Genomic DNA, 57,671 nt, shown 5'->3' with positions numbered 1-57,671 from the left:
ACATTATTTGCCAATTACACCGAACTCTTTAGAGGTCCATTGGGTAAGGAGCTGATGGGGTTATCCAATCATGATAATAACCTGACAGCGACAACCGGTTACAATTTGGAAACGGGATTGGCAGGTTCTTATCCTGAAGTTTTTGCTGACAATGACTCGCTGAGTATCTCAGGTAAAGTATTCCAGACGAATTTTAAAAACCTGTCTACAACGTTAGCCAAGAGTGAACTCCATAATATCCCGAAAGCCAGACTGGAAGGATTTGAATTAGCGACCGGCTATAAACTTGACAATGTGTCTTTAAAAGCTACTTATGCCAAAGCCAATAACAAGATTATTCAAGGTAGTAATGCGTTATTTGATAAAGGATTGGAGTTTACACCCTCAGTAGGTGACTCTATCACTGTAGGTGGCAGTTATTTATTCGACAAAACTGACATTGAGCTGGGCTGGAGCTCTCGCTTTGTTATGTCAAAAAACTCAAAAGGAAAATCTGACGGGAAGATTGTCGACGTACATAAATCAGGATATGGCGTAAGCAATATGTATATCTCTTGGGCGCCAAAAACCGGTACATTTAAAAATGCAGAACTTCTGTTTGGCATCGACAATGTCTTCGACAAACGTCATAACGAACACTCTTATTATTTGAAAAATTATCAAGGACAGGAAGAGAAAGGCCGGACTTATAAAGCGACAATTTCTTATAAGTTCTGATGAAAATGTCTTAAGTTTTTCGACCATACTTCTTGTATAAATAAGTCCTTGTATAAATAAGTCCTTGTATAAATAAGTCTGCGGTTGATCCGCAGACTTATTCTCAGGATGGGTCCAATTATCGTAATGACAGTTACAGTGTAAAAATTCCAATCACAGCGACAACACTCAGAATAGCCGCTGAACCATAAAATACCCACTTACCGGCAGGAACATGAATTTGCAGATCGTGCATTCCATGGTGGATGCGGTGCATTCCGCACCAAAGCGGCAGGCAGATCATCAGCAGCAAAAAGAGACGGCCAATAAAGCTCTGGCAGAATGTCAGAATACGTTCATAGGACAGTGCTTCGGGGGCCAGCCCCAGTGGTAGCAGAATGCCCAGCAGCAGGATAATCGCAGGGCCAACAATGGCACTCCACATCCCACCGGCACCAAACAGACCCCAGAAAATCGGCTCATCGGAACGCTTAGGGACTTGATTCATCAGATTCTCCTTGGGATTAGAAAAGTAGTGCCACACCGAGGATCACGGCGGTAGCAATAATGGTGGTTGCCCAAAGTAGTTTGATCATCGGGGCCGGTGACATTTTTTCATTTCTGACAATGATATTGAGTGCCTTGGGAGCCAGTTCAAACCACGTTTTCGTATGCAGCAAGGCGGCCAGCAGGGTGATCATATTCATCAGCAATACGATGGGATGTTGCAGGAAAGAGACAAAATCCGCCCAGCTTTCCGGGCCGTTTTTCAAGGCAAATACACCGTAAAGCATCAGCAAGCTGAACCAAATAGCAGGAACGGATGTTCCTTCACGCAGCATATAAAAACGATAAAATCCCAGCTTGCGCCACCAATTCGCTTCCATGTTGCGCACATAAGGTTTACGTTTCGTTGTCATTACTCTCTCCCCCTTATTGTGGTTTCAGCATAGAAATAAGGAAATCTTTGGCGCTTTCCGCCTTGCTCTGCTGAATAGCGCCCGCCGGATCAACATGTTTCGGACACACTTCAGAACAGTAACCCACGAAAGTACAAGACCAGACCCCGTTGTCACTGTTGATTGGCGGCATGCGCTCTTTCTTGCCATTATCGCGGTTATCAAGGTTATAGCGATGTGCCAGTGTGATCGCTGCCGGCCCAATGAACTCAGGATTCAGACCAAATTGCGGGCAGGCGGCGTAGCACAGCCCACAGTTGATACAACCTGAAAATTGGTGGTATTTTGCCATCTGGGCAGGGGTCTGCACGTTCGGGCCATCAGCCGGTTTGCGATCATTGCCGATGATATAGGGTTTGATGGCTTCCAGACTTTCAATAAAGTGCGTCATATCCACCACCAAATCCCGCTCAATCGGGAAATTCCCCAGCGCTTCAACTTTCATTCCTTGTGTGTAATCACGCAGGAAAATTTTGCAGGCCAGTTTGGGTACCCGGTTCACCATCATGCCGCAGGAACCACAGATTGCCATGCGGCAAGACCAACGGTAAGAAAGGTCAGGGGCCAGATTGTCTTTAATGTAGCCCAACGCATCCAGCAATGAGGTTTGCTCATCGTAAGGCACTTCATAAGTGACAAAATAAGGCTCACTGTCAATTTCCGGGTTATAGCGCATGACCTCCATTTTCAGATTTTTCATCTCAGTCATTCGCTTACTCCTTCTGTTTTTTTCTCTTGTGCCGCCGCTTCGCCGCCATAGACACGTTTAGCCGGCGGGGATTGGGTGATCTTGACTTCACTGTATTCCAGACGGGGGGCACCTTCAGGATTATAGAAAGCCAATGTATGCTTCAAGAAATTTTGGTCGTCCCGTTCAGTACAACCGGCATCAAGGCGCTGGTGGGCACCACGTGACTCTTTGCGGTTCATGGCGGAATGTGCCATACATTCAGCGACATCTAAACCAAATCCCAGCTCAATGGTATAGAGCAGATCTGTATTGAACACGCTGGAACGGTCGCTGATTTCGATGTGTTTGAAACGTTCTTTCAATTGTGCAATTTTGTCGATGGTTTTCTGCATTAGCTCTGGGGTACGGTAAATACCGCACCCTTCTTCCATGGATGTTCCCAGTTCATCGCGGATTTTCGCCCAGTTTTCACCGCCCTTCTGGTTGAGCAGTTGGTTGAGTTTCTCTTCAACATCACGGGCTTGGGCATTTAATAGGTTATCGTTGGCGGGGTTGTTGATTTCCTGAATATGTCTGACCGCCTCAACACCCGCCAGACGGCCAAAAACAACCAATTCGGCCAGCGAGTTAGAGCCGAGTCGGTTTGCACCATGCAGGCCAACAGACGAACATTCACCGATGGCAAATAACCCTTTGATTCGGGTTTCGCACCGCTGATTCGTTTCGATCCCGCCCATGGTGTAATGCGCCGTTGGACGGACAGGAATAGGCTCTTTAACCGGGTCAACGCCGACATAGGCTTTTGCCAGCTCACAAATAAACGGCAGACGTTCGAGCAGTTTTTTCTCGCCCAAATGGCGCAAATCCAAATACACCACATCGCCGCGTGGCGTGGCGATGGTGCGACCTGCCCGCCATTCATGCCAGAATGCCTGAGACACCTTGTCGCGCGGGCCTAATTCCATATATTTGTTTTCCGGTTGCCCAAGAGGTGTCTCTGGCCCTAAGCCATAATCCTGTAGATAACGATAACCTTCCTTGTTCACCAGAATCCCGCCTTCACCACGACAGCCTTCGGTCATCAGAATACCGGAACCCGGCAGACCGGTTGGGTGATATTGCACAAATTCCATATCGCGCAAGGGGACGCCGTGCCGGAATGCGATCCCCATGCCATCACCCGTGACAATGCCGCCATTGGTGTTATAGCGGTATACCCGCCCGGCTCCGCCCGTCGCCATAATGATCGCATTGGCGCGGATCTGAACCCGCGTTCCTTCCATCATATTCAGCGCAACTAACCCGCGCGCTTGCCCTTCATCCACCAGAATGTCGAGGACAAAATGCTCATCAAAGCGCTGGATTTGCGGATATTTGAGGGAAGTCTGGAACAGCGTATGGAGCATATGGAAGCCCGTTTTATCGGCGGCAAACCATGTACGCTCAATTTTCATGCCACCGAAACGACGCACGTTCACCGAGCCATCGTCCTTGCGGCTCCACGGGCAGCCCCATTGTTCCAGTTGGATCATTTCTGTCGGGCAATGTTGGACGAAATACTCAACCACATCTTGTTCACACAGCCAGTCACCACCGGATACCGTGTCATTGAAGTGAAAGTCATAAGAATCATGCGATTGAGTGACAGCGGCTGATCCCCCTTCGGCTGCCACTGTGTGGCTACGCATGGGATAAACTTTTGAGATCAGGGCAATTTTGAGCCGGGGATTGGCTTCAGCCGCAGCGATGGCTGCTCGTAGCCCTGCACCACCGGCTCCGATAATCGCGAGGTCGACATTGACGGTTTGCACTGCGCTTCTCCATTGTTCAGGTGAATGATTAAACGAAATGAGTAAATTTTTCTCAGAAGACCCAATGTATTCTCACTCGTCATTTTTTTATCCCTGCCATTTTGTAGAGACATTTTTTCTTGTTTGACCGAGTGTTATAGATAAATTTTTCGGGTTTAACGCGTTAGTTTCATAACCCTTTACTCTTTATATGGCTTAATTATAACGGGTTAAAAAGAGGATAAACTTGATATGGATGTGGGTTTTGTCGAATTTCACTGATAAAATGTGATCTATCGCATGTTTTTTCTTATTTGAATGAGCCGGTGTTAATAGGGAAATTTATTCATCAGTTTGATTTATATAACTGTAAAATCTGAAACTCATTGATTGGGATAATAATGGTCTTTTTACTATAAACTAATATAAAAATAAAAATCCATTGACTAATAAATCGGATTAATGGACTTAATGGTTTCACTGTGTGTATAGTTTGATTTTAATAGATAAAAATTCAAAATAAAGAATAAAAGATAAAATATAGTAATCATTTTTTTATTGATAAACAGAATTGAAATTAAGTCTGACAATGAAAGTATTTTTTGACAAAATAGAACTTGTTGACTAAATTAAATATATATCCGATGGATTTTGTTTGTCATGGATATTAATTTAATCACTAATGGATAGGTGTGAATGTTATATTCTATTTTTATGTAAGTGATTGTCTTAAGGAGTATTGTTATGAGTGACAAAACTGAAGTCTTAAACGAGCCTGAATATTATGGAAATGTATACATAGTGGAATTGGAAACTTATCCTAAGCTTTCATCTAAATCAATGAACAATGTCAAAGTGACATTTAAAGATTATCAAGGATATATGTATAGCGACTTTTATTTAAATTATCCCGATGGGCAAATAGAAGGAGGAGGAGTATACCTAACGTTATTCTTATCTTTAATTAATGAGAGGAAAGTGACACTGAAAACCAATGGATTTATTGGTGCTCACGGTGAAAAGTATATTACAGGTGTTATCGTAGTGTAATTGATGCTGATGTTTTTTATTAACTTTTTATTAATTTTTATCAAAATAAAACTAAAAGGAGTCGTAGAAAGCTCTTGCAGAGTGTGGAGATGGGCATCCATATTTTCGGTATAAATAAATGGACAATGAACATAAACAAGAAAGCCACACATTGAAAAATGCATGGTATAAAGGATCCGTTTATGAATAAATTGTAGACAATGAATTGTCTGGCTGGCTTGATGCGGGTAAACTGCGCGTTTTGTTTTATTTTGGAGTCATTGGAACATGAACAAAGTCGCGAATTGGCAGCCAAGTGCCCCTATCGCCAATTTATTGAAAAAGGCGGAGATTTTAGCAGAAATACGGCGCTTTTTCGCAGATCGTGGGGTGTTGGAGGTTGAAACACCGGCCATGAGTCAGGCGACTGTCACCGACGTTCATCTGGTACCGTTCCAGACACGGTTTGTCGGGCCGGGAGCGGCAGATGGCTTGACTCTGTACCTGATGACCAGCCCTGAATACCACATGAAACGTTTGCTGGCCGCTGGCAGTGGCTCCATTTATCAGATGGGAAAAAGTTTCCGTAATGAGGAAGCGGGTCGCCATCATAACCCGGAATTCACCATGCTGGAGTGGTATCGCCCGCATTACGACATGTACCACTTGATGAATGAAGTGGATGATTTATTGCAGCAGATCCTGGATTGTGAAAGTGCCGAATCACTGTCTTACCAACAGGCATTCATTCGATATCTGGATATCGACCCCCTTACGGCCAGTAAAGAAAAGTTGCGTGAGGTGGCGGCAAAACTCGATCTCAGTAATATCGCGGATCAAGAAGAAGATCGGGATACCTTGCTGCAATTGCTTTTTGTCATGGGCGTGGAAACCCAGATTGGGATTGAAAAACCGACATTTATCTATCATTTTCCTGCATCCCAGGCGGCATTGGCAGAAATCAGCAAGGAAGATCATCGGGTTGCCCAACGTTTTGAAGTCTATTTCAAGGGCATGGAACTGGCGAATGGCTTCCGTGAATTAACGGACAGCCATGAACAGCGTTTACGTTTTGAGCAGGACAACCGTAAGCGTGAAGCCATGGGATTGCCTGTTCAGCCGATTGATGAATACCTGCTTGCAGCGCTTGCACATGGTATGCCGGATTGTTCTGGCGTTGCATTGGGCGTTGATCGCCTGATTATGCTGGCACTGGGTGCGGAGCGGATCAGTGAGGTGATTGCTTTTCCGGTGGGGATCTCTTGATCATAATGGGGCAGCCTTGGCTGCCCCATTATATTTTTGTCGCTTATTGATGTTCGTGATGTTTTTTCAAAAATTTCACAGCTAAATCAGGAAAATCGGTGAATGCGCCATCAACATTGGCTTTATTGAAAACGATATCAAACAATTGATCTCCGTTGGTGGCATATTTTGGCAGTTGATCGATACGAATCGTGTACGGATGGACGGCCAAATGGCTGGCGTGAGCCTCTTTCACCATACCCGTCAGCTTAATATTATTTGGCGTGGAATCACTGGCGATCATCATGTGATAATCAGGGCCAATGCCGTCAGCATATTTTGCCACTTCTTTCATCGCACCCGGCTGAAACATCCATTCATAGCTATAATTTTGCCATTGACCGTCGGGTTTTTGCTCGTAGGTTTCGTTCCAGTCGGTGTAAGCGATGAGCTGAATCAGTTTCAGATCCATGCCCAGTTTCGGTTCCAGCTCATTTTTGATGCGTTTCAGTTCATTGGCATCAAAGCATTGCAGATAAACTTTATCGCTCTTTTTGGTATAGCCATATTGTTTTAGCACTTCCAACACCTTGGTCGTAATATCTTTGCCTTCCTGACGATGGAACCACGGTGCCTTGATTTCAGGATAGATACCAATATCTTTGCCGGTGGATTTATTCAGACCTTGAATAAACTCCAGTTCTTCCTGAAAAGTATGAATACGGAAATCTGATTTCCCCATCGGGAAACGCCCCGAATAACCCTGGACTTTTTTGCCGTCTTTGATATCAAAGCCTTCGGTGAATTTAAGAGACTTAATTTCCGGTAAGGTAAAATCTATCGCATAATAGCGGCCATCGGCACGGGCACGGTTTGGAAAGCGTTCCGCCACATCCGTTACGCGATCCAGATAATGGTCGTGCAGTACAATGAGCTGATCATCTTTGGTCATCACCAAATCTTGTTCAAGATAATCAGCACCTTGTGCATAGGCCATCGCTTTGGCGGGCAGCGTATGCTCAGGCAGGTAGCCACTGGCCCCACGATGGGCGATAACAATTTTATCTGCTGCGTGTGCGATGCCTGACATTGACGATGCTAACAAAATACCTGCCATGATTGCTTTAATCGGGGTCTGCATTGGGGGTCTCCACTTATTATCTTAAATAAAACTTATGTTAATTTGGGGTATCTGAAAATTTGGGTATCTGAAAAATAGTGTCATTAGTCATTTTCATATAAAATATTGGAATAATACAATCTCCGGTCTTTATTTTATCAGTGTATATCACAGTTTTATGACATAAATATTTCCTTTCGATGACGTTTATCGCTGACATTGTGTGCTTTTCATTAATAATCATAAAATTAGGTGGGTATTTATACTAAAGTAGAATTTCTTCAATAAGAAGCAATCATAAAATGCCATTGCATGATGAAGTGACTGGGGAATTATTTAAGATGATTAAAAATTTATTCCAATAGAATTGCATTTCAATGGGATTATATTCCGGATAAGGACACTCGAGGTTAAATGAAATAGGGTTTCATAATCATATTTTAGTGTGGATGAAGCGTTATTTAATGAGGTTTTTTATTCTCCAATTAATGGTGGGTAATAAATGACATTTCAAAATTGTAGAACACTTCCTTACTCCCCGCTGCGCGGGGAGTAAGGAATCTTCGGAATTTCAGTGTATCACTATTATGAAAACTTATTTATTTAACTTTATTCTTTTGCTGTTGCAGAAAAATTTTATTCCCATTCTGCTTATTATCTGGTAAAGAGTAAATTACGTTACCTACGTTTTGAAGTTGGTAGCGTATATAATTCATTAATGAAATAAAAATAAAAGATGACTATTTCCAATAATTAAGTCAAGTGAGTTTATTTGTAAGATAACATTGACTTTTAATTCACATATAGACAACAAACTCCATGATTAAATCTCATGGAAAGTTTTTTTCATTAAAAAAATTTTATGGCAGTAAAATGATAAATGAATAAAACCTTTTATTTTTCATATATCTGAGTGCTGTATTTCAATTTAGTAATATGATGTATCATAAATATCCACTTCCTGTTTAATCAACTATCTGATAAATACTGAATTGATTTAAGCCCTATATCAGAAATTACTTCGTATTCTGACAATATATTTAAACAAAAAATTAACATTCGGAAGTAATAAAAAAATGAAAAACTCAAACGAATTGATCCCATTAAAGATCATTGCCTCTGGTACGGCTTTGCCTGAGCATAAAGTGTATTCATCCGACCTGGATTTGAAATTAAATAAACCCAACGGCTATGTACAAAAGCATTCAGGAATTGAATATCGTTATCACTCTGATTATGCAGCCTCTCAGGCTAAATTGGCGGTGGAAGCGCTGCATAATACGTTACAAACACACCAAATTTCGCCGGATTCGATTGACCTACTGATTTCGGCTTCTGCAATACCCATTCAGGCTTTACCTTATTCAGCCGCGCATATTTTAAAAGAGAGTCAATTAAAGGCCGGGATCGCCTGTTTTGATATTAATGCAAGCTGCGTCAGTTTTATCTCTGCCTTGAATGTTGCCGCCGGATTTCTCGCGACCCAACAGCATCGACGTATTGCCATTGTTTCTGCGGAGATGGCTTCCCGTGGCATTGATTGGTCACACCAAGAGTCTTCATTGATTTTTGGTGACGGTGCGGCTTGTGTGATCGTTGAAAGGGGGGATGGCAAGAGCGGGATTGTGACCCACAAACATGAAACTTATCCGGAAGGTCTTGAGTTGTGCGAGATCCGCGCCGGGGGAACCCGCAAGAATCTCCGCTCAGGAATGGAAGACAGTGATTTTCTGTTCCAGATGCAGGGCAGGCCGCTGTTTAAACTGACAGCTTCACTCATTGAAGGTTTTACCGAACGGGTTCTGGCGAGTGCTGATCTTAAGATGTCCGATATTGATACCGTCATCCCCCATCAAGCCAGCCACTTGGGGTTGGAACATATTCGCAAGCGGCTGAATATCAGGGATGAGAGATTTGTGAATATCTATCGCTATCGTGGCAATCAGGTTGCAGCCTCAATTCCAACAGCACTGCATGAAGCGATTATAACAGATCGTTACTATGGCCGTGATTATGTGATGTTGCTGGGTACGGCGGCGGGGCTTTCATTAAGTGAGATGATTTTGAAACCATGAAAATTCTTGTCACCGGCGCAACAAGTGGCTTAGGACGTAACGCGGTAGACTACCTGCTATCAGATGGGCAATCGGTTGTGGCAACGGGGCGCAATCCGCAGGCGGGAGAGGTATTGACGCAATTGGGTGCTGAATTTCGCTGTGCCGAACTGGAAACCTTAAGCGTGGATGAAGCCATTGAACTGATGTCAGATTGTGATGCGGTTTGGCATTGTGCCGCCAAATCCTCTCCCTGGGGCGATCCCGATGAATTTGAGCGCATCAATTTGACCGCGACCTACATGTTGGCGCAAGCCGCAGGAATATGTGGTATCCGGCGCTTTGTTCATATCTCCACCCCGGCCGTCTATTTTAATTTTTCACATCAACAACACGTTACTGAAAATCAACGCAGTCAGTGTTTCGCGAATGATTATGCCCGAACGAAATTCTTGGCAGAGGAGAGCGTACTCCAGTTGATTGGCAGTTATCCCGGAACCACTTACATTATTCTGCGCCCCCGTGGATTATTTGGCCCGCATGACAGAGTGTTATTGCCGCGTCTGATGGCACAGGTTAAGGCCAGCAAGGGAGTCATGGCCTTGCCTGCGGGCGGGAAAAATGCCTTGGATCTCACCTTTGTCATGAATGTCGTCCATGCAATGTCGCTGGCGACCCATCGGGAAGGGTTACAAAGTGGCGCGATATACAACATTACCAATCAGCAGCCACAGCCCCTGGCGCAAACATTGGGGCAGCTATTTGACGAGATGAAATTGGGTTATCGGATCAAATCATTGCCTTACCCGCTTCTGTATAGTGTTGCGGCAATTATGGAAGGGATTGCCATGCTTACCCGAAAAGAGCCGTTGCTGACACGTTACGGTATTGGCGCGGCCTATTACTCCATGACGCTGGACACGGCAAAAGCGCGGGAAGAGCTGGGCTATGCCCCGGTTTATACCATGGAGGAAGGCATTCACTTAACGGCCAACTGGTTGAAACAGATAGACGGGCAGGCGGGTTAGTATGGTCAAGATGCGTGTTTTTGAAGTGGGATATTGTACCCATTCCGGCTGTATGGCACTAAAAGGGGCAAGCCTTCGCGTATGTAAATTCCCTGCCCGTGCGTGGCTGTTGGAGTGCAATGATAAACGCTGGTTGCTCGATACCGGATATGCCAGCCATTTTTACGATCATACCCGCAGTGGGATCATTCGTTTTTATCGCATTGTTACGCCCGTTTACTTTGACACCAAAGACTCACTGGTGATGCAACTGAAAGAGGACGGCATTCAACCCAGTGATATTGATGGCATCATTATTTCTCACTTTCATGGTGATCATATTGCTGGATTGCGGGATTTTCCACAGGCCAAATTCATCTGTTCAGGAGAAGGCTGGCAAAAGACACGCCATTTACGGGGTATCGCTGCGCTGAAACGGGCCTTTGTACGGGGGCTGATCCCGGAAGATTTTGAATCCAGAGTCCGTTTTTATGAAGGATTTGAACCGTGTCCACTGCCCGACGAATTGGCGGCATTGGGAGAGGGTTATGCTGTGCCGGATAGCCAGCAACAGATATTTATTGTGCCCTTGCCCGGTCATGCCGTAGGGCATATCGGACTCTGTGTAATGACCGAACAGGGCTGGGTATTGCTGGCAGGAGATGCGGCGTGGTCACCCAGTAACTACCGTGAATTGCGTGGGCCTGCAAAGCTGGCAAATATCATCATGGATGATAGCCGAGCCTATTATGAAACCTTGAATAAGCTGCACCAGATTGACCAAAAACAGGTTCTTATCCAGTTATGTCATGAGGGAGATTTGGAATGATACTCAAAACGTTTTGGTACTATTCTCTTTGGTACTATTCTCTTTGGTACTACTGGAGAGCCAGAAAACAGGGGAAATTTTCCAGCCGTCAGCAGCTTGAACAGCATCAATCGAGAGCGTTGGCCGCATTCCGGCGCAATGTGCTGATGAAAAGTCCCTATTTTGCCGCGTATAGTGATTTACCGTTGGCGGAATATCCGCTGATGAATAAAGCCATCATGATGGAAAACTTCGACCAGATGAATACGGCAGGTCTCAAACGCGATGAACTCTTGGAATGTGCGCGGTTGAGCGAACAGTCACGAGATTTCAGGCCGACAGTCGGCAAATTCAGTGTTGGTATGTCATCGGGCACATCGGGGCAGCGTGGTATTTTCGTTATCAGTCCGAAAGAGCGGAGCATTTGGGCAGGGATCATGCTCGCCAAAATGCTGCCAAACGGCTTATTTCACGGTGAGCGGGTCGCGCTGTTTTTACGGGCGGGAAACAACCTCTACGAGAGCGTCCAGAACCGTTGGATATCTTTCCGTTTTTTTGATTTGTTTGCTGATTTTAATCAGCAGGTGCAAGCATTGGTGGAGTATAAACCCACGATTGTCGTGGCCCCGGCGCAAGTGTTGCGGGCGTTGGCATTGAAGATCCAGCAAGGTGAAGTGTCACTCTCGCCAGCGAAAGTCATTTCGGTAGCAGAAGTGCTGGAACCGCAAGATCGTCAATTATTGGAGAGTGTATTTAAGGAAGTCGGAGAGATTTATCAGGCAACAGAGGGTTTCTTGGCCTGTACTTGCGCCCATGGCACATTGCATCTTAATGAAGAATTTCTCCATATTGAACCAAAATGGATCGACGGATCACGCTTTAACCCAATCATCACGGATTTCACACGGGAATCCCAGCCTATCGTGCGTTATCAGCTTGATGATATTTTAGTGGTGAAGAAAACCCCGTGTGCTTGTGGCAATCCGGCATTGGCGATAGAGCGTATTGAAGGGCGCAGTGATGATCAACTGATTTTGCCCGCGCATGATGGTGGAAAGGTGACTCTTTTTGCCGATCCCTGTTCGCGGATCATTGCCAATACTTTGCCGCTGACCAGTGATTATCGTCTGACGCAGACTGACTTGCTGCTGCGTCTGGAAGGGGACTGTGATATTGCGTACCTGCAACAATGCCAGTCCGCGCTGACTGACCATTTCGTCAAACAGGGCGTCGATGTCGAGCACATTGAGTGGCAGTGTATATCACAGACGATATTACCGGATCTGGTTAATAAACGTCGCCGGATTATCAGGAAAAAGGGGTAGCCATCGGGGAAAAGGACAGTTTGGGTGGTTATATGACGAAAATCATCTTCTTGATCATTTCATCGATATCAAAATATATTGATATCGATGACTTATCATTAAATTAACAAACAATATTGAAAACTATTTTGCGGCATCCAGTGCTTGTGCAAGATCGGCAATAATGTCATCGCTGTGCTCGATGCCAACAGATAAGCGAACCAGATCGCGTGATACTCCCGCTTTTATCAGCTCTTCATCATTGAGTTGACGATGGGTTGTCGAGGCCGGATGGCAGGCCAGTGATTTGGCATCACCAATATTGACCAGCCGCACGATCAGTTGCAGGGCGTCAATAAAGCGTATACCTGCTTTTTCCCCTCCCTTGATGCCGAAGGACAGAATAGAAGCCGGTTTTCCCCCCATATAACGGACTGCCAAATCATACTCAGGCTGTGTCGGTAATCCTGCATATTTCACCCAAGAAACTTGAGGGTGCTTTTCTAAGTACTGCGCAATTTTCAGGGCATTTTCAGTATGGCGCTCCATCCGAAGAGCCAATGTCTCAAGACCCTGTAGGATTAAAAAAGCATTAAAGGGAGAGAGTGCCGCGCCTGTACTGCGCAGTGGCCCAACACGGCAGCGAGCGATAAAAGCCGCAGCGCCAAAATGTTCGCTATAGTTTATTCCGTGATACGACGGGTCTGGCGTATTTAAAATCGAAAAGCGATCTTGATGTTCCGCCCAAGGGAATTTACCGGCATCGACAACCATTCCACCAATGCTGGTGCCATGTCCCCCGATATATTTGGTCAGGGAATGGACAACAATATCTGCGCCATATTCAAACGGACGGCATAAATAAGGCGTTGCGACAGTATTATCGACAATAAGGGGAACACCATGCCGATGGGCAATATCAGCCAGGGCCTGGATATCAACGATATTCCCACTTGGATTGGTGATGGATTCGCAATAAACCGCTTTGGTTTTTCCGTCAATCATCGCTTCAATGGCAACGAGATCGTTATGATCAACGAAACGAGTTTCAATCCCAAGATTGGGGAAACTGTGCGCCATTAAGTTATACGTTCCGCCATACAATTTTGCGACGGAGACAATGTTATCCCCGATGGCTGCGATGGTCTGGATAGCATAGGTGATTGCCGCCATGCCAGAAGCGACAGCCAGCGCACCTATTCCCCCTTCCAAAGCGGCGACCCGTTTTTCCAGTACGTCATTGGTGGGATTCATGATACGGGAGTAAATGTTACCTTCAACTTTCAAATCAAAGAGATCAGCACCATGTTGGGAATCATCAAAAGCGTAGGACGTTGTTTGATAAATAGGGACAGCCACGGCTTTCGTTGCAGGATCAGGTGAGTAACCGGCATGGATGGATAGCGTTTCTAATTTCATTGTCATTTCCTTTCGTGGATCGCAGGGTGAAATTGGTTTGATATTGCGGATATCAATAAAATGGTTCTGCTTAAGAATATAAATACGATGTTCATACCCCATCTTATTGTTAACTAGTAAAATTAGGAAAAAATTTTAGATAATTTACAAAATGACAGTGTAATGAAGCAATATAAAAAATAAATGTTTATAGATATCAGTTTGATATCTATTTAAGATGGAAAATTAATTTGATTTTCTTTATATAATATTCCTATAAGTAATAATGATGTTCTATATCATTTATTCAAAGATATTTATATTTACTGCGTTTTACCTCGATATATCGCAGAAACTATCTATACTTTAAACAGTTAGTAAACATGAAAGGTAATTATTAATGGTGATGAAAAAAGCGCTTCTTGCAACTTTAGTTGTATCTGGTTTTATGTATGGCTCATTCGCTTATGCAGATACGAATACGGTTGCTGTAGGTTATGCACAAAGCAAGGTTCAGGATTTTAAGAATATTCGCGGAGTGAATCTTCACTACCGTTATGAATGGGATTCTCCTGTCAGTATTATTGGTTCATTGACGTATATGAAAGGCAGTGAAAGCGATAGCCACAAAGATAATAACTCGGTTGAGAAAGGCAATGCTGATGTGAAATATTATTCACTGATGGCCGGGCCTGCTTACCGTATTAATGATTATGTGAGTGTATATGGTTTATTGGGTTTTGCACATTCAAAAATTGATGTCTCTATTAACGGAACCTATTTGAAAAAAAATGGGGAAACCGTCTCTCATTCTGCCAATGTGAATAAAAAATCGACTCATATAGCCTATGGTGCGGGTGTGGAAGTAAATCCAATTCAAAACCTCAGCCTTTATGCAGGTTATGAAGGGACATCAGCAAAATTCAATGATAACAGTCATAGCATCAATGGGTTTAATATCGGCATAGGCTATCGGTTTTAAATAATGATTTTTTCTAAAAATTAACGCCAATATTTCCAGGGGTAAGGCACATTCAATATTGAATGTGCCTTGTTTTTTTTGGATGTTAAAATCACTATTTGGATAATTTATTATTGACGTTTAAAATAGATTTATTCACATAAGTTACTTAGCCAGGTAAATAATAACATTAAGATACATAAAAATGTACGGTTATATCTTCATGTATTACGATGATGGCTTGATCTCATTCCTATTTGAATATATAAATGTTGACTGAAGTCATCATCATTCTGAAATTAATGAAGGTTTTTACGATGGGGACACAAAGATGTCAACGCTGATTCATTGTAACAAGATTAACTTTAGCATTAATTCCAAGCCATTATTTAATAACCTCTCCATAGCTATTAAAGAAAACGACAGAATTGCTTTGGTCGGTTATAACGGTACAGGGAAAACTCATTTGCTTAAGCTACTGGCCGGCATTGACAAGCCGGATGAGGGATTCATTGAATACGCCAATGGTTTGAGATTGGAAATGGTTTCTCAGTTTATTGATGATGAATTGCTTGAAATGACCTTGTTTGAGTCTATTTCCCAAAAAGTAAAACAAGTTGACGAGTATGGTGATTATAAAGCGGTCTCCATGCTTTATGATTTTGGTTTTCAGGAGATTGATTTTTCTACTAAAGTGGCTGATCTCAGCGGTGGACAAAAGACCAAGTTGATGTTTGCCATGAGCGCGGTTGTGGAACCCGATATTATTTTATTTGATGAACCCAGTAACCACTTGGACGCCAATACCCTGAAATTTTTCGCGGATTTCTTTAATAACAGCCTGAAGAGTGCCTTTATTATTGTCTCCCATGACCGAAATTTTCTGGATAACGTCACCAACCAGACGATCTTTTTGCGTGATCAACAGCTAATCGCTTTTTCCCTGCCATTCAGTCAGGCGCTTATTGCGTTGCAAGAAAAGGATGAAGCGGATGCCTTGCGTTTGAAAGCAGAAGAAAAGAACATTCGGCGCATACAGGAAAGTGCCAAGCGTCTGGCATTGTGGGGTAAAATTTACGATAACGAAAAATTTGCCCGAAAAGCCAAGTCGATGGAAAAACGGGTAGAAAAACTTGAAAAAGGCAAAACCAAGCTAACGGAAGGGGAAACCTATCGATTATCGTTGGATGCTGACACGATAAAATCGAAAAATATGCTGCGGATCGGGGAAAAATGGATTGGCTATCAGCAGGATGAACAGTTTAATCCTTTATTTTCCATTAACGATGGGTATATCCGACCGGGAGATAGAATTGCCCTGCTGGGTGATAATGGCGTGGGGAAATCCACCCTGATTCACACTATTGTTGACGCCTATAAAAAGGCCAGGTCTTTAAATGATGGCGGATTGGATAATTCGGCCTATGATACCGAAAATATCACGTTCTCCCCGCAGTGTAATATGGGTTATCTCGATCAGGAACTGGAGAGAATTCCGCTGAATGAATCGATCTTTGCTGCGGTAAGAAAGAATGCGCCGAATATTGATGATATCACCTGTAAACAACAATTGATTGCAACCGGTTTTGAATATGCGGATTTTAATAAACAGGTGGGGCGATTAAGCGGTGGTGAACGTTCCCGGCTGATGTTTTTGATATTGAAATTAAATAAACACAATTTCTTGATCCTTGACGAACCCACCAACCATTTGGATATTTTCGGCAAGATGGAATTGGAAAGTGAGTTGATTAATAACGAAATGACGATATTAATCACCTCGCATGATCGGGCATTTATTGATAACGTCGCCAACCGATTTTTGCTGATCAAAAATGGCAGACTGGAAGAAGTGACATCCAGTGATGGGTATTATCAGTTTCTTAATGAAAAAGTCATTTCCGGTCAGAAAGACGTGATGAAAGATAAGGAAATCCCCCATGATGAACCGGAGCGATTAGCGGATGAAGAGGATATTCTCCGGCGCATTGTGGTCTTGGAGCAAAATCTGACGGAGGATTTGGCGCGGAAACCAAAACATCAAAAGCTGAAAAATCAGGAGATGTGGAGAAAGGAAATTAAGCGGCTTTATGAAATATTGGGATAAACCCACATTATTGGTATTTCCAGCAAACTAAGCGCCCTAATTTGGGGCGCTTATGGTTATTCATCACGGTAGATTCATAACGACATCTTCATAACGACAGGATCTGTTCGGCAGCCGCAGCATCGTGCCAGTCTTTGAATTCTGTCAACAACAGATCGTAGAGTACGTCTTCTTTTACCGTGGCAAAATTGTCGATTGCGAAAAAATGGGTGTTATCCAAACGACGATCGGTAAAGGTATCGAGATTTTCTAGTACCCCGTAATTCGATCCCCCCAAACCAACAAACTTCCAAAAAATAGGATAATTGGCTGAACGTCGAATGGCATCCTTAATCTGACGCGTTTTACTGATTCCACCATCCGTAATGAACACGACATAGACAGGCAGATCACTGTCTTTAAAACAGTCGATAATTTCTTCCATGACTGGCGGTTCATTGTTTGTGCCGCCGAGGTTAGGGAGGATCTCCCATCTGGCGCGTTTTACAGAGGTCTGGATTGCATGAATATAGCCATCAAGATTATCCAGCGTCACATCCTGATATTTTTTGTGTTTTGCGGCAAAACCCCAGACATCCATTGACCCATCATCGTCAAATTGCACGGCCAGTACCGCAATACGATCCAGAACAGCTTGCACATGGCCTTTTTTGAATTGAGCGAGCATTGACCCTGACGCATCAAGCACAAATGCGACCCTGGCCTTGACCGCTTGCAGCTTGTGCTTATTCAGGCTGACGGCTGCATTTTTGGCAAGGTTTACGAGGTGTGGCGCTTTATCCTGTAGCTTTTTCTCAAGACTGATGGTTGGGATCGGCGGTGGATTATTTGACAGTGCGGGTTGCTCTATATCCACACCAAAATTCACTGCCAGAGGCTCCAATCCGCCATTGAACCCTTGCCCAAGAGCACGGAGCTTCCAGTTGCCAGAATGCCGATAAATTTCAGCAATAATCATGGCCTTTTCCGTTCTGCCGGCGGTTGAAACCGTGAAGGTGGCAACATTTTGGGCTTCAAATCTCAATTGTTGAAGACCAGCAACAGAATCCGGGCCATCTATCACCAGTGTGATCGCAATTTTGCTCACATTGACATCTATTTTTGTCAGATCCACCGTGATCACGCTGCCTTGGTGAGAGGTTTCTAAAATCAAGCTGTTATCGATGGCGGCGGGATTATTGTAAAAGTAGAAATCGCTATCTCCCCTGACTTTCCCACTCGCATTCAATAAGAAAGCGGAGGTATCTACTTCACTGCGAAAAGCAGATGTTGCTGGGTAAGAGAGTGTTAGCCGAAGAGAAGTCGTCGATAAAACGATATTTTGCCCTGCCTGAAGATCCATAAATAATGTCCTTTTAAGTGAGTCGTTAATGCTCTTTGCTATGTTAATGACTTTTGTTTCATTGATAAAATTTTCTTACTGGTAATAACAAAAATCGTCCTGCGGCATTTTTGCTGTTCATTATTTTATCTGTTCATTATTAGAGCGAAAAATATAATATGGGTTTAATATCCAGATCCGACCCGTTGTTATGCGGAAGCATTTGAAAACGCCATTGCCGTTATTTTCAATCTTATCCGTACAGGAGATACCCATGTCTCAACAAGAAAATACTCAATCTCATGATCAATGCAGGGAAGATATTGCCGGCCGTGCCAATGTTGCTGATAGTCCTGAATTGTTGGCGTATTACAAGGAGTTGGAAAAGTACAGGGCAGGGGCGCTCTGGAGCATTGTCAATGCCATTGAACCCTGGCAACCCAAATCGGCTTCGGTTCCCGTACTGTGGCGTTATCGTGATCTACGCGATCACGTCCTTAAATCGGCTGATTTGGTTACACCGGAAGAAGCGGGGCGTCGCGTGGTTTATCTGAACAATGCTGAAGGGCCGAAGTTCTCTACTGCGGTGGGATTGCTCTACTCCGGGCTTCAAACCATGCGGCCGGGTGAATCCTCATCAGCTCATGCTCACACGGCTTCCGCACTGCGTTTTATTATGGAAGGGAGTGGAGCTTATTCCATTGTCGATGGGCAGAAGATACCGCTGGAAGTGAATGATTTCGTCCTGACTCCCAATGGGACTTGGCATGAACACGGTGTTGATCCCGAGGGTTCCCAGTGTATCTGGCAGGACGGTCTGGATATGCCATTGGTCAATGTATTGGAGGCCGGTTTTTATAAGGTGCACCCTGATTTGCGCCAAGCGGTGACGGAGCCTGTCGATGCCTCTGTTGCACTTTGGGGGGCACCTGCCTTGCGCCCCCAAAATGTCGGTTGGGATAAACCCTCTTCTCCTTTATTCAGATATCAATGGGCAGCCACTTATGAAGCCTTGCAGCAGTACGCCCGCGTTTCAGAAGGTTCACCTTTTGATGACATTCTGATGTACTACACCAATCCGCTAACCGGCGGCCATGTGATGCCGACTCTTGGTGCCAGCATGCAATTGTTGAGACCTGGCTTCATTGGCAAGGCACACCGACATACCGGCAGTTTTATCTATCAGGTGGTGAAAGGACAGGGCTATTCCGTGATTGACGGTCAGCGGTTTGACTGGCAGGAGAGGGATATCTTCTGCGTTCCTTCGTGGGCATTCCATGAGCATGTGAATACCTCACAAACAGAAGATGCCTGCCTGTTTTGTTTCGGTGATCTGCCGGTCATGCAGGCATTACAGTTGTATTACGAAGAAGCCCTGACTGATAACGATGGACATCAACCGGTGGGAGGATAGAGATGCGTTGTCCGTTATTTCTTCATCTGTGGTGACAACCTACATGATATTGAAACGACGGGGGTTGGATACATATGTTCCGCGATTTGGCTCACTGTTATCAGGAAAATATTGACGGAATAACGGTTGTTGACGTGTTTTTCACGCATGAACCTTTTAGAATCGGACAACAAAAAACTTCCTGAGATAAAAAAGGTTGTTCAACGTATGCCAGATTCAAAAGTGTTTGTTGACAATTACTTGCCTGCCTTGCTTGGGCAGGCGTGGATGCTGGTTTCCGCTGAATTCCATGATACGGTTGAAACGCGGGGGCTGTCAGTGCTGGAATGGCGGGTATTATCGGCGTTGGCGGGAAGTGGCCCGATAGGCATCAGCCTGTTGGCACAGAAGACGGTCAGTAAACAACCCACCATTACCCGTGTTTTGCAGCGTTTGGAATTACAGGGATACGTCACACGTTTTTCTAATGGGGGCGGTGATCGCCGGGTTACATTGGTTCGTCTAACGGAAACGGGGCTGCAAGTGGTACAAGGCTTGCTGACCGAAGCTGAATCTCATGAAAAAAGCGTGCTGGAGTCATTGGGCAGTGGCAAAAGTCAGTTGTTGAAAGAGGTGTTGCAAGAGTTGATTAAACGGCATACACCAATCTGCCGGGTATTGGGTAAGTAGGCTGATTTTTCTCTAATTTGCAATTTGTCAGGAATATACCTTTTGGGTATATTCCTAAATAAAATCAATTTGATAGATGCGATGGTCAATTATTTAACCAATCGCTGCTTCTCATCTTCACGTTGGGCATATTCCGCCAGCATTTGAAAATCTTTGGCTGTCCAATATTGTTTTGGAACAGGTAGATTTTTCATCTCATGGGTTGTCCATAACTGAAATTCAGCCAGTTTATCCAACGAAAAATGCTGATAATGCTCAGGTAAAGCCAGACGCAAGGCAAAGTCTTCTTTACCGGAAGGCATGAAGGGATAGCGGTGGTCTTGGATATCATAATTCCGGTGCAATACTAAAAACTTTTCGGGAATGCGTTGATAACTGTTCCACCATAATCCATCCACGCTATCGAACATCTCTTTTGTCCCTGATCTGGAATAAGCGCCCAGTTTATTTAAGGTGATCGGCAGGATATTCGCCATTGAGGTTGAAAACTGAGTGACAGAGGAAGCATGGCCTTCCAGGATCAGCGTCAATGCCAGCCGTGCGCCCAACAGATTCGAATAGAGATCTTCCGGGGAAAACGCCGAAATGCCTTCTGAAAAACCCGGAACGGATTGATAGCCATACCATTGCGCGATTTCATGCCAAGCTGCAAGCTGAAAAGCCATTTTAGCGGCTAAATAGGCACTTAAGGTATAGCGTTCAGCGGGATCTTCCGGCGGTATAAAAGCCGGAAAATGAATTTTACGCGCCGCAAGTTCATTATGCAGGGTTAATGCCCACTCTTGACCAAGATGGGCATAAATCTGGCTGAATAAATAGAGCGTATAGTCTGCGGTATCTCTCACATGGGAAATGTCAATAAAGCCGCCCTGATGAGTATAGAGCAGACCCACTTTTTCATTGCTTATGCCTAACAGCGCGGCACTGGCACCGATAATACTGTCATTGTAGTGATGTTCTCCCAATTTTTCGGCTTCAACAATATTGTCAATGTCGTAGAAAGGAATGGGAACATCCCACAGTTGTGCCTTAAGGTGATAGCCGAAAGCACAGCAAGCCCTTAAACCTTCTGGTGGATTAATCGGAGCCAGTGCCGGCCAATCTTCCAACGATTGTTCATGGGTATCACTGACGAGAACCGGTTTTACGGAATCAACGGGCTGTGGTTGACTTTGGCATGACATCAACAGAAAACTGAGGCACAGTGTCATTAATAATCTCAAAACGCTTCCCCAACCTGAAAGTAGAACCCGGTACTGCCTTTACCAACACCAAAATCTAATCTGACATTCATGCGTGGCTTAAACTCAAAACGATAGCCAACCCCCACGGAAAGCAGCCAATGTGTGGTGCCCAATCGGGAAGGCGTCTCTCCTAATGTCCCCGTGCCTATCCAGCCGACAACCCCGTGGCGCCAGTCAAGTTTGTGCCTTAACTCCAATTGTGTCGTGAAGATATTGTTGTCACGATAACGCCCTTCATAGTACCCGCGCATCCGCTGACCATTACCGAGCAGTGATAGCTGGTTCCACGGTACATCACCTGCGCTGAGACGGACATAGTTATCAAAAGCCAAAACGGTTTTTTCAGATAATCGGTGATAGGTTGAAAACTGGAATTGGGTAGTGTGAAAACGATGATCGCTTCCTAACTCTGGGGAAAAATAGGTATAAACAATCTCAAAAGTTCGCCCATGCTGCGCATTGGGCAAAAAATCCCGCGTGTCATAACTGAAATAGGCACTGACACCAGAACTCACCACGGAACGACCGCCGACGGATTGTTGAAAATACCGTTTCGCGCCAATATCGGGATCACTGGCATTGACGGATGAGAAATTCCCGCCCAGTCCCATATAGGTGGCGTCAGTGACGCGATAAAGAAAACGGGGACGTATATCAAATTCCTGCGAATGGTACTTCTCTTTATGACTGTTATGCTTACCGGCGTGATAGCCTTTGCCCCAATAGTAAGTCGGGGTGTTATTCAACGTACCGGAAACAAATAACCGCCATTGGTCACGGGCGAGAAAATTGTAATTGGTAAAATTCAGGCCAAATGCGCCGGTAGATGACCCAAAACCACTGAGTCCCAGCGAGGAAGTCTGACTGGTATGGTCTGAGCGGTCAGGGCGATACAAACCAACGACGGCAACCCCAATCCCCACGCCCATTTCAGGGGTGTAGAAAGGGCCGGGCAATACGCCCCAGTCAATTTTCTTGCTGGCATCAAAATGGTTGCTGCCACCTAATGCGTTTAACCAACCATCAATTTCTTGTCGATCAGGCAGAATATCTGCGTGTGCGGTTGCGGTGGTAAATATAAGCAGGCTGAAAATCACCCGCCTTTTGAGTGTTGCCAGACTAAACATTAAAAACGGAACTCACCGGAAATAAAGAAGCTATTTCTGTTGCCGAAGCCGACTTCTGACAGGATATTGAAATTACGGGTGACTTCGACACGAACGCCCGCAGTATTGTTCCATTTATGGGCAAGATGTTGTTTGACGTCGAATTTGATGTCTGTTTGGCTTTTGATCATTTCAAATAATGAAAGTTCAGGGGGTAAATCTAGCCCGCTGACATCTCCTTTAAAACGTTGGGTAATATCTTGATACATAGCACCAACCCAAATTTGCACTTTTGTATTTCTTTGACCCGTAAATAATGGTTCAAAAATAAACTCATAGCCAATTCGCGGAGTGATAACTAAGGCACTAATATCCCCATCCAAGATATCAAGGTTGGTACGGGTATAATTAGCATCTAATGTAGCAAAAAATTGGTTGTAGCCACCCGCAAAGGTTGCACCGCCACCAAACGTTTTTCCTTTAAAGTTCAATTCAAAAGGAAGATTCTCCCACGCGGGGTCATCCATATTTATAAAGTAAATACTATCAAGGTTAGTTCTTGAAGTACCTTTGGTTTTTCCATAAACACCATAGACGTTCAAAAAAGGTAAGAGCCAGGAATCCAATTTAAGCATATGGGTTTCGCTTTTCTCTCGGGTATCACCTGCATTAACAACAGTCCCTTTTTCCCAAGGGTGAAACTTTGGATTAGTGAATTTGAATTTAATGCTATCCACGACAATATTCTGACGCATATTCATATAACTATAACTCGCACCAAATGGTTCAGGCAGGTCATAGCCTTTTGCTCGTGCGGCATCCCCCCAAATGGGCAGAATACGAGATTCAGACGTGGTAGTACGGGATAAACTACCGTCACTATTTGTTTGCGGAACGCCAGATTCTGACATGGTTAATGAGAAAAGTGGACGCTCACTCTCTGCATGGCTATACGAGGTCGCAAGACACAGAGTAGCGGCTAACAATTTGCTGGTGTTAGTTAAGTTCATAAGTAAACAGCTTCCTGTTTTTATATTTAATTGTCTATAAAACAAACAATTGATAGCGGGAGCGGCGTAGATTATCATAGGTATTTTTGACAATCATTAACGAATTATGCTGGTAGGCGGGATATCGCAAAATTTAAAATATTCGTTCGTTTAGATAGGGGTTATCCCCGTAGGTACGGGGGACACGGATGCTGATCATTCCCAATCTACAGCAAGTAACGGTTTATCCCCGTACCTACGGGGAACACGCCTTTGTCGCCGGCGCTGCTTTTAGCCCTGACGGTTTATCCCCGTACCTACGGGGAACACGGGAACGTGGAATGAGACAATTCGGGCGACAACGGTTTATCCCCGTACCTACGGGGAACACTAATCCATGAGGAATGTTCCTAAGAAATATACCGGTTTATCCCCGTACCTACGGGGAACACTCTAATTTTATCCCTCTGTTTTATAACCTATTTTTAGAGTGAAAAAATTCTACCATTTTTTAGCGCCTTTTAATTCCCCAAATTAATCCTCAGAAAGTGGTTTAAATTTCACTAAACGAAGGCCATCAAAATCTATCGGCTCCCTTCTGTTTTCACCAAAGGTTTGGAAATCAAATCCAGATTCAGTGTTGGTCTGCCATGCCATAACTGCATTGCCATCTTCGGTGAGTTCCGTGATTTGCTCCCAAATCATTTCCCTGATTTTATGCGAGATATCCCCGACATAAACGCCGGCGCGTATCTCCAGCAACCAAATAGCCAAACGTCCCCGTAAACGAGGGGGAACGGCTTCTGTCACGACAACCGTCATACTCATATTTATTGGCTCCTGTGCCCGATATCACCGATGGAGATGGGTTCGGGAATGGCAGGGGGTTGTGCATCAGCGGGTGGCGGCGGTGGGGATATTTCGCCTGCTGCGAGTACGTCTTCAATTAATGGAATAAGGCGTTTCAGGATCTTGTCTGTTCTGAATTTCTCGCGACAGGCAATCCTGACTTGTCTATCCGGCGCAATGCTATGGGTGGCAGCCACTTTAAAAGCGATGGGGACGACAGTATCAAATTTCAGGATATCCGCAATATCATAGACAAAGGATAAGGGCTTGCCCGTATGTAGAAAACCAATGGCCGGCGCGTAGCCTGCTGCCAGAACTGCGGCTTCGGTGACGCCATACAGACAGGAGGTTGCTGCACTGATGCAGCGATTGATGAGATCTCCTTTATCCCAATTTGTGTGGTCATAATTGCGGCCTTTCCACTTTACCCCATATTGTTTTGCCAAGATTTGATAGATTTTCCTGACGCGGGCACCTTCTATTCCCCTGAGCTGTTCAACGTTTCGCTTTTGCGGAGCGGGTTCACCAAAGCGTAATTCAAACATTTTGCGGACAACTTTCAGGCGCAGATTTTCATCCAGCGCTAACTTGGCCTGATAAAGTAATCGGTCTGAACGCGCACCCCCCGGTTGCCCTACGGAATAGAGCCTGACTCCCGCTTCTCCCACCCAAATCAGCAACGTCCCGGTCGTTGACGCCAGTTTGACTGCGGCATGGCTGATACGGGTGCCCGGCTCCAGCATAATGCAGGCGATGGAGCCGACGGGAATATGCATCCGTTCACCGTTGACTTCATCAAGCACAACGAACGCATTATCTTTGACATCAATACGTCCCATACCGATAAAGATCATCGAATTCCGGTCTTTGATGGGAATGGGTTTCAATGGAATGAATGCCATGACTATACCTTTACGTTGCTATACCTGTACGTTACAGTGCCCTTATCAGCATCAGCCCACAACCCAAGGATTTTGCCCGGCCAAATCCTTGGCGGTACTGCTCAAGGAAAAGCTCGCTGTCTGACAAAGTGAGTACACCCTGAAAATCTACGCTGGAAAATGACACTTTTTGCCCAGAGGCTTTGAAGCTGCGATGTTGGGTATAGCGTTCAATATCCGGAGCGAAATCAAAGCGGATACCCCAATTAGCCAGCCGTTTCTCATCCTGTATCCATGCTTGGGCGGCTTGTGTCATCAAGGATTCAATTTTATCAGGGTCAATGCCGGCATCCTGTGCCTGACGCTTGGCATTCATCAAAACGTCATGGCGTTGCTGTTTGCGAGTCTCTTTATCCGTGACGCAGACCGTTGGATTCACGCGGAGTTTGAACATCAGTTTTTGACCGTGATGTAACTGGGGGGCAAAAGGTTTGGTCTGAACCTGAAACCGTGAAGAATGGACGATCGGTGGGGTCGTGGATAGCACCCAAAACTCAGGCCGGCCATTTAAGTTCTGCTCTTCCCTGAAGAGGAAATTGCGCTCTTCCTGCTCGGTAAACAGTTGCCACAAGAGTTGGTGGGAAGAATAAACATCATTTTTCGTCTGTCGTGACGGGGCCTGGATAGGATAAACAGAAGGCCGCAAGGTGACTTTAGACAGATACATGTGTTCCCTCCATTATCGATATCTGGTGCATCGTGCGTTGCGTAAACTGCCAGCGGCGACGTGATAGCGGTTCATCCCAGGGCTGGCTGGTCAGTATGGGGGTATCAGCAATATCGATCTCGTCTTTATCCCCCTCCCAGAAATAGCTCACTACGTTATAGTCATAACTGCTCAACAGATAGCGATCGGCTTTTTCTGATTGTGTTAAGGGAGGAAAAGGGATATCCAGCGCGGTTTTTAATGACGGAAATTCTGCCAATTGCGGCATCATCGGCAGCGCCAGAGGGCAGGATTTTCGCCCAAGACTGAGCGTAAAGACGGGTTTCAGTAGCGCATCCTGCAAGGCAGGAAGGGTGAAACCGGCCTGTTCGGTCAAGGAAATGGCGATAATCCACAGGCCATCGGTGCGGTAATCCCGTGAAGACAGGACCGTGTTCAATTTAAATTTATCACTTAACTCACTTTGGCGAGTCAGGTGAGTCTGTTTTTTCTCTTGAGAGGGAACCTGAGCAGTATGATAATCCCGCATCAATGAACCGGGAACGATCTGTTTGATGGCGACCTTGACACTTTGTTGCAACGCGGCAAGCTGTGTTTCATCATCACGCCGGATACCCAGCGCGGCGCCCAAGAGTCCTAAAATAGCCGAACGGGTCGGACAAATGCCGGTCGGGCGGCTTTCACCGACGGCTTCCACCCCCCAACTGGCGAGTACACCGTATAAGCGAAAGACCAGATAAGTCTTCATATTGGTCCCCTTTTTACTCGGTGACGAACTGAACCAACTCAGCAAAACGACCTTCACCCGTCACAGCATTGATGCTATAGCGCGTGTCAGCGCAAGCGCCATAAACGTTATCGAAGTTTTTAACTTGTTTTTCCAATGCTGAGATGGCGTCGGCTGCCTGATCTTCATCATCAACGGGCCTTAAAAAAGCGACGGACAGGGAGCGGGGTTGATATTCACCTTTTTCCGCCAACACATAACTGGCATAGGCACGGGAACCGAAGCTGTTTTGTTTGCCGGATGGCGCGACTTTAACGGCGGCTTCTGTCAGGGCGGCAATGGCTTTATTCGCCAGTGTTTCATTACCTGCCATATTTTCGATCAGCAAAGATTTATTGATACAGATATAGCTGTAGAACAGGGCAGCCGCAAAGCCGGTTTCGCCAATATGGGCTGAACCTGAATCACTTTTACCGTTATTGAGATCGTCTACGGCGGTAAAGTAATCATCTTCCACGATAACACTGTGAACGCTGATGGCATGGGCAACCTGACAGGCAGCTTCGACGCTGTAGGCTGGGCTGGAAGCCAGCATACGGCCAAACAGCGCAATGTCGACGGCGGTTTTTTCTGTGCTCAGTAGTTGCAACTCGGCTTCGGTGGGTGCCCGATTTTCTGCAATCAGTTTGTCCGCCAACGCAAAAGTCGCCTCTTTTTCGGCCGGGCTGATATGGGCCAGTTGTTCAATTTCCAGTGGCTCATCTTTTTTATTTTTGCCAAATACGTTTGCAATAGCGACAGCCCATGCGGTGGCTTGTTTCTCTTTAATGCCCCCATTCAGCAGGTGGAGATAAACCTGAAAGCCAAAACGTTTGGTACGAAAACCAAGATGATCTGACAGGGATCCCTGAAACAGGTCAGAGATCCGCCAATGGCGCTTCAAACTCTGGGAGCTGATCCTTAATCGTTCGAAACCGCCCATTTTGGCCGTTTTGGGACGCCCAAGATCGTCACGGTTCAGGTTGGCAGGTGGATAGGAAGTTAACAGATGTAGCTGAATAAATTGGCTCATTGGGAATTCCTTATAGTTTAAACGTCATACAAGATAAAAGGTTATTTAGCTGCTTGTTATTTAGCTGCTTTGTAGTAATCCATCGTCCATTGCACAATCAGGCGTTTGTTGGCTCGACGTGGCCTTGGCTGGTGGTATTCCTGCATCCATTGCTCAATATCTTTGGCAAGGGATAACACGGAAACCTCGCCTTTCAGTTGTTGTAAAATACGCCGTAAGCGAATAATGAATTCTTCGGGAGTTTTGGCTGCCTGCAATTGGGCGAAGCGATGGGGGCTGACAACCGGTTTGTCATTGTCGGTTTTGGTGCCTGCGGCGGTTGCCAGATTGGTTGGGGTGTTGGTTTTTACATACACGAGAGTGGCGGCAATCATTGCCCAAAGGGTCATGGTCTTATGTTCCGCTGCTTCGGTGATCTCTTCCGGCAAAATAAACCACAGTGCCCGAAAACCTTCGGCTAACCTCACTGAGTCAATATCCTGACAACGCTTTAATTCGGCTTTATAGAGCGTCGGCGCGGGGAAAATCTCTTTTTCCTTCAATTCCGCAGCGGATAAAAACATACTTTCCCACCAACGCATTAAGCGGCTTTCGCTCAGGTTATTCATGGTTCGCCTCCTTCTTTTTGTTCTTGGATGATTGGGTTTCTATTTTGTGCTCTGTCATAAATGACTTGACATCTTTGCCGCCCATCAGCCACCTGGTCAGAATTTGCCGGGCTTCGATTTTTTTAGGCAGATGTTTGGGGTCCATCTCTTCTGACAGCACACACTCATCAAACAGATCAAAGCAGGTATTTCTGAGTTGGTAGAGCCAGGTTTGAGCGTCTTTGGTCGATAAAGAAGACGCTTCGTGCTGGCTGCTGACAATCTGCTGTACCGCCCTGAAGAAGGCGGCTTGGGTGCGTTGATAGAAAGCCGCATCGATAAATGACATATCGCCTTTGCGATCATTCGGGCGGTTGAACCATGCGCTTTTGATTTGGGTGCGACATTGGGTCAATGCATAAGCGGAGAGGTTTTGTAATGTTTTAACCCGCCGGAAAATGGCCTCTTTTTTATCAATCGGCAGGGAAAACAGCGGAAGCGTGGTGGAATACCAACCACGGGCTTTCATGTTGTCCATATCATAGCCAAAAATCCATAATCGGGGAGTGGTGCCCTGTTTATCCGTAAAATGATCACTGAGCTGGTCAAAATGGTCGACAACCTGCGCGGCTCGTTGACCCTCTTTATCATCAGAAAATGTCAGGCTATCCCAGATCTTGTAGGTGATACCGCCGGGTTGCCCTTTGACGGAAAGGTGCACTTCATGCGTTTTTTTCGGATTCCACCGATAGGGGGTTAAAGGGTGGTGCCAGGTACCCGCATAATTGTTGCCATAGTTTTGGCTGCGATAACCCGAAACAGACTGGTTGGTGGCTTGCCCCGTCAATTGGCAAATGGCGGGTTGATCGTCTATTTCCAGACGTATCCGCCGTGGCATCGCCCAATACCTATGCAGTTCATGCACATTGTGCGCATAGATTTCCGTACCTGCTTTTTGGCTGGTATGGGTTTTGCCCAGCCACGGAAAAATAGCCGGGCTGTTAAGGTCGGGATTCGAGTAAGATCCTCGCTCCCGATTAATGACATTGAACCAAAGTTTTTGCCATAACGATGCGTCCAATTTTTGCGGCTGAATTAAGGTTGTCAGCGGGCCACCTCCCCGTAGCCCGACCCGATGCCCGACTCCGCCGGCAGGGGCATTGATCTGTAAGGTAAATAGGGCGATGGCGGCCATTTCGGGGGAGATAACGTTACATTGACCACGTTTAATAAAGTGGTCGGTATTCAGCTTGAGTGTATTGGCACCCGGCGCTTCGATCAGTAAACCGGAAATCTCCGTCAATTTTGCGCCATCCAGAGGATCAAAGTCCTGCATAAACAGCGGACCATCGCCGGTCAGATTAAAGGCATGTTCCACGAGATTAAACTGGGTTTGTAAATCTGCCTGCTTAGGGGCTTGTTCATAAAAATCCTGCCATTCATACTTATCTTCGGGAGCAAAAACGGTTTGCAGCAAGCCAATCGCCAGTTGATAGGCGGCTCCCTGAAAATCTGCCCGTGGCAGGGCAAAATCCATCACGGCGGGATCGCAGATTGCCGCCAACGGCCGTTTTTCCTCACTGCCATCTCTCATTCTAAAAATCAGCCACGCATCTTTAACGAGATTCATCACTCCTCCTGCTTAGGGGATTCATACAATCCCATGTTGGGATCATAAGTAAAATGTGGGTCAAGCTCAGGCAGCCAGATTTGCAGGTATTTGACGGCCTTGAATTTATTCTGTAATCGTTCCACCGCGCGAGAAAGGGCGTCGGGTATGGGCTGCAACTTATCGGCAACTTTGTTTTTTGCGATCTTGAGTGTACTGAGTTGAACGGGAAACTTTTCATCTTCTACCCACGGTATCAATTCACCGCTTTCGGTTCGTTTGACGAGTAGCACGCTCACCGTTTCGATATCGCTAAAGCGGGTACTGATATCCCGATCATCGTCATACCAACCGCCTGCACTGCGTTTGCTATATTCATGGCGCTGCCATTGCAGGGCTTGTGACCGTGCGATGGCGTCCTTGCTTCGCCCTTCAGCTATCGCATCATTATCCTTCGGTTTAAGGGCATCAGGGATTTGCTCATCGGCCTCTTCACCATAAACCGCTTCGATCAAGGTTCGGGCCTCAGCAGGCATACGAATGGCACCCAAACGCCGTAATTCGCGCAAGCCAAGCCATAAACGCCCGGCTGAACGATAAACATATTGGGTGTTGCGAAAATCTTTGCTTAACCAGTCTGCTTCGGGGTGATCGTCCCATGCTGGCGCGTGGAGATATAATGTCGGGGCAGCGCGATGATCCGTTATGCCTTTCTGATATTCGCCATCTGTATTGCGGGTATGGCGGTGCAGGCGGCCAACCCGCTGAATCAAATCATCGATGGGGCAGATATCGGAGATCAGCACATCCGTATCGGCATCAAGGCTTTCCTGAAAGACCTGCGTTGTGATCAGGATTTTTCCCTGCCGATCCTCCTTGTTGCTTGTCTGACCTAATATATCCAGTACCCGGTTTTCGATCTCTTTTCGGTCATGCAAAATAAAACGGCTGTGAAATAGCAGGCAATTTGCCGGTTTATCCATTTGTGACTGAATAAGTTGGAAAGCATGAAGAGCATCATCCACGGAGTTGCGAACCCAAACCACACATTGCCCATTTTTGGCGGCGTTCAGGGCGATTTGCACACATTCATCCAGAGCGTTCACGGTGTTGACCGCGACGGTACGGCTGACATCCGCCCGGCTGCGCAACGGGGTTTCAATCAGCGGACTTTCTGGATTCAAGGTCACGTGAGTTGCCAGTGGAAAGGCGGTTTCCTGCAGTTTCTGTGCCGGAATTCCGCAGGCAGACAACCAGATATTCACCAGCCGTTGACGCTGTTTTAAGGAGAGGGTGGCGGTCAGCAAGATCACCGATCCCCCTTGATGCAGGTGCAGGCTTAACAGGCTTTCCAGCAACGCAAACATGTACTCATCTGCGGCGTGTACTTCATCGAAGATCAAGACCTTACGGTTTAGCCCAATTAAACGGAGTGACTGATACTTTCTTGGCAATACGGCAAGTAATGCCTGATCGATAGTTCCCACCCCAATGGAGGCCAGCAAGGCTTTTTTGTTGGAATCTGCCAGCCATTGATGGCACTGTGCCGTTGCGGTGATATCGTTTCTGGTGTAATCACTGTCGTTGTGTTCTGAGGTCAGGATGATGTCCTGAAAGTGGTCATTCATCTCACGAGCGCCGTGAGCGAGAACAATGCTGGGCAGTTTGCCGTTTTTGGCATCGAACATCTTCTGGTAGTGTTTGGCGATCCGGCCAAACATGGCGTTGGATGTTGCCATGGTCGGCAGGCCAAAATAGAAGCCGTCCGCCGCGCCGGCTTGCATTAAGCGATGGGTCAGGGCAAGGGCGGCTTCTGTTTTGCCCGCGCCGGTCACATCTTCCAGAATAAAAAGTTGTGGGGAATCATCAACCGGGACGTCTTCCGCCCATTTTTGCAATGGCGTTGGCGAGAAGTGGTAATACTCTTGGATCGAGGTGTAAGGGGATATCACGGGCGTGTTGTGGATATCGATGTCATTCAGGGCAACTTGGGCCTGTTTTTGGGTAAGTTGCCAATATTCTGCCAGTGATCGGGCCTTGGTCTGATAACGGAAATGTTGACTGTCAGAACCTATCCAATCCGCCAGCACGACAATACCGACAAGTTGCCAGCTCACCTGTTTCAGGTTGTGCTGCCACTCTTTTGACAGTAATTTTTCCAGTGGAAGGCGGGGTTGAAAAAGTTTGAGCAGGTCATGGGTGAATGCCGTTGCATCATCAACATTTTTTTTCTCGGTAAAATCAATAACATCTCTCTCACGAGTATCATCAATCGGTTTACCGTGATGGCCTAACATACACTGCATTAAAATCATCAAGCTATCCTGAGCAAGATCTTTTTCTCTGGATTGCAGGTTATTGTTTCCCACCAATGAAAACAGGACATCGTCCCGAATCTTCTTCCAGAAAAACAGCCCCAGCCGATCATGCCTGAAATTTCGGGAATCGTAGGGTCTTAGCTGGGCTGGTTTAATCAGATGAGTCTTCTCTGGAGAATATAATTGCTGAAAGGCCGAGGCAAATTTGCCGATATCATGCAATACCAGCAAGAATGAAAACAGATTTTGCAATGATTCGGGTGATAGTGCCAAAAAATCGGCCAAATCCTGGGTGATTTTTTTGTGCGGAGCCAATAATAATTGGCCTACTGCGGCAACATCCAGACAGTGATAAGCCAGAAGATGGTAATCTTCGTCGGAATAGGGATTTTTTTTGGCCTTGCCCCAATATTGAGTGAGATAGCCAAAATTATTTATAATCTCAGGCATGTTTTTTTTACGGTGAAATAAATGTTCAACCGACCCTCATTAACGAAATAGAGTTACTCTTGTTGGTGTTCGATATATTGGCTGAACCGGAGTAAATAACCATCGGGGTCTTGAACCAAGAATTCCCGTTGGCAAACTTGGGTATTATCACCAATGCAATAATAATTATCTTCCAGTGGGCGATACAGCGCGATTCCATTGATTTGTAGACTGGTCAATATTGGTTCTATATCATCCAATTCAATTTGAAAATTGATGCCACGACCTAGAGGTTTGTTGAGTTCTCCGGTATTCCAGCCACTGTCGTGATAGGCTTCCAACATTAATTGTGCCTCTCCCAACCCTAAATAGACAAAATCGGGATTTTCCCGCCGGATTAATATTTCAAATCCCAATATTCGCTGATAGAAATCGAGTGAAGCGGGAAAATTTGTCACGGTCAGCTCTGGCACCATCCGATTCCAATATTCTGTTTTAGTTTTAGTGTGCAAGATGTTTTCCTGTATTAAAATAGCGTTCTATTTCAAAAGTCAGTTAAATATTTTAGGGTAACAACGGGTGTGGATAATTTACCCTATTTTCTGGCGATTTTTCATTAGTGTTAATTATGATATGGAACCTCGATCACATTTAGATTTATGTGGGGAAATAATGGTGATAATTCCGTAGTGCCATAATTTAAATTTTGATAGTTACCTTTATGGTGGCCTGTAATAGATCCTGACCGGTTTTTTGTGGCGGTGTTTTTTTCTGATGTTGAGTTTTTCCTGGGGAATGGTTTTTCTTTGCAGCCAACGCATTTTTTCGCCAGTCCGATAGGGTACTTGTGGGGATTCCTAGCGTTTTAGATAGGGAAGAGACGCTGACATTATGTGGAGGCAACATTTTTTCTTGGATGGCACGTTTGAATTCGGCTGGATAGCGTGTCATGAGTGATCCCCATAAAAATTTTTCTGTTTGATTATTGTAATAAACATTAGCAGGCATTTGTGTAAAGTCAAATTTCAACTGAAAAAGAAAATAACAACTTAAGAAAAATAATATATTAAAAATTATCAACTGGTTAAGTTATTGTGGTATACAAATTTCTTGTCTAAGGAAGTAGTTATCCCCGTAGGTACGGGGAACACATATTGATAACAACTAGCAGAGAAAATAACAACGGTTTATCCCCGTACTCACGGGGAACACCTTAGCCATATCTGCCAAAGGCAGTGAGTGATAGTACAGTGTAGCAAATCACTATAAGCACGTCTCCATTATGCCTATGGTTTAGCCTCATAAGCGAAAAAAATGGTAGAATTATTCCCCTCTAAAAAGATTTTATAAAACAGACGGATAAAATTAGAGTGTTCCCCGTACCTACGGGGATAAACCGGTCAACCGCTGGCATTCCCCAGACAGGGAATAGTGTTCCCCGTACCTACGGGGATAAACCGACCCCAGTCATATTTTCCCTGACGTTAAACATGTGTTCCCCGTACCTACGGGGATAAACCGTGTTATCTGAGGCCGTCAGTGGTGCTGTTTCGGTGTTCCCCGTACCTACGGGGATAAACCGAAAAAATGCTCTTTGTTATGGGACTGGCAGAAGTGTTCCCCGTACCTACGGGGATAAACCGGAAAGGAGGTAGTAAATGGCTAACCTGAACCGTGTTCCCCGTACCTACGGGGATAAACCGTCGTTTTTAGAAAAGTAAAAGGAAATACGTTTGTGTTCCCCGTACCTACGGGGATAAACCGCGTCTGTCACGGCGCAAGATTCACTGCGCTGAGTGTTCCCCGTACCTACGGGGATAAACCGAATTGGTTTAAACGATGCAGAAACAGCCAGAAGTGTTCCCCGTACCTACGGGGATAAACCGCATCGCTTGGTATCCACAGGACAGAGACACATGTGTTCCCCGTACCTACGGGGATAAGTTATTATTTTAGTTGGTAATCATTGTGTAAAAAAGCCAATAGAAATAAAGACCATCCAAGATAATGCAATGGTTAATAACTTGGTGGTTTTAATTAATTTGAGTATTTTAACGGTGAAATATGATAACGGAAATGCAATAGCCAGCAGCACGGCTGGGGTATTTTACTAGACGGTTGGTAATATCTTGTCTAATCTTTATTTATCCATCGGTCATTTGATTAATTATGTATTTAATAAGTTATTTAATATTTTTTCTTATTGACCATATTCTCTGACAGGATGGAGTGCCAGCAGGGGCTGTTGCGCTTCAGCTCTGGGTTGAACAAATAACCTTTGCTTTTTGATGCAGAATAAGGTAGAGATCTTGCAAAATTCTATCGATTTAAGAGGAGTAAAAATGATGTTATTTTTTACGGTAGTGATTCCATCTATAATTGCATTTTGGGCATGTCATTATTGTGCTGATGATAATGATCACATGAAGAACAAAAATAAATAAATATAATTTTTCACTTAACCTATTAATTAATAATATTTTTTCAAATGTTATTGTTAGTTGTGGTGGGCTTAAGTATTCCCCTTTTTTACTGTATAAATTCCTCTCATTTTCCTGACCCATCGGGACCTACTCAGGCGCGTGTAGCTCATCACATTTTGCAAGACAATTGATAAATCAGTGAGAGTTACCCTGCATTTTTCGCCAAAAAGCATGTTGTTATAGTGTATAAATGTGCTAAAACCGCAGGCTATTCGTCTGTACGTATCAATAACTGATTGCATTACATTGAAAATGAAGAAAAAACGCCCAGCTTTACAAAATGTTGCAGACCTCGTTGGGGTTACTAAAATGACGGTCAGCCGTTTTTTACGTAACCCGGATCAGGTTTCTGAAGCGTTGGGGAAACGAATTGCCGAAGCGGTGGATCAATTGGGGTACATCCCCAATCGTGTACCGGATATTCTTTCCAATTCTACCAGTCGTGCGATAGGCGTTTTGCTCCCTTCATTGACTAACCAAGTTTTTGCCGAAGTGATCCGTGGGATCGAATATGTCACCGATCGCAATGGCTATCAGACCATGCTTGCCCACTATGGGTATTCAGCCCAGAAAGAAGAAGAACGTTTACTCTCCCTGCTTGCTTACAATATTGATGGCCTGATTCTGGCAGAACGCACGCATACTCCCAAGACATTGAAAATATTGCAAACGGTCGGCATTCCCGTGGTGGAATTAATGGACTGCGTATCACCTTGCCTTGATATTGCCGTGGGAATCGATAATTTTGCCGCCGCGCATCAGATGACGATGGCGATGATCGAACGTGGCTGCCAGAACGTGATCTACCTCGGTGCCCGGCAGGATGAACGGACGTTGATCCGTTTGCAAGGGTTTGAGGCGGCGATGCGAAGTGCAGGTCTCCCGCCAAGAAAAGTCATGACGCCAGCCAGTTCATCCTATTCTCTGGGGGCACAGCTTTTGCAGGAAACCTGCCAGAAATACCCCGAAGTTGATGGTTTGTTTTGCACCAATGATGATATCGCCATTGGGGCAATCTTCGAGTGCCAGCGTCAGGGGATCAAAGTGCCGGAAGAGATTGCGGTAGCGGGTTTTCATGGTCACGATATTGGTCAGGTCATGACACCGAAACTGGCCAGTGTGCTGACCCCCCGTGACCTGATGGGACGCAAAGCGGCAGAAGCCCTGCTTGCCCGCCTGAAAGGGGAAAAGCCGGAACAGACTTTGATTGATGTTGGATTTACCCTTTCATTAGGTGAAAGTGTTTAATTTTTGTAGATCAAAATGCTCTATCCCCCTCTTCAAGTGCGATAAGCCTCACATTTTCATTTTTTGACGATCCTGATTGATTGCTCACCATCCTGCCCTGCTGTTAATGTTACCGGTAATAAGTTACCGGTAACATTAACGGGCTATATTTTCAGGTCATGTTTCATGGCTAAGGTTTTGTAGATAAATCATCGCAATAGCCAAAAAATAAGATTTTCATAAAGGAGTTTGATATGAGCGATACCCAACAGCCAAACCATGTTTTTGTATTGATGGGGGTATCCGGCAGCGGTAAATCCGCAGTTGCCAGTGGTGTTGCCCATGAGCTGGGGGCTGCGTTTCTGGATGGCGATTTCCTCCATCCCCGCACCAATATTACGAAAATGGCCCAGGGCCACGCTTTGAATGATGAGGATCGCCAGCCGTGGTTGCAGGCACTCAACAACGCCATTTTTGCCATGCAGCGCACTAATCCTATCTCCTTGCTCGTGTGCTCTGCCTTGAAAAAAAGCTATCGGGATAGGTTGCGTGATGGCAATACAAACCTGTCATTTCTCTATATGAAGGGAGAATTTGATTTAATCGAAAGCCGTCTGAAAGCACGCAAGGGGCACTTCTTCAAGCCACAAATGTTGATCTCACAATTTGAAACATTGGAAGAGCCGACCCGCGATGAAAAAGATGTCCATCATATTGATATCAAACCCGTTCTTGATGAAGTCATCAAAAACACCCTGCAACTTATTGAGTTCACAATAAACAACCCTGAGCATATTAGCGAGGTTCATCAATGAGTACCTTAACGCTGGTTCTGACGGCGGTTGGATCGGTTCTCCTGTTACTATTTCTGGTGATGAAAGCCAGAATGCACGCTTTTATTGCGCTGATGCTGGTTTCAATGGGAGCAGGCATTTTTTCTGGAATGCCATTGGAAAAAATCACCCAGACGATGCAAAACGGGATGGCGGGCACGTTGGGGTTCCTCGCGGTTGTTGTGGCTCTGGGGGCGATGTTTGGCAAGATCCTGCATGAAACCGGGGCGCTCGATCAGATTGCGGTGAAACTGTTGGGGAGTTTTGGTGAAAAACGGGCCAATTATGCGCTGGGAATGGCCGGGCTTATTTGCGCATTACCCCTGTTTTTTGATGTCGCGGTCGTCCTGTTGATTGGCGTGGTTTTTGCTGTTGCCCGTCGCACCAACGGCAATGTTGTCAAACTGGCACTTCCCCTGTTTGCCGGTGTTGCCGCCGCTGCCGCGTTTCTGGTGCCGGGGCCGGTGCCTATGATGCTGGCTTCTCAAATGGGGGCAGATTTTGGCTGGATGATCCTGATTGGCCTGAGTGCGGCGATCCCCGGCATGTTACTGGCTGGCCCGATATACGGTAATTTCATCAGCAAATATGTCACGCTGGATTTGCCCAAAGATCTGAGTACCCCCAGCATTGGCAAAAGCCAAATGCCTTCCTTTGGTTTCAGTCTGGCGCTGGTGCTGTTCCCTCTGGTGTTGGTGGGATTGAAAACCATCGGCGCGCGTTTTGTTGATCCGCAATCGACGCTATATCACTGGCTGGAATTTATTGGACATCCTTTCACCGCGATTCTGATTGCCTGTTTGGTGGCGATTTATGGTCTGGCGATCCGTCGGGGCATGAGCAAAGAGAAAGTGATGGATGTCTGTTCGGCGGCGATTCAACCTGCGGGGATTATCCTGCTGGTGACCGGCGCTGGGGGGGTGTTCAAACAAGTATTGGTGGATTCCGGGGTTGGGCCTGCATTGGGGAATGCGTTGATCGGTGCGGGTCTGCCAATCGCGCTGGCGTGCTTTATTCTGTCGGGCGCAGTGCGTGTGATCCAGGGTTCGGCAACGGTCGCGTGTTTAACCACCGTGGGGCTGGTTTTACCCGTGATTGGTGAATTGGGGTATTCCGGTGCACAAATGGCGGCGTTGTCAGTGTGTATTGCAGGCGGATCGCTGGTTCTCAGCCATGTGAATGATTCCGGCTTCTGGTTGTTCGGTAAATTTACGGGCGCGACAGAAGCACAAACCCTGAAAACGTGGACGATGATGGAAACCATTCTCGGCACCACCGGCGCGATGGTGGGCATGATTTACTTCGCAATATTGTGATGTTCGAAAACTAAAACCTTTCTGAGCGCTTGCCAACGGCACCTTATCATTGATTCAGGTGCCGTTTTTTATGGGCTTATTCACCGCTCAACCAAACCGACAAACTGCTTATAAAGCGCTTCGGCACTGCGTTCATAGCCAGCAGCGGAAAGGTGGACATAATCAGGACGTGCAAGATCTTGCTGCGCCCATGCTTTGACTGAACACGGCCCGCCCATATATTCCCGCCAATCCCAGAACAGGGTGTGTTGTTTTTGGGCGACGGCTTGCTGAATGCGGATAATGTCGTTGAGCAGGGCAGGTTGTTGTTCACCACAGCTTGCCGCCGCTTTATTTTGCAGTGAGTCATTCGGCCCAATCAGCAGGATAACGGCTTGCGGTATCCTCTTGCGAATATCTTTGACTTTGGATGTCAGTGCGTTCTGATACGCCACCAAATCCAGAGAATCATTAAAGGCTTCATTAGTGCCGTAAGCGAGGATCACCAAATCGGGTTTCATCTGAGCCAACGTATCGATCCACTGAGGCTGCCATTTATCCAGCATATTAATGGTGGCACCATTTATGCCCAATGCCGATAGCATGATGCCGGGGCTTTGGCGCTTTATCAGCCAGCCGCCGATTTTCAATTGCGTATCCTGCGGGTAGAGCGTAACGGGGAAATTAACGTTCTGTTGTGGTGAGAAACGCCATTCACTGCTTGTCGCGGGTAAATCCCATACTTGCATTGAAGTAAACTGCGCCCTGATTTTAGTCGCCTCATGGGATTGATAGAGCGTGCTTATTCTGTACTTATCAAGGCTGGAGGGAGATAAAGCCAACCGTATTGTGCTGCTGGCACTTTCCGGAATGGCAATAAACCCGCCCAGAGGATAGTCCGCCCGATTCTCTTTGCGGCTGCTTGAAAGCCACCAGCCGGTTTTATTCTCCGTCACCTGTACCGCAGCGTTACGCTGGCCGGGGATGCTGATCGGAGGAATGAAACCCGGCCCCGCATCGCCATAACGGTTCTGCAATAAGTTGCGCAATTTGCCGGTAAAGAAATCGGCGGCGGTGTGTGAATCTCCCAATTGCACAAAATGAAGCTGACGGGTATCGCTGTGACGCAGCTTATCCGCCAGTAGCGCGAGGTGGGGATCAGCAAAATCCGTCAATTGTTGCTGACGGTATGTCTGCGTGCTTGACTGTTCCGATAAAGGCTTAGACTTTTCCCCGTGGCATGATAAGAGGTTCACAGCCAGCGCAGTAACCAGACTTGCACCCAATATCCGATAAAATCCACGGAACATTTTAGATGGTTGCATCTTCTTTAACAGGCTCCTGAATAAAGGTAATCAATGAAAACAGAGCGTTTGCAATGGTTTTTTGCCCATTCAAACTGAAATGGATACCATCTCCACTTCGGAGTTTGATTGTACTACTGCCATCCCCAATATAATCTGAATAATTGTCTGATTGATATTTAAACATATCATTGGCTGAAATATAGATTTCCCCCATTTTGGTTACCTCGGTTTGATACAATTTATTGAGGTAAGTTATCCCATTGGAGAGTTTTTTCTGGCGCATATTGGGAGGGCCAACCCAGATAACATCCACATGATGCTGGCGGGCATTATGCAAGATAGTTTCAATACGTTGACGATAAAGATTTTCCCAATCTTCACTGGCAAATTTCAAGTAAGGGCCTCCGCGCCTTGATGGAATATCCCACGGATCATTCGGGCCTAAAAATACCACGACCAATTTAATATCAGGATTATCTCTTAACGCATTGCTGATGGTTTGCGGCCAGTCAAAAAAACCGGGGTAAGACAATCCGGTACTTTGCTTACTTAAATTCAGGCTGGAAATACCATATTCCTGATAAAGACGACGTTTTAAGTGTGGGGCAATGCCCTGCATCATTGAATCGCCGGCAAACAGCACTTTATCTTTTGCGCCCAGATTGACATGGGTTTTCTGGACGATATCAATAACCGGGTTTTGTCCTGAACCATTCCGGATCAACGGGGATTGCACGGGCTTAATATCTTTCTGTAACAGCGCTGGAAAAGTGAAAGAGAGATTCTCGATGGGATGTACATAACCTTTGAGAAAGCGCAGGCCGACCTGAAAATCAGGTGGAAATACGGTTCGGGTGCCAGCGCTATTCATAGATTGTGAATAATTATCCTGATATCGGCCTGTTGCATAGGTCATGAATGTCTCACTGGCCGCAATGGCACCTTGCTGTATATTATTCCCTAAATCCCACCCGGGCTCTCCTTTGAGGAATGTCCAAGGTGTGTTGCGATGATATTTTTGTTGCCAGAAATTATCCAGCGAACGCTGATTCAGCCAGATAAGTAACAGGCTGGTGACAGTCACGACACAAATCACTTGTCCGACTTTTTTAAAATTAGAGGCAAATTCAAAAGTTGGCATAGATAAATCCTGGCATTCCAGACGGTGATAAGATAAATACCAAAGTGAGGATCAAAGCTAAGGGAATGGGGTAATAAACCCAGGAAATCAGGTTATATTTTTCTTCAATAGTGTTTCTGAGATCCACCAGCCACGGATAAATAATAAAGAATCCCCAAAAAGCCATTAATAGCCAACGGCTGGATAACAGTGCTGTAAAAATATCCCCGGAGAACAGTGGAGATAATACCGCCAAAGCATCATTAAGGGTTGGGCTACGGAAAAAGACCCATGCAAAGCAGACAAAATGGAATGTCACCACGCGGGATAAAAATAATGAAAAAGGGTGCGTTAGCGGTGACCCATGATGTTTTTTGGCCGCAGGGAACAGGGCATTTTTAATATTTTGTAAAATTAATCCTAAACCATGAATTGCTCCCCAAATAATAAAACTGAGTCCGGCGCCATGCCATAGACCCGAAATCACCATTGCGATGAACATATTCAGGTTCTTGCGAAATACGCCTTTTTTATTCCCTCCCAGCGGAATATAGACATAATCACGGATAAACGTTGACAGGCTGATATGCCAGCGTCGCCAGAACGCTTGTAAATTCTCAGCAAGATAAGGAGCGTCGAAATTGCGTGGTACGTTGAAACCTAATAACAGAGCGATACCGGTGACCAGATCGGTATAACCGGAAAAATTGAAGTAGATATTCCAGGCATAAGCATAAATCGCGACGAGGATTTGCCCGGCATGGTGGCTGGTGGGATCTTCAAATACAGGATTCACAAGATACTCAGAGAGTGTAGAACTGAGTAAAAAGAGTTTTGCGATGGCGAGTGCAATCAATAATAGAGCCTTTAAAGGTTCCAGCATAATTCTGGATGATGCCTGAATCTGTGGCAGAAAATCTTTGGCGCGATTAATTGGCCCGGCAACGATACTCGGAAAAAAACAGAGATACAAAATGACATCAGGCAGCGGAGCGGGAGGCAATTCTTTTCTGCACACCGATACAACATAACTGACTGAATGGAATGCATAGAATGACAACCCCAGCGGCATCAGCAATTCAAGAACCGGCAATTCCACGTTAATACCCATATTGGCTAATGATTGCTGAATAGCCTCCTGAAAGAACGCGTAATATTTGAAAACAGTGAAACAGCCGAGAATACCGAATGTCAATAGAATGAATATGACCCGGTTGGATAAATAACGGCTGAGAATATTCGTTAAAAAGTAAATAAATAGCGTATAGGCGAATAAAATGTAGGCGACATTTGCTGAAAAAGAGAATAGGAACAGATAACTCACTAAAATTAATAAGCTATTCTGTAGCTTAGGGGCTTTCTGCAAAAGCCAATAGATAAGAAGCAGAATGACAAACGATCCAAGAAACTCAAAAGAAAAGAAATTCATATCAGGCTCTGGCTAACTATTTATCGTTGGGAAAAAGGAGGTAATTCTGGGATACATTATAGTATGGAGTTTACCTATGTTTACAATAGATAATAATAGAGGGGAATTATAAAAAAAGAATCCATTTTGTCATGAATACAAAATGGATTAGAGAGAGATGATTGTACTGGCTATTCCACGGTCTTTATTCTTATTGGATAGCCAATTCCTGCACCTGTGAAATCAACTGTTTATTGCCATTAAATACCTGATGCAGATAGCGGTTATAGTCAGCACCCAGTTCGGAATAACCATTGAGGTTATCGATGAGTTTGCTGGTATTCAGCGGCTTCTGCGTTGTCCTCTGGGTTGCACGCGAAGAACGAAGTGATTCATAGGCACGGTGCGTATTCAGATTTTTCATGTAGGCAATGACAGAAGCATCAATGGAATGATAAACAGAATAACCTTTGACTTTTCCTTTCGTTTTGCCGCAAGAGCCACAGCGCATACCAAACAAATTATTATTTTTCTGGGCAAGTTCTGATGTTCCCCAGCCTGATTCCGCTGCTGCCTGAGTGGCGACAAAATGGGTCGGTACAATATCAACCCGACTGAGTAATTGACTCCAACTAACCTGCTTGGGTGAGTTGCAGGTCATTTTGTAATCCATGCAGATCTTTTGTAACCGATTGATATCCTGTGCAGACCAGCTACGTGTTTTCTGATGTGCCAGAAGCCATTTACGATCCTGCATAATCTTCTGATTATGTTTATCAATTACGGGGACAACAACATTTAAAAACGCTTTCTTTCGGGGTGTACCTGAAGGGTATTTTCGCAAGTCAGGCAAATTCTTTTGAATGCCATTGTGAGAATACTCTTCCATTTTCGAGGTACTGGTCGAGGCATAGCTCAGACCGGTAAAAATTAATGAGATAAAGAAAGCGAAGACCGCAGTTGTCCTCATCGTTCGAGAGGGCATTTGCTTCTCCTCGTTTTATTACTCTGGATAAAAAACAAACGAATATTAGCAGAGCAAACCTTATATAGCTACTCTTATTCGTCATTCATAAGTTTCGTTTCTGTAACGAATGTTAGCACCCTACTGACAAATATCTATATTTTTTACTTTGTACGGTAAATTAATGTAATTATTATTGGGGTTTTATTTGGTGGTTCAAATTTAAAGTTTAATGTTTTCCTATGGTTACGTATTAAGTGGTTTTTTAATCTATTCGTGTTATTGCTTTGGTTTTTAAAGTATTATTTATTGCTATTCCCAGATTGGAGATATGTTTTTTTGTTAATTTTACTCTTGTTTTTATTTGAGCTTCAATCAGTGAAAGTTTGATATCAATTTTTCTGGTTTATTTTTTATTAATGACCATAAATGGCCAGAAAATGTCTCTGATACGTAGCTTTCACTTGGATCGATATGATGATTAAAGGATATTATTTTATAGTGTTAGCTTTATTTTTAATATGAAAATAAAGTAATTTTACGCTTGTCATAAAACTACAGCCATGCAAGTGAGATGAGGCAAACATACAAATTAATATAATTAAAGGCATCAAAAAAATGAAGAAAGTAATAAGAATATAATACCATCCGTCAGGCTGTTGTATTAGAGTAATGGATAATACAATAAAAAAAACGATCAACATCATTCTGGTAGCAGAAAAATCATCATCAGCAGTTTTGATCAACCAAGCAAGAAAATCACCATTCGTTCTTTCCCGTTCTACAGAAAAAAGGCGTAACAGCGTAAGTTGTTCTTTAAAGGTAAATATTTTCGTAATCAGTTTTTTTGTTTTTTCATCATCACCAATATAAACCTTAATGCCCTGTGTATTGAAGGGAGGATAGGCTTTATTCAGTGTCTTGGGTTTAAAGAATATTTTGTTATTAATGCAGAATAAGAAAAATTTTAAACCAACAATATACCCACATCCAATAATTCTGGCCTTGTTTAAGATGGAGAAAAAACAAAAGGCGAAGTAGACCAGAGGCACATAATTAACGGCTGAAGAATAAATTTGTGATTTCCACATAATCCAAAAATAAGATCCCAGGAGAATAATAAAAAATATCGTTACGGTTTTTACCGAGTCGATGAATTCATAGGCGAGCCCTCTTATCCAATGGGTGAAATCATCTCTGGTTTCATTCTTCACTAATGCAAAACTCTTGAGCATAATAATTTGTTCGGTATAGGTAAATAACCTAATTATCGATTTTCTTATTTGTTTATCGTCAGTAAATCGCATTATTATTCCAATTTTTTCCGGTTAAGTGGTACGTTATCCTTTATTCATCCTATTACGACGGAATAGGATGATGAAAACAGGGTGATGCTAAAGAATGATACCACTGTTTTCATTGAAAAAACTGTCCATTGAAAAAACTATTCATTAAAAAAATCATCCAGCGAAAAAATGCGATAATGATCAGAAAATAATTAGGGAGCCGAAGCTCCCTAATTGTGCATCATAAAAAATCAACGAAATATTACAGCCACTTGGAAACACCACCGTGGCGAGAGCAGGCTCCCTTACGGGATTTGCTCTTGCTATAGCTACCATCTTTACAAAGGGCTGTATTAGCCCCTTTTTTGACTGAGTTCTTTTTGGTTATTTTACTTGAGGCTTTTTGTTTCTTGGCTTTTTTGCTTACTTTCTTTTTTAACGAAACGGCTTTGTTTTTTGCCGTCTTAACATCATGTTTTACAGCCGTTGCTGTTTTTGAAACGGTATTGGCTGAAGTTGATACTGCTGGCGCTGCAAGCACTGTACTTGAAAACAACACCAGTAATGCTGCAACGGATAACTTCAAGATTTTCATCATATATATCCTCTGATTAGAGTACTGAAACCCGAAATCTACTCTTGCAGTTTGGAGTATAGTTTTGAATGTTATGTTTGCAAATTTTACATAGGGAATATTTATATTTCTATGTGGGGATTATTTGTCTTTTCCTTTAATAACAAAATATTATATATATGAGTAACATTAAGGCTATATGTTTATAGATGTTTGTTTTTAATTATTTAACCTTTTTTATAGGTCATTGACGGTATTTAATTCATGATTTTGATCCGTAATTTACATTTTGGAAAAGTACAAATAAAATCAGAGGAATATTACATTTGTTTGAGTTATTGATAACCGTTCACATTGGGATTTAGCGAAGAAAAACAGGAAGTGGACAATTTGATATGAAAAAATAACACAGCTTGAAAATTCCTTACCGATGAAGCGGGGTGAACAGCCGGAAGAAGTGGTTCAGGCCATTGGTGTTTGAAATGCCGCCTTGAATAAGAAAGGCCAAAACGATTTGGAAACCTTAAAAGCCGGAATGCTTCTTCATATTTCCGGCTAATTGATAGAGGCTGTTTTTGAAAGAGACTGGTTTTAATAACACCTGTTTTAATAACATCTGTTTTAATAACATCTGTTTTAATAACATCCGTTTTAATAACAACAAAGGTTAAGCCAGCATTGACATCAGTTTGGGTTTAAGAATGATTTTACCGGGTTCCATTTCAATGTTAATCGGCTGTTCCACTAACTTACTGATTGTTAACCAGTCTCCTGCAATATAAAGTTCACCATTCTCACGAATATTGTCGATCCCTTCGTATGGATTAACGTCTACTTCATCGATCAAACTGGCCAGGTCCACATTGGGATCAATGAGAGAGATAATAATTCCATTGGAAAATTGTGAGATATGAAATAACTCATTTGCGGTAAATCCCGCATCGCTGAGTGCACTGCCATTCAGTATTAACTCCGGGATATCAATGTCAGTATGGCGAAATGAAACGTGAAGGCTCATTGGTACATTCCTTGTGTTATTGGGATATACAGCGATACTTTATCAGCACTTTGCCCGCACTGCACCGCGAATTTATCCGTGTTTTTATCTGTATCGCATTCATTAGCTAATTCGATATCTACCCTAGCGTCTAGTCGACGAATATGCTATCGACAATGTTGCTCTTTGCGAAGCGACTCGCAAAAAATCACTGGATATTTATCCATTCAGGAATTTCAGTGTTTCACAATGATGAAAAGGTGTTCAATGCTATTGTCATATTTATGACATAAATTTTTCATATAATTGTCATTGGTGATTTATCTAATATCACATTCTATTTATTGTTTATATGCGCAAAGATGTTAATGGCGCTGGCTTAATCCCCTCCGGTATTGAGATTGAAAATGGTTGATTGTGAGCCTTGTTTGTTACATTATCCAATGAAGGGGAATGTTTTTTATCATGTTTTAGATTAACGGCTGATAATAAGAAAGATAGCTGTTCTATATGGAATGCTTCTTACTTATAAGGCTTTTGTATTTATTTATGTTGGGAAGATTTATATGTTTTTTAGTTTATATAAAAATAATTACATAGTTTATTATGTGTTTTTAATCGCCATGCTAATAATTGTGTTTTATGAGCATATATCGAATGTTTTTATTTTTTCAATCAATGATCCATTTTGAGAGTGGCCTTTTAGTGAATGATTTTAATTATAAATAAACTACCACAGAGAGTAATACATCATGTTAAAACGTAAATATTTAACTCAATCTGAGATTGAGCAATTACTGCTTGAATTAGAGAAAGGTGCAAATCCAGAGCGTAATATCTGTATGCTTTTTATGGGATTTCTTCATGGTTTTCGCGTTTCTGAGCTGCTGGGGCTGCGTATGTCGGATGTGGATCTACGCGACCGGAGTGTGAGCGTTAATCGATTGAAAAATGGTTTTTCCACCATCCATCCCATGGTTTCGCGGGAAATTCAGTTGTTACGTAAATGGCTGACGGTACGTAAGAAACTGGAAAAATTCGGTAAGAGTGAATGGCTGTTTATTTCCAGAACCGGAGAACCTTTGTCGCGACAGCAATTCTATAAAATCATCAGAAACACCAGTATCAAGGCAGAAATTGCGATTTGCGCGAATCCGCACATGTTGCGTCATTCGTGTGGTTATGCTTTAGCGGATAATGGCGTTGATACGCGCTTGATTCAAGACTATTTAGGTCATCGTAACATTCGTCATACGGTCAGATATACCGCGAGTAACGCGGGTCGCTTTGATGGAATTTGGCGGGCAAGAGGAAAACGAAAAAGGATTACATTTAGTACCAAACTGTTAACTGCCCCGATTCGTTATTTTTTAAGCTAACGATTTTTTTTTAAGTTTGCAAAATATTTTTCAACTCTATGATGAGTAAAGTGTAATTCATGACGCTAAATTTCTATAAAATTAAGAAAAATTCCTAACTTCCTCCTGTCACATGATCCTCAAAATCTCATCCTAAATGTTAATTTCGTAATCGAAAGAGGAAAAAACTTCCTTGTTTCCAATCAATGGTTAAATATAGTGATTTTGCGTTTCTTTACAGATTATTCTAGATGAGTTAACAGTTTGGTACTAAATGTTAACCCGTGAAGCCGGATTATTCATTGATATAACAAATGAATAAACCCGGATTTATGCTTCATGGCATTAACGCTGTGCTCCATTTCATGATTGTTTTTAAGTTGTTCGAATAACATTGTCTCAATAAGCCTTCAGACAGATGCAACGTCATCACTTATTGTCTGTTTGAAGGTTCATCTATAAATGAGGATAGAAAATAAAATGCGTTTACATAAAATGGCTGCCATCGTTGCAATGACAATGGGAATGGTTACATTCACTGCTCAGGCAGAATCAACGACTCCAGCAATGAAATTAGGGGAAGAAGGAACAATTAACTTCAGAGGGAGTGTTATTGAGTCTCCGTGTAATATTTCTAGTGATGCCCTTTATCAAACCATTGATTTTGGCTCCATCAGTAAATCATTTCTGGATGAAGGGAAAACGAAACCAATGAATTTCTCCATCCAATTAGAACAGTGTGATACCAAAACGGCTAGTCAGGCACATATTATGTTTTCCGGACAAGACGCTGATAATAACGAATTAATTATGATCGGTAATGCTAAAGGTATTGCAGTAGAGTTAGCTGATCATAATGGTAAAATTACTCTTGGTCAGAAGAAAAAAGTGATGAATATCACTGCTGGTAAAAATACATTAAACTTTGTTGCACGTGCGAAAAAATCAGCAGGTTATGATAAAGAGGTCTCTGTAGGTGACTTCAATGGGACTGCAAACTTTACGGTGTATTATCAATAAGTTTAATCGATAAATCATACAACGTACTTTGTTATATAAAAAATCTGAACTTCAGCCAATGAAACGGTTTCTAAGCGTTGGATACTATAGGTTGATATTGCAGAGTACGTTCTTTTATGAAAAAACGTATTATTTTCTTTTTGACATAATTCTTATTTAAATACGCATTGGCTTTGTGGCAATAACAAGGGCTTTATTATCCATTTTCAGGGGTAATAATGCTACAGTTTGTAGAAAGTGTTTGCCGAAGAGTGTTATTTAAATAGATGAAATAATGAAAATAGATACTCTTGTCAGTCTGTGATCATAAATTAAATCAGGATTTGCAATAATGAATCACGTCTGATGCAGGAGCAGTTATAAATGAATATCAAACAATATAAGGCATTCTCCCTAAATTTATTATGGGGGCCGATTTTGTTTTTCTCAGGAATTGGGTCAGGGCAATCTATTGAATTTAATAATGATATGCTGGATACCGAAGATAAGCAGAATATTGATTTATCACGTTTCTCTCAGACGGGTTATGTGATGCCGGGAAAATACAGTTTAGCCCTGCGGGTTAATGATCAGGAAGTCAGTAGGGAAACGGTTATTCCATTTGTTTTAAGGCAATCAGGGGATAAAGAAACCTCTGAAGCCTGTATTTCACCTGAATTACGGACAAAGATTGGTTTGAAAGAAAAATTTCAGGAAAAGACGACGCTGTGGAATGACGGGCAATGCGTGGATTTTTCAGCCTTAAAAGGGGTCAGGTTGTCAACGGAATTGTCTGAGTCGCAGATTAGGATGGCGATACCGCAGCAATATCTGGAATATTCGGATCATTCCTGGTTACCGCCTTCACGCTGGGATAATGGAATACCCGGTGTGATGATGGATTATAACGTGAATGCCACGGTGTCTAAATCTCAGGGAAACTCGGCGGATAAAAATATTTGGCTTAATGGCACCGTGGGGGCGAATTATGGTGCGTGGCGCTTACGCAGCGATTATCAAGGGAATTACCACCACAATTCAGGAAAGTGGGGACAGAAAAATCACTCACTGGCATGGAGCCGGGTTTATCTGTATCGGGCACTGCCTTCATGGGGCGCCAATCTGACATTGGGAGAATCTTCCTTTAACTCAGATCTGTTCAGTGGCTGGAATTATAGCGGATTGTCATTGGAAAGCGATGAGCGTCAATTGCCACCCACATTGCGCGGCTATGCACCACAAATTAATGGTGTTGCTGATACCAACGCGAGGGTAACAGTGACACAGCAAGGATATGTTCTCTATGACACAACCGTGCCGGCAGGTCCTTTCTCCATTCAGGAGATCAGCAGCTCGGTGCGCGGAACATTGGATGTCAAAATCACGGAACAAGATGGCCGGGTGAAAACGTTTCAGGTCAGTGCCGCTGAGATCCCCTATCTGACCCGGCCGGGGCAGATGCGATACAAATGGGTATCGGGACGTTCACGGTACAATTTCCATCAGACCGAAGGCCCGATTTTTGCGGCGGGGGAACTCTCTTACGGTGTGTCCAACCGCTGGTCGCTGTATGGGGGGAGCGTGCTGGCCGGTAACTACAATGCGGTTGCTGTAGGCGCAGGCGTTGATTTGGGTCAGTTCGGGACATTATCCGCAGATATGACGCAGTCGATGGCGAAGGTATCAAAGGGTGACGAGAAAGCGAATAAAAACACCCGGCAGGGAAAATCCTGGCGTCTCAGTTATTCCAAACGTTTTGATGATATCAACACGGACGTGACATTTGCGGGTTACCGCTTTAGCGAACGCAATTACATGACGATGCAGCAATATTTGGATGCGCGTTATCGGGGAGTGTGGAGCGGGCGTAGTAAAGAGAGATATACCCTATCGCTGAATAAAAGTTTTCCAGAACAACAGTTGTCAATGGGGGTTTCTTACAACTATCAAACGTTTTGGGATACCGGGGACACCATCTATTACAACGCACAGGTCAATAAATATTTCTCTGCTTTCGGTATGGACAGTATTGCTGTGGGGGTGTCGGCAAATCGTACCCGTTTTGCCGACACGGGCAAAATGGACAATTCTGTTTCGCTCAGTGTGTCATTGCCATTGGGCAAGAAGACCGTGAGATACAGCAATAATTATAGCAGTAACAGTGGTCGCTATTATCAGGATATGGGACTCAGTGGTCAGCTCGGAGAGAGAAGCCATTACAGCGTCTCGGCAGGTGTCAGCCACGGCAAAGGCGGGCAGCCTCATACGCAATTTAGTGGTTATTACAGCCATCAAGGCGATATGGCACAGACATCGGTGAGTGCTTCAATGGCTCAGGGCAGTCATTTATCGGTCGGTATGTCTGCCAATGGCGGTCTGACGATAACCTCAAAAGGGGCAGCCCTGCATGCAGGTGGCTCTGGTGGCGGCACGCGCCTGATGGCCGATACCGATAGCGTGGCCAATGTGCCGATTGATGATGGTCGGGTGCGAACCAATCGCTGGGGGATTGGGGTGGTGACCAATGTCAGCAGTTATTACCGCAATACGACGATGGTGGATGTCAGCAAGCTGGATAACGACGTAGAGGCACGTGATGCGGTGGCTGAATGGGTACTGACGGAGGGTGCGATTGGCTATAACAAATTTGAAGTACTGAAAGGCCATCGCCTGTTTGCGGTATTGCGTCTGGAAGATGGCAGCGTTCCCCCTTTTGGTGCCAGCATCCGTAATGAAAATGGGCGTGAACTGGGCATGGTGAATGATGGCGGAGTGGCCTGGATCAGTGGTGCCCGGACAGGGGAAACCCTGCAAGTGAATTGGCGTGGCAAGCGCTGCTCAGTCACCTTACCCACGCAGATTGATCCGTTATCGCAAGTTTTGCTGCCTTGCCAGAGTATGACGCAGGCACATCAAACGGGCATAACGCCATAACGTGTCCTCTAATGAATTGAATTGAAAAGAGTAACCGAAATATGAATAAACAACTTTTGCAAAAACTGGCCTGTGCCGCTTTGTTCTTAAGCACTTTTTCGGGACAGGCTGCGGTTTCACTGGATCGAACCAGAGCGATATTTGACGGCGAAAATAAATCGATTTCTTTGCATGTCACCAATGGAAATAAGCAGTTGCCTTATTTGGCGCAAGCGTGGTTGGAAGATGCCAATCAGCAGAAAATCACGACAGGGCCATTGGTATTAACGCCCCCGGTGCAACGTCTGGAACCGGGTAAGCGCAGCTTGATTCGGGTGGAGAAAACCCCCGCTGCTGATCGGTTGGCACAGGATAGGGAATCCCTGTTTTATTTCAACTTAAGGGAAATTCCGCCGAAAAGTGAGAAACCGAATGTCCTGCAAATCGCGCTGCAAACCAAAATTAAGCTGTTTTACCGGCCGGCCGCGATCCAAACCAAACCGAATGCCGTTTGGCAGGATCAACTGATATTACACAAGGTTAACGGTGGCTTCCGGATAGAAAACCCAACCCCTTATTACATTACGATTATTGGGATGGGAAATAGCCAGTCACAATCAGAAAATGGGAATTTTGAGGGCATGATGTTGGCACCGTTTGCCAGTGAGACGGTCAACAAGGGGCAGTATGCCACCCCTTATCTTACCTATATCAATGATTATGGCGGCCGCGTAACCCTGCAATTCCGCTGCCATGATGCGCAGTGTACCGCCATTAAAGACACCAAATAATTATCATGGGACGCAAACAGATGAAGATGTACCAGTGGATATTACTGGTCTGCGCGATGGTATGGCAGGGGACGAGCTATGCTGATGTAAAAATTACCGTCAAGGGCGTGTTACAGGAACCGACGTGTGATGTGACGGGGGAGAATGGCGATAAAACCGTTGATGTTGACCTAAGGAATATCGCTCTGGAGGCGGTGGGGACAGCAAAGGCTGAAAAATCATTTCAATTAAATGTACATTGTGACAGCCCAGCGCCGGTCAACAAGGTATTAAAAATGAAAATTCAGCCTTCGGGTTATCGTGTGATGAATTCGCTGGGAAACAATGTGTTATCCACCTCAATGAAAGGATTAGGAATTGCGTTAACGCATAAAAATAAACCCATTGTATTAAATAACTGGGTGTCGGTTGAAGGCGTTGATTTGCGGGCGAATAAACCGGAGGGAATGGTGTCACTGACTGCCAGGTTGGTAACAGAAAATCGACATGAATTGCAGGCCGGCAGTTTTCAGTCTGCGGCCAGTTTTTTGATGAGTTATCAATAGGCATTGCTCTCTGAATATAGGTCTGGAATATGAAAAGAATAGTATTTTTGATTTTTATTTTTATAGGGGAACCGGTGTATGGCGGAGGTTGGGGGTATTATATTGATTCAGGCGCTGTTAATGGGACAGCAACCTATACAGGTAATGCATCTCAATATGCAATTTTAGATATTAAAATGACTCTTCCTTCTGAATTTTGGGGGAGAACGACCTGGATTAATGGAGTTTGCCATGAAGGTTCTGATGTGAACGCTTTTGCAGTCTTAAATTTGAGAAAGGAAATTAAATTAAATATAAATGGGAAATCGGTGTCAGCAATTGGAATGCTAGGTAGGAATGAAGTGCGTTTATCTCAATCTATTGGTTCCGTTTATAATCGGAATGATTTTGTTTCTTTTTGGACAACTGACCATCATTATGGTGCCAGGTGTGGACATAATGGTGCAATAGAAGATTTCCGCAACTGGTTTTCAGGAGAAAATCACGTTTCTTATAAAATAAATGATAATATCCCGGCGGGTTCTTATACTGGCTCTGTCAATATTGGAAAGTTGAATGCGTATAGAGAGCCTACTCCGCAACAGTACTATGAAGTCTATGGTATTTCGTTAGCTCATGGTGCTGACGTTAAAGTTAACTATACCATCACCATCACAAATTCATGTTCAGCAACGCCTTCCAATAGCGTAGAACTAAGACATCGGAATTTAACGACGGCAAATTTTGACGGCGATATTGCCAAGAGTACGATTCGTTTAACGTGTGAATATCCTGCCAATATTAGCTTATCATTGGAAGATGATCATAAGGCAATCGGAAAAGGTCATGGTAATAAAATAGAATTGCCGATAAAAACCAATAAAAATGGCGTGGAATCATTGTTAACCGTGGAAGGCAATCATTTAAAGTATGATGCTAACAAAAATAAAGAAATGATTACCGTTGGTCCTAAGGGTGAAGAGTTGAATTTGAGTAGTCTATTGAAAAAAACGGCGAATAATGTCACTCCCGGTGAGTATTCTGGCAATGCGGTATTAAAAATAGCATTTGATTGAGCGTGTTTTTTTATTTGTTTTTTATGAGTGTTCAGTAGATATGGCTCTGGGTAAAAAATATGATTGATATCTGAATATGGGGCTTGAATATGAAAAGAATGGGATTTTTGATTTTTATTTTTATCTGGGGGCCGGTGTATGGCGGCGATTGGGGGTATTATGTAAGTTCAGGTACGGTTAATGCGACGGCAACCTATACAGGTAGTGCATCTCAATATGCAACTTTAAAGATTGAAATGGATTTCCCTGGTCAATTTTTGGGGAGAGAGGCTTGGTTCAATGGGATTTGTCATTCTGGTCATAAGGTGAACTCTACTGCCGTCTTAAATTTGAAAAAGGAAATTGAATTAAATATAAATGGGAAAACGGTGCCAGCAATTGGAATGCTAGGTAAATATGAAGTGCGTTTATCTCAATCTATTGGTCCCGTTCATGAAAGGAAAGATTTTGTTTCTTTTTGGACAGTGGATATGTACCCTGTTTCTGACTGTGGAAAGAATGGTTCTGAAGGGTATTTTATTAACCGGTTTTCAGGGAAAAATAGCGTCTCTTATAAAATAAATGATAATATTCCTGCGGGTTCTTATACTGGCTCTGTCAATATCGGAAAGTTGAATGCTTATAGAGAACCTGATCCGCAAACGCACCGCGAGCAATATGGTATTTCGTTATATTATGGTGCTGATATTGAAGTTAATTATACAATCAATATTACTAATTCATGTTCATCAACGCCTTCAGATATTGTAGAATTAAGACATCGGAATTTAACCACCACAAATTTTGACGGCGATATTGCCAAGAGTACGATTCGTTTAACGTGTGAATATCCCGCCAATATTAGCTTATCATTGGAAGATGATAGTAAGGCAACCGGAAAAGGCAGTGGTAATAAAATAGAGTTACCGATAAAAACCAATAAAAATGGTGTGGAATCGTTATTGACCGTGGAAGGCAATAATTTAAAGTATGATGCCGGAAAAAATAAATCAGTACTTGCCGTTGGCCCTAATGGTGAAGAATTGAATTTGAGTAGTCTATTGAAAAAGACGGCGAATAATGTCACTCCCGGTGAGTATTCTGGCAATGCGGTATTAAAAATAGCATTTGATTGAGACTGTTTTAAAAAAGCCCTGCCAAATATTACAGGCAGGGCTTTTAATCTCAGTGACAGCACACCGGATTTTTATTTTATATTAAGCTGCATTAATGCCGTACTGCGCACAAACCGAAGCCAAACCGCCCGCGTAACCCTGACCCACGGCACGGAATTTCCATTCAGTGTTATGGCGATACAGCTCACCGAACAGCATAGCGGTTTCGGTGGACGCATCTTCAGTCAGGTCATAGCGAGCCACTTCCACTTGCGTATCATCGTTAGTCAGACGAATGAACGCACCGGAAACTTGACCGAAGCTCTGGCGACGGGTCTGTGCATCATGGATAGTGACCACAAACACAACCTTATCTACGTCAGCAGGAATTTGATCCAGCTTGATTTTCAGTGATTCATCATCGCCATCGCCTTCACCGGTGCGGTTGTCGCCCGTGTGCATAATGGAGCCGTCAGATGATTTCAGGTTGTTGTAGAAAATAAAATCCGCATCACCACGTACTTTGCCGTTGGCCGCCAGCAGGAAAGCAGACGCATCAAGGTCAAAGTCTTGCCCATCAGTGGCACGCGCATCCCAACCGAGACCGATCAGAACGTTTTTCATGGTTGGCGCTTCTTTGCTGAGAGAAACGTTACCGCCTTTAGAAAGAGATACACCCATTATTTATTCCTCACTTATTACGTTATTACGTTGTATTAATTGGATTTTACTTACCGGATTTAGCTTGCGTTTTCTTTTTGTGGGAACAGCAGGCTGGCGAGAATACCGGCCGCCAGTACGCCAATCACCACAAACAGACTGGTTGTCGCTGAAATTGAATAACCATGATGGAAGAGATGCTCAGAAGCATTCAGCCCCAGCTTGGTGGCAATAAAGAACAGCAGGACGATCACGGCTTTCTCCAAATGCACCAGATACTGTTTCAAGGCTTCCAGCACAAAATAGAGTGTACGCAGACCCAGGATGGCAAACATCATGGCACTGTAGACAATTAAAGGTTCCCGGCTGACAGCAATAACCGCCGGTACAGAGTCGAAGGCAAACATCACATCCGACAGTTCAACCACGGCCAGACACAGCATCAAGGGTGTCGCATAAAGTGCCGCTTTACCGGAGCGACCCGCTTTTACATCGGCATTTTCTGGTTTAGCCAGTTCTGCATCCACTTCTTTTTGGCTGAGCATAAAATCATGGCCGCGCAGTTTCGGCCAAATCGGGAAGAAACGTTTCACTGAACGGTAGGCAAGATGCTGGGAATAATCTTCGATTTCATCGTCATCATCGCCATTTTTCAGCATCATGACCGCCGTCCAGCCAACGACGACCGCAAACACGATCTCAACCCACGGCCCAAGCGCCAGCAGGCTTGTCCCGATGGCAACGAAAATACCCCGGAAGATGATAGCGCCGATGATCCCCCAATACAGGACGCGATGGCGGTAGCGATCCGGAACCGCGAACCAGGAGAAAATCGCCATGATGACAAACAGGTTATCGACGGAAAGGACTTTTTCCAGAGCGTAGCCCGTGACAAACAGACTCGCGGTTTCCGCGCCATGATGAATATACAGGAACCCCGCGAAAACAAAGGCAATGGCGATCCAGAAAATAGACCAAAGAGCGGCACTGCGCAACGAAATCGGCTTATCATGACGATGCATAAAGAGGTCGATAAAAAGCGCACCCACCGACAGTAGAATGAATACAGCAACGGTTTCTATCGGAAAACCAATGTGCGTGGATACCATGAAGTAAGCCTCTTAAATTATCTGCGATTACAGTTCGAAGTCAGCCGGAGCGAAGCCAAGGGCCAGACAAATTTCACGGGCAGCATTTTTTTCGTTGTTATCAAAGTCACCATCACTTTTGGCGACGGCGATCCCGACACGCAATGCAAGCTGCGCCGCTTCCGGCTGTTGTTTCAGGGCCATGATGAATTTCATGGCTTCACCTTTGCCAATGTCAGCATCAAACTCATAGCTGCTGACCAGTTTGTTGAAGAACTCGATAATTTCGGTGGTATCAAACACGTTCAGCTCAGGGGACGTTTTGATGAACCCGATCATTTTCTGTTTTTCTTCTGAGCTGACGCCGTCACTCGCCATAGCAACGTGTGCACATACCGCCACGGTGCCTTCCATGAACTTTCTGTTCTTGAAGCGACCCACTTGATTGGTCAGTTCTTCGCGTCCTGCGTTGAACGCAGATTTGAGTTTGTTTAAAAAGGACATAAGCTCCTCCGTTTGTTTAAAAACGATTTGTTTAAAAACGACTTGTTTAAAAGATAAAT

General features: G+C 44.3%; 51 protein-coding genes and 2 CRISPR repeat arrays (1 of these 53 only partly in view). Of the genes, 21 read left to right on the top strand and 30 right to left on the bottom strand.

Annotated features, from left to right (window positions below):
* Nucleotides 1-717 carry the 3' portion of a TonB-dependent receptor domain-containing protein gene (locus Xbed_RS08595; RefSeq protein ID WP_086112515.1) on the top strand. The gene continues 1,353 nt to the left of window position 1, outside the view, so only the last 717 of its 2,070 coding nucleotides appear in the window; the start codon falls outside the window, past its left edge; its stop codon occupies nt 715-717.
* Between the two features lie 133 nt (nt 718-850).
* Here Xbed_RS08595 and frdD read toward each other — a convergent pair whose 3' ends face one another.
* From frdD to frdA, 4 genes are read right to left on the bottom strand one after another with little or no spacing between them, the layout of a single operon-like run.
* Nucleotides 851-1,204 (bottom strand): fumarate reductase subunit FrdD, encoded by a 354-nt coding sequence (gene frdD, locus Xbed_RS08590; RefSeq protein WP_086112514.1) that lies wholly within the window; start codon nt 1,202-1,204, stop codon nt 851-853.
* Nucleotides 1,205-1,220: 16 nt separating this feature from the next.
* A complete protein-coding gene (gene frdC / locus Xbed_RS08585) occupies nt 1,221-1,616 on the bottom strand; it encodes a fumarate reductase subunit FrdC (RefSeq protein ID WP_086112513.1) in 396 nt (131 codons plus the stop codon).
* 13 nt (nt 1,617-1,629) lie between these two features.
* Complete coding sequence (locus tag Xbed_RS08580) at nt 1,630-2,364, bottom strand: succinate dehydrogenase/fumarate reductase iron-sulfur subunit (protein ID WP_086112512.1); 735 nt, start codon at nt 2,362-2,364, stop codon at nt 1,630-1,632.
* The gene (frdA, locus tag Xbed_RS08575) at nt 2,361-4,157 is read right to left on the bottom strand and encodes a fumarate reductase (quinol) flavoprotein subunit (protein WP_086112511.1); all 1,797 of its coding nucleotides are present in this window, start codon (nt 4,155-4,157) and stop codon (nt 2,361-2,363) included. The genes Xbed_RS08580 and frdA overlap by 4 nt, the downstream gene beginning before the upstream one ends.
* A 723-nt stretch (nt 4,158-4,880) precedes the next feature.
* Between frdA and Xbed_RS08570 the strand changes: the two genes are divergently transcribed.
* Nucleotides 4,881-5,186 carry a hypothetical protein gene (locus Xbed_RS08570; RefSeq protein WP_086112510.1) on the top strand — a complete coding sequence of 102 codons (306 nt, stop codon included), beginning with the start codon at nt 4,881-4,883 and terminating at the stop codon, nt 5,184-5,186.
* A gap of 267 nt (nt 5,187-5,453) precedes the next feature.
* Entirely contained in the window at nt 5,454-6,431 is a 978-nt protein-coding gene (epmA, locus tag Xbed_RS08565) for an elongation factor P--(R)-beta-lysine ligase (RefSeq protein ID WP_086112509.1), read from the top strand.
* Between the two features lie 43 nt (nt 6,432-6,474).
* Here epmA and glpQ read toward each other — a convergent pair whose 3' ends face one another.
* Complete coding sequence (gene glpQ / locus Xbed_RS08560; protein ID WP_086112508.1) at nt 6,475-7,551, bottom strand: glycerophosphodiester phosphodiesterase; 1,077 nt, start codon at nt 7,549-7,551, stop codon at nt 6,475-6,477.
* Nucleotides 7,552-8,606: 1,055 nt separating this feature from the next.
* On the opposite strand from glpQ, the gene Xbed_RS08550 reads away from it, so the two are divergent.
* Genes Xbed_RS08550 through Xbed_RS08535 form a run of 4 tightly spaced genes read left to right on the top strand, consistent with a single transcriptional unit; the run spans nt 8,607 to nt 12,724 of the window.
* Complete coding sequence (locus Xbed_RS08550; RefSeq protein WP_086112506.1) at nt 8,607-9,605, top strand: 3-oxoacyl-[acyl-carrier-protein] synthase III C-terminal domain-containing protein; 999 nt, start codon at nt 8,607-8,609, stop codon at nt 9,603-9,605.
* On the top strand, nt 9,602-10,612 hold the full coding sequence (locus Xbed_RS08545) for an NAD-dependent epimerase/dehydratase family protein (protein ID WP_086112504.1): 1,011 nt from the start codon (nt 9,602-9,604) through the stop codon (nt 10,610-10,612). The genes Xbed_RS08550 and Xbed_RS08545 overlap by 4 nt, the downstream gene beginning before the upstream one ends.
* Nucleotide 10,613: 1 nt before the next feature.
* Nucleotides 10,614-11,420, top strand: a complete 807-nt coding sequence (locus Xbed_RS08540; RefSeq protein ID WP_086112503.1) for an MBL fold metallo-hydrolase — start codon at nt 10,614-10,616, stop codon at nt 11,418-11,420.
* On the top strand, nt 11,417-12,724 hold the full coding sequence (locus Xbed_RS08535) for a F390 synthetase-related protein (RefSeq protein ID WP_086112502.1): 1,308 nt from the start codon (nt 11,417-11,419) through the stop codon (nt 12,722-12,724). Before Xbed_RS08540 ends, Xbed_RS08535 begins: the two co-directional genes overlap by 4 nt.
* Before the next feature lie 123 nt (nt 12,725-12,847).
* On the opposite strand, the gene Xbed_RS08530 is transcribed toward Xbed_RS08535, so the two are convergent.
* Nucleotides 12,848-14,122: a bifunctional O-acetylhomoserine aminocarboxypropyltransferase/cysteine synthase gene (locus tag Xbed_RS08530; protein WP_086112501.1), complete on the bottom strand. Its 1,275-nt coding sequence runs from the start codon at nt 14,120-14,122 to the stop codon at nt 12,848-12,850.
* 379 nt (nt 14,123-14,501) lie between these two features.
* Between Xbed_RS08530 and Xbed_RS08525 the strand changes: the two genes are divergently transcribed.
* Together Xbed_RS08525 and Xbed_RS08520 are read left to right on the top strand one after the other, a co-directional pair.
* Complete coding sequence (locus Xbed_RS08525; protein WP_086112500.1) at nt 14,502-15,083, top strand: Ail/Lom family outer membrane beta-barrel protein; 582 nt, start codon at nt 14,502-14,504, stop codon at nt 15,081-15,083.
* Nucleotides 15,084-15,393: 310 nt separating this feature from the next.
* Nucleotides 15,394-17,169 (top strand): ABC-F family ATP-binding cassette domain-containing protein, encoded by a 1,776-nt coding sequence (locus tag Xbed_RS08520; protein ID WP_086112499.1) that lies wholly within the window; start codon nt 15,394-15,396, stop codon nt 17,167-17,169.
* Nucleotides 17,170-17,257: 88 nt separating this feature from the next.
* On the opposite strand, the gene Xbed_RS08515 is transcribed toward Xbed_RS08520, so the two are convergent.
* On the bottom strand, nt 17,258-18,511 hold the full coding sequence (locus Xbed_RS08515; RefSeq protein WP_086112497.1) for a VWA domain-containing protein: 1,254 nt from the start codon (nt 18,509-18,511) through the stop codon (nt 17,258-17,260).
* Between the two features lie 253 nt (nt 18,512-18,764).
* On the opposite strand from Xbed_RS08515, the gene Xbed_RS08510 reads away from it, so the two are divergent.
* Together Xbed_RS08510 and Xbed_RS08505 are read left to right on the top strand one after the other, a co-directional pair.
* The gene (locus tag Xbed_RS08510; RefSeq protein WP_086112496.1) at nt 18,765-19,904 is read left to right on the top strand and encodes a cupin domain-containing protein; all 1,140 of its coding nucleotides are present in this window, start codon (nt 18,765-18,767) and stop codon (nt 19,902-19,904) included.
* A 207-nt stretch (nt 19,905-20,111) separates the two neighbouring features.
* Nucleotides 20,112-20,573, top strand: a complete 462-nt coding sequence (locus Xbed_RS08505; protein WP_086112528.1) for a MarR family winged helix-turn-helix transcriptional regulator — start codon at nt 20,112-20,114, stop codon at nt 20,571-20,573.
* Nucleotides 20,574-20,662: 89 nt separating this feature from the next.
* Here Xbed_RS08505 and Xbed_RS08500 read toward each other — a convergent pair whose 3' ends face one another.
* From Xbed_RS08500 to Xbed_RS08440, 13 genes are all read right to left on the bottom strand, one after another.
* Nucleotides 20,663-21,784: a DUF4056 domain-containing protein gene (locus tag Xbed_RS08500; protein WP_086112495.1), complete on the bottom strand. Its 1,122-nt coding sequence runs from the start codon at nt 21,782-21,784 to the stop codon at nt 20,663-20,665.
* 8 nt (nt 21,785-21,792) lie between these two features.
* A complete protein-coding gene (locus Xbed_RS08495) occupies nt 21,793-22,944 on the bottom strand; it encodes a BamA/TamA family outer membrane protein (protein ID WP_086112494.1) in 1,152 nt (383 codons plus the stop codon).
* Nucleotides 22,944-23,933: a hypothetical protein gene (locus Xbed_RS08490; protein WP_086112493.1), complete on the bottom strand. Its 990-nt coding sequence runs from the start codon at nt 23,931-23,933 to the stop codon at nt 22,944-22,946. Before Xbed_RS08490 ends, Xbed_RS08495 begins: the two co-directional genes overlap by 1 nt.
* Before the next feature lie 156 nt (nt 23,934-24,089).
* Nucleotides 24,090-24,364: direct repeats of the CRISPR family, unit length 30 nt; unit sequence ACGGTTTATCCCCGTACCTACGGGGAACAC.
* Between the two features lie 82 nt (nt 24,365-24,446).
* Entirely contained in the window at nt 24,447-24,740 is a 294-nt protein-coding gene (gene cas2e / locus Xbed_RS08485; protein ID WP_047964099.1) for a type I-E CRISPR-associated endoribonuclease Cas2e, read from the bottom strand.
* Between the two features lie 2 nt (nt 24,741-24,742).
* Entirely contained in the window at nt 24,743-25,663 is a 921-nt protein-coding gene (gene cas1e, locus Xbed_RS08480) for a type I-E CRISPR-associated endonuclease Cas1e (protein ID WP_086112492.1), read from the bottom strand.
* Nucleotides 25,664-25,694: 31 nt separating this feature from the next.
* Entirely contained in the window at nt 25,695-26,369 is a 675-nt protein-coding gene (gene cas6e / locus Xbed_RS08475; RefSeq protein WP_086112491.1) for a type I-E CRISPR-associated protein Cas6/Cse3/CasE, read from the bottom strand.
* Nucleotides 26,356-27,117: a type I-E CRISPR-associated protein Cas5/CasD gene (gene cas5e, locus Xbed_RS08470; protein WP_086112490.1), complete on the bottom strand. Its 762-nt coding sequence runs from the start codon at nt 27,115-27,117 to the stop codon at nt 26,356-26,358. The genes cas6e and cas5e overlap by 14 nt, the downstream gene beginning before the upstream one ends.
* 13 nt (nt 27,118-27,130) lie before the next feature.
* On the bottom strand, nt 27,131-28,168 hold the full coding sequence (cas7e, locus tag Xbed_RS08465) for a type I-E CRISPR-associated protein Cas7/Cse4/CasC (protein WP_086112489.1): 1,038 nt from the start codon (nt 28,166-28,168) through the stop codon (nt 27,131-27,133).
* Between the two features lie 56 nt (nt 28,169-28,224).
* Complete coding sequence (gene casB, locus Xbed_RS08460; RefSeq protein WP_086112488.1) at nt 28,225-28,776, bottom strand: type I-E CRISPR-associated protein Cse2/CasB; 552 nt, start codon at nt 28,774-28,776, stop codon at nt 28,225-28,227.
* Nucleotides 28,769-30,385 (bottom strand): type I-E CRISPR-associated protein Cse1/CasA, encoded by a 1,617-nt coding sequence (casA, locus tag Xbed_RS08455; RefSeq protein ID WP_086112487.1) that lies wholly within the window; start codon nt 30,383-30,385, stop codon nt 28,769-28,771. Before casA ends, casB begins: the two co-directional genes overlap by 8 nt.
* Nucleotides 30,385-33,132 carry a CRISPR-associated helicase/endonuclease Cas3 gene (locus tag Xbed_RS08450; RefSeq protein WP_086112486.1) on the bottom strand — a complete coding sequence of 916 codons (2,748 nt, stop codon included), beginning with the start codon at nt 33,130-33,132 and terminating at the stop codon, nt 30,385-30,387. The genes casA and Xbed_RS08450 overlap by 1 nt, the downstream gene beginning before the upstream one ends.
* A gap of 53 nt (nt 33,133-33,185) precedes the next feature.
* A complete protein-coding gene (locus tag Xbed_RS08445; protein ID WP_086112485.1) occupies nt 33,186-33,587 on the bottom strand; it encodes a bleomycin resistance protein in 402 nt (133 codons plus the stop codon).
* A 223-nt stretch (nt 33,588-33,810) separates the two neighbouring features.
* Nucleotides 33,811-34,062, bottom strand: a complete 252-nt coding sequence (locus tag Xbed_RS08440) for a transposase (protein WP_086112484.1) — start codon at nt 34,060-34,062, stop codon at nt 33,811-33,813.
* Between the two features lie 419 nt (nt 34,063-34,481).
* Nucleotides 34,482-35,058: a CRISPR direct-repeat array (repeat unit 29 nt; unit sequence GTGTTCCCCGTACCTACGGGGATAAACCG).
* Nucleotides 35,059-35,846: 788 nt separating this feature from the next.
* On the opposite strand from Xbed_RS08440, the gene gntR reads away from it, so the two are divergent.
* From gntR to gntU, 3 genes are all read left to right on the top strand, one after another.
* Nucleotides 35,847-36,842 carry a gluconate operon transcriptional repressor GntR gene (gene gntR, locus Xbed_RS08435; RefSeq protein WP_086112483.1) on the top strand — a complete coding sequence of 332 codons (996 nt, stop codon included), beginning with the start codon at nt 35,847-35,849 and terminating at the stop codon, nt 36,840-36,842.
* A 233-nt stretch (nt 36,843-37,075) separates the two neighbouring features.
* On the top strand, nt 37,076-37,636 hold the full coding sequence (gntK, locus tag Xbed_RS08430; RefSeq protein ID WP_086112482.1) for a gluconokinase: 561 nt from the start codon (nt 37,076-37,078) through the stop codon (nt 37,634-37,636).
* Nucleotides 37,633-38,970 carry a gluconate transporter gene (gene gntU / locus Xbed_RS08425; RefSeq protein ID WP_086112481.1) on the top strand — a complete coding sequence of 446 codons (1,338 nt, stop codon included), beginning with the start codon at nt 37,633-37,635 and terminating at the stop codon, nt 38,968-38,970. Before gntK ends, gntU begins: the two co-directional genes overlap by 4 nt.
* Nucleotides 38,971-39,050: 80 nt before the next feature.
* Here gntU and Xbed_RS08420 read toward each other — a convergent pair whose 3' ends face one another.
* From Xbed_RS08420 to Xbed_RS08390, 7 genes are all read right to left on the bottom strand, one after another.
* Nucleotides 39,051-40,274 (bottom strand): SGNH/GDSL hydrolase family protein, encoded by a 1,224-nt coding sequence (locus Xbed_RS08420; RefSeq protein ID WP_086112480.1) that lies wholly within the window; start codon nt 40,272-40,274, stop codon nt 39,051-39,053.
* Nucleotides 40,261-41,397: an SGNH/GDSL hydrolase family protein gene (locus Xbed_RS08415; RefSeq protein ID WP_086112479.1), complete on the bottom strand. Its 1,137-nt coding sequence runs from the start codon at nt 41,395-41,397 to the stop codon at nt 40,261-40,263. The genes Xbed_RS08420 and Xbed_RS08415 overlap by 14 nt, the downstream gene beginning before the upstream one ends.
* Complete coding sequence (locus Xbed_RS08410) at nt 41,384-42,805, bottom strand: MBOAT family O-acyltransferase (RefSeq protein ID WP_086112478.1); 1,422 nt, start codon at nt 42,803-42,805, stop codon at nt 41,384-41,386. Before Xbed_RS08410 ends, Xbed_RS08415 begins: the two co-directional genes overlap by 14 nt.
* A gap of 190 nt (nt 42,806-42,995) precedes the next feature.
* Nucleotides 42,996-43,769: a protein bax gene (locus Xbed_RS08405; RefSeq protein WP_086112476.1), complete on the bottom strand. Its 774-nt coding sequence runs from the start codon at nt 43,767-43,769 to the stop codon at nt 42,996-42,998.
* Nucleotides 43,770-44,239: 470 nt separating this feature from the next.
* Nucleotides 44,240-45,055 carry a hypothetical protein gene (locus Xbed_RS08400; RefSeq protein ID WP_086112475.1) on the bottom strand — a complete coding sequence of 272 codons (816 nt, stop codon included), beginning with the start codon at nt 45,053-45,055 and terminating at the stop codon, nt 44,240-44,242.
* A 241-nt stretch (nt 45,056-45,296) separates the two neighbouring features.
* On the bottom strand, nt 45,297-45,632 hold the full coding sequence (locus Xbed_RS08395) for a DUF3761 domain-containing protein (protein WP_244182443.1): 336 nt from the start codon (nt 45,630-45,632) through the stop codon (nt 45,297-45,299).
* A gap of 643 nt (nt 45,633-46,275) precedes the next feature.
* Nucleotides 46,276-46,626, bottom strand: coding sequence for a SymE family type I addiction module toxin (locus tag Xbed_RS08390; protein ID WP_086112473.1), 351 nt, complete (start codon nt 46,624-46,626; stop codon nt 46,276-46,278).
* A 731-nt stretch (nt 46,627-47,357) separates the two neighbouring features.
* Here Xbed_RS08390 and Xbed_RS08385 point away from each other — a divergent pair.
* The 7 genes from Xbed_RS08385 (at nt 47,358) to Xbed_RS08355 (ending at nt 55,381) form a co-directional block, all read left to right on the top strand.
* Nucleotides 47,358-47,984 (top strand): tyrosine-type DNA invertase, encoded by a 627-nt coding sequence (locus Xbed_RS08385; protein ID WP_086112472.1) that lies wholly within the window; start codon nt 47,358-47,360, stop codon nt 47,982-47,984.
* A gap of 459 nt (nt 47,985-48,443) precedes the next feature.
* On the top strand, nt 48,444-48,983 hold the full coding sequence (locus tag Xbed_RS08380) for a fimbrial protein (RefSeq protein ID WP_167371884.1): 540 nt from the start codon (nt 48,444-48,446) through the stop codon (nt 48,981-48,983).
* Nucleotides 48,984-49,352: 369 nt separating this feature from the next.
* The gene (locus tag Xbed_RS08375) at nt 49,353-51,896 is read left to right on the top strand and encodes a fimbria/pilus outer membrane usher protein (protein ID WP_167371885.1); all 2,544 of its coding nucleotides are present in this window, start codon (nt 49,353-49,355) and stop codon (nt 51,894-51,896) included.
* Between the two features lie 41 nt (nt 51,897-51,937).
* On the top strand, nt 51,938-52,666 hold the full coding sequence (locus Xbed_RS08370) for a fimbrial biogenesis chaperone (RefSeq protein ID WP_086112469.1): 729 nt from the start codon (nt 51,938-51,940) through the stop codon (nt 52,664-52,666).
* Nucleotides 52,667-52,686: 20 nt separating this feature from the next.
* Complete coding sequence (locus Xbed_RS08365) at nt 52,687-53,211, top strand: fimbrial protein (RefSeq protein ID WP_167371883.1); 525 nt, start codon at nt 52,687-52,689, stop codon at nt 53,209-53,211.
* Nucleotides 53,212-53,240: 29 nt separating this feature from the next.
* On the top strand, nt 53,241-54,266 hold the full coding sequence (locus tag Xbed_RS08360) for a hypothetical protein (RefSeq protein WP_139837470.1): 1,026 nt from the start codon (nt 53,241-53,243) through the stop codon (nt 54,264-54,266).
* An 89-nt stretch (nt 54,267-54,355) separates the two neighbouring features.
* Complete coding sequence (locus tag Xbed_RS08355; protein WP_086112465.1) at nt 54,356-55,381, top strand: hypothetical protein; 1,026 nt, start codon at nt 54,356-54,358, stop codon at nt 55,379-55,381.
* An 81-nt stretch (nt 55,382-55,462) separates the two neighbouring features.
* Here the strand turns inward: Xbed_RS08355 and Xbed_RS08350 are convergent, their stop codons facing one another.
* The 3 genes from Xbed_RS08350 to Xbed_RS08340 are packed head-to-tail and all read right to left on the bottom strand — an operon-like array spanning nt 55,463 to nt 57,612.
* Nucleotides 55,463-56,041, bottom strand: coding sequence for a TerD family protein (locus tag Xbed_RS08350; protein WP_086112464.1), 579 nt, complete (start codon nt 56,039-56,041; stop codon nt 55,463-55,465).
* A gap of 59 nt (nt 56,042-56,100) precedes the next feature.
* A complete protein-coding gene (locus Xbed_RS08345) occupies nt 56,101-57,129 on the bottom strand; it encodes a TerC/Alx family metal homeostasis membrane protein (protein WP_086112463.1) in 1,029 nt (342 codons plus the stop codon).
* A 27-nt stretch (nt 57,130-57,156) separates the two neighbouring features.
* Nucleotides 57,157-57,612, bottom strand: a complete 456-nt coding sequence (locus Xbed_RS08340; protein ID WP_086112462.1) for a tellurite resistance TerB family protein — start codon at nt 57,610-57,612, stop codon at nt 57,157-57,159.
* Nucleotides 57,613-57,671: the final 59 nt, after the last annotated feature.

Source organism: Xenorhabdus beddingii, assembly GCF_002127545.1.
Classification (GTDB): domain Bacteria; phylum Pseudomonadota; class Gammaproteobacteria; order Enterobacterales; family Enterobacteriaceae; genus Xenorhabdus; species Xenorhabdus beddingii.
This window is presented reverse-complemented; position numbering and strand designations above follow the sequence as displayed.

Excerpts from the sequence above, each read along its gene's own strand:
- frdD (WP_086112514.1), bottom strand. The coding sequence starts at position 1,204 with ATGAATCAAGTCCCTAAGCGTTCCGATGAGCCGATTTTCTGGGGTCTG.
- frdC (WP_086112513.1), bottom strand. The coding sequence starts at position 1,616 with ATGACAACGAAACGTAAACCTTATGTGCGCAACATGGAAGCGAATTGG.
- Xbed_RS08580 (WP_086112512.1), bottom strand. The coding sequence starts at position 2,364 with ATGACTGAGATGAAAAATCTGAAAATGGAGGTCATGCGCTATAACCCG.
- Xbed_RS08570 (WP_086112510.1), top strand. The coding sequence starts at position 4,881 with ATGAGTGACAAAACTGAAGTCTTAAACGAGCCTGAATATTATGGAAAT.
- epmA (WP_086112509.1), top strand. The coding sequence starts at position 5,454 with ATGAACAAAGTCGCGAATTGGCAGCCAAGTGCCCCTATCGCCAATTTA.
- glpQ (WP_086112508.1), bottom strand. The coding sequence starts at position 7,551 with ATGCAGACCCCGATTAAAGCAATCATGGCAGGTATTTTGTTAGCATCG.
- Xbed_RS08550 (WP_086112506.1), top strand. The coding sequence starts at position 8,607 with ATGAAAAACTCAAACGAATTGATCCCATTAAAGATCATTGCCTCTGGT.
- Xbed_RS08545 (WP_086112504.1), top strand. The coding sequence starts at position 9,602 with ATGAAAATTCTTGTCACCGGCGCAACAAGTGGCTTAGGACGTAACGCG.
- Xbed_RS08540 (WP_086112503.1), top strand. The coding sequence starts at position 10,614 with ATGGTCAAGATGCGTGTTTTTGAAGTGGGATATTGTACCCATTCCGGC.
- Xbed_RS08535 (WP_086112502.1), top strand. The coding sequence starts at position 11,417 with ATGATACTCAAAACGTTTTGGTACTATTCTCTTTGGTACTATTCTCTT.
- Xbed_RS08530 (WP_086112501.1), bottom strand. The coding sequence starts at position 14,122 with ATGAAATTAGAAACGCTATCCATCCATGCCGGTTACTCACCTGATCCT.
- Xbed_RS08525 (WP_086112500.1), top strand. The coding sequence starts at position 14,502 with ATGGTGATGAAAAAAGCGCTTCTTGCAACTTTAGTTGTATCTGGTTTT.
- Xbed_RS08520 (WP_086112499.1), top strand. The coding sequence starts at position 15,394 with ATGTCAACGCTGATTCATTGTAACAAGATTAACTTTAGCATTAATTCC.
- Xbed_RS08515 (WP_086112497.1), bottom strand. The coding sequence starts at position 18,511 with ATGGATCTTCAGGCAGGGCAAAATATCGTTTTATCGACGACTTCTCTT.
- Xbed_RS08510 (WP_086112496.1), top strand. The coding sequence starts at position 18,765 with ATGTCTCAACAAGAAAATACTCAATCTCATGATCAATGCAGGGAAGAT.
- Xbed_RS08505 (WP_086112528.1), top strand. The coding sequence starts at position 20,112 with ATGCCAGATTCAAAAGTGTTTGTTGACAATTACTTGCCTGCCTTGCTT.
- Xbed_RS08500 (WP_086112495.1), bottom strand. The coding sequence starts at position 21,784 with ATGACACTGTGCCTCAGTTTTCTGTTGATGTCATGCCAAAGTCAACCA.
- Xbed_RS08495 (WP_086112494.1), bottom strand. The coding sequence starts at position 22,944 with ATGTTTAGTCTGGCAACACTCAAAAGGCGGGTGATTTTCAGCCTGCTT.
- Xbed_RS08490 (WP_086112493.1), bottom strand. The coding sequence starts at position 23,933 with ATGAACTTAACTAACACCAGCAAATTGTTAGCCGCTACTCTGTGTCTT.
- cas2e (WP_047964099.1), bottom strand. The coding sequence starts at position 24,740 with ATGAGTATGACGGTTGTCGTGACAGAAGCCGTTCCCCCTCGTTTACGG.
- cas1e (WP_086112492.1), bottom strand. The coding sequence starts at position 25,663 with ATGGCATTCATTCCATTGAAACCCATTCCCATCAAAGACCGGAATTCG.
- cas6e (WP_086112491.1), bottom strand. The coding sequence starts at position 26,369 with ATGTATCTGTCTAAAGTCACCTTGCGGCCTTCTGTTTATCCTATCCAG.
- cas5e (WP_086112490.1), bottom strand. The coding sequence starts at position 27,117 with ATGAAGACTTATCTGGTCTTTCGCTTATACGGTGTACTCGCCAGTTGG.
- cas7e (WP_086112489.1), bottom strand. The coding sequence starts at position 28,168 with ATGAGCCAATTTATTCAGCTACATCTGTTAACTTCCTATCCACCTGCC.
- casB (WP_086112488.1), bottom strand. The coding sequence starts at position 28,776 with ATGAATAACCTGAGCGAAAGCCGCTTAATGCGTTGGTGGGAAAGTATG.
- casA (WP_086112487.1), bottom strand. The coding sequence starts at position 30,385 with ATGAATCTCGTTAAAGATGCGTGGCTGATTTTTAGAATGAGAGATGGC.
- Xbed_RS08450 (WP_086112486.1), bottom strand. The coding sequence starts at position 33,132 with ATGCCTGAGATTATAAATAATTTTGGCTATCTCACTCAATATTGGGGC.
- Xbed_RS08445 (WP_086112485.1), bottom strand. The coding sequence starts at position 33,587 with ATGGTGCCAGAGCTGACCGTGACAAATTTTCCCGCTTCACTCGATTTC.
- Xbed_RS08440 (WP_086112484.1), bottom strand. The coding sequence starts at position 34,062 with ATGACACGCTATCCAGCCGAATTCAAACGTGCCATCCAAGAAAAAATG.
- gntR (WP_086112483.1), top strand. The coding sequence starts at position 35,847 with ATGAAGAAAAAACGCCCAGCTTTACAAAATGTTGCAGACCTCGTTGGG.
- gntK (WP_086112482.1), top strand. The coding sequence starts at position 37,076 with ATGAGCGATACCCAACAGCCAAACCATGTTTTTGTATTGATGGGGGTA.
- gntU (WP_086112481.1), top strand. The coding sequence starts at position 37,633 with ATGAGTACCTTAACGCTGGTTCTGACGGCGGTTGGATCGGTTCTCCTG.
- Xbed_RS08420 (WP_086112480.1), bottom strand. The coding sequence starts at position 40,274 with ATGCAACCATCTAAAATGTTCCGTGGATTTTATCGGATATTGGGTGCA.
- Xbed_RS08415 (WP_086112479.1), bottom strand. The coding sequence starts at position 41,397 with ATGCCAACTTTTGAATTTGCCTCTAATTTTAAAAAAGTCGGACAAGTG.
- Xbed_RS08410 (WP_086112478.1), bottom strand. The coding sequence starts at position 42,805 with ATGAATTTCTTTTCTTTTGAGTTTCTTGGATCGTTTGTCATTCTGCTT.
- Xbed_RS08405 (WP_086112476.1), bottom strand. The coding sequence starts at position 43,769 with ATGCCCTCTCGAACGATGAGGACAACTGCGGTCTTCGCTTTCTTTATC.
- Xbed_RS08400 (WP_086112475.1), bottom strand. The coding sequence starts at position 45,055 with ATGCGATTTACTGACGATAAACAAATAAGAAAATCGATAATTAGGTTA.
- Xbed_RS08395 (WP_244182443.1), bottom strand. The coding sequence starts at position 45,632 with ATGATGAAAATCTTGAAGTTATCCGTTGCAGCATTACTGGTGTTGTTT.
- Xbed_RS08390 (WP_086112473.1), bottom strand. The coding sequence starts at position 46,626 with ATGAGCCTTCACGTTTCATTTCGCCATACTGACATTGATATCCCGGAG.
- Xbed_RS08385 (WP_086112472.1), top strand. The coding sequence starts at position 47,358 with ATGTTAAAACGTAAATATTTAACTCAATCTGAGATTGAGCAATTACTG.
- Xbed_RS08380 (WP_167371884.1), top strand. The coding sequence starts at position 48,444 with ATGCGTTTACATAAAATGGCTGCCATCGTTGCAATGACAATGGGAATG.
- Xbed_RS08370 (WP_086112469.1), top strand. The coding sequence starts at position 51,938 with ATGAATAAACAACTTTTGCAAAAACTGGCCTGTGCCGCTTTGTTCTTA.
- Xbed_RS08365 (WP_167371883.1), top strand. The coding sequence starts at position 52,687 with ATGAAGATGTACCAGTGGATATTACTGGTCTGCGCGATGGTATGGCAG.
- Xbed_RS08360 (WP_139837470.1), top strand. The coding sequence starts at position 53,241 with ATGAAAAGAATAGTATTTTTGATTTTTATTTTTATAGGGGAACCGGTG.
- Xbed_RS08355 (WP_086112465.1), top strand. The coding sequence starts at position 54,356 with ATGAAAAGAATGGGATTTTTGATTTTTATTTTTATCTGGGGGCCGGTG.
- Xbed_RS08350 (WP_086112464.1), bottom strand. The coding sequence starts at position 56,041 with ATGGGTGTATCTCTTTCTAAAGGCGGTAACGTTTCTCTCAGCAAAGAA.
- Xbed_RS08345 (WP_086112463.1), bottom strand. The coding sequence starts at position 57,129 with ATGGTATCCACGCACATTGGTTTTCCGATAGAAACCGTTGCTGTATTC.
- Xbed_RS08340 (WP_086112462.1), bottom strand. The coding sequence starts at position 57,612 with ATGTCCTTTTTAAACAAACTCAAATCTGCGTTCAACGCAGGACGCGAA.